Annotated in this window: 53 protein-coding genes and 2 rRNA genes (1 of these 55 running past the window's edge); 24 read left to right on the top strand and 31 right to left on the bottom strand. The window is 38.6% G+C overall.

Going from position 1 to position 57,671, the window contains the following annotated elements; all coding sequences use genetic code 11:
- Positions 1–22 precede the first annotated feature (22 nt).
- A 23S ribosomal RNA gene (locus AC5YDM_RS13365) occupies positions 23–2,919 on the top strand.
- Positions 2,920–3,095: 176 nt separating this feature from the next.
- A 5S ribosomal RNA gene (gene rrf / locus AC5YDM_RS13370) occupies positions 3,096–3,210 on the top strand.
- A 137-nt stretch (positions 3,211–3,347) separates the two neighbouring features.
- Here rrf and AC5YDM_RS13375 read toward each other — a convergent pair.
- The gene (locus AC5YDM_RS13375; RefSeq protein WP_496152576.1) at positions 3,348–4,796 is read right to left on the bottom strand and encodes an aldehyde dehydrogenase family protein; all 1,449 of its coding nucleotides are present in this window, start codon (positions 4,794–4,796) and stop codon (positions 3,348–3,350) included.
- A gap of 520 nt (positions 4,797–5,316) precedes the next feature.
- Between AC5YDM_RS13375 and AC5YDM_RS13380 the strand changes: the two genes are divergently transcribed.
- Positions 5,317–6,480, top strand: coding sequence for an acyl-CoA dehydrogenase family protein (locus tag AC5YDM_RS13380; RefSeq protein WP_496152577.1), 1,164 nt, complete (start codon positions 5,317–5,319; stop codon positions 6,478–6,480).
- A 64-nt stretch (positions 6,481–6,544) separates the two neighbouring features.
- Here the strand turns inward: AC5YDM_RS13380 and AC5YDM_RS13385 are convergent, their stop codons facing one another.
- On the bottom strand, positions 6,545–7,162 hold the full coding sequence (locus tag AC5YDM_RS13385) for a TetR/AcrR family transcriptional regulator (protein WP_496152578.1): 618 nt from the start codon (positions 7,160–7,162) through the stop codon (positions 6,545–6,547).
- A 162-nt stretch (positions 7,163–7,324) separates the two neighbouring features.
- On the opposite strand from AC5YDM_RS13385, the gene AC5YDM_RS13390 reads away from it, so the two are divergent.
- The 6 genes from AC5YDM_RS13390 to AC5YDM_RS13415 all read left to right on the top strand — a co-directional run bounded on the left by AC5YDM_RS13390 (position 7,325) and on the right by AC5YDM_RS13415 (position 15,864).
- Entirely contained in the window at positions 7,325–9,133 is a 1,809-nt protein-coding gene (locus AC5YDM_RS13390) for an acyclic terpene utilization AtuA family protein (protein ID WP_496152579.1), read from the top strand.
- Positions 9,134–9,222: 89 nt separating this feature from the next.
- Positions 9,223–10,095 (top strand): SDR family oxidoreductase, encoded by an 873-nt coding sequence (locus AC5YDM_RS13395; RefSeq protein ID WP_496152580.1) that lies wholly within the window; start codon positions 9,223–9,225, stop codon positions 10,093–10,095.
- Positions 10,096–10,116: 21 nt separating this feature from the next.
- On the top strand, positions 10,117–11,730 hold the full coding sequence (locus AC5YDM_RS13400) for an acyl-CoA carboxylase subunit beta (RefSeq protein WP_496152581.1): 1,614 nt from the start codon (positions 10,117–10,119) through the stop codon (positions 11,728–11,730).
- A gap of 96 nt (positions 11,731–11,826) precedes the next feature.
- Complete coding sequence (locus tag AC5YDM_RS13405; RefSeq protein WP_496152582.1) at positions 11,827–12,984, top strand: acyl-CoA dehydrogenase family protein; 1,158 nt, start codon at positions 11,827–11,829, stop codon at positions 12,982–12,984.
- A gap of 11 nt (positions 12,985–12,995) precedes the next feature.
- A complete protein-coding gene (locus AC5YDM_RS13410) occupies positions 12,996–13,829 on the top strand; it encodes an enoyl-CoA hydratase/isomerase family protein (protein WP_496152583.1) in 834 nt (277 codons plus the stop codon).
- Between the two features lie 94 nt (positions 13,830–13,923).
- Positions 13,924–15,864, top strand: a complete 1,941-nt coding sequence (locus tag AC5YDM_RS13415) for an acetyl/propionyl/methylcrotonyl-CoA carboxylase subunit alpha (protein WP_496152584.1) — start codon at positions 13,924–13,926, stop codon at positions 15,862–15,864.
- A gap of 66 nt (positions 15,865–15,930) precedes the next feature.
- Here AC5YDM_RS13415 and AC5YDM_RS13420 read toward each other — a convergent pair whose 3' ends face one another.
- The 7 genes from AC5YDM_RS13420 to AC5YDM_RS13450 form a co-directional block, all read right to left on the bottom strand.
- Complete coding sequence (locus tag AC5YDM_RS13420; protein WP_496152585.1) at positions 15,931–16,344, bottom strand: roadblock/LC7 domain-containing protein; 414 nt, start codon at positions 16,342–16,344, stop codon at positions 15,931–15,933.
- Positions 16,345–16,355: 11 nt separating this feature from the next.
- The gene (locus AC5YDM_RS13425) at positions 16,356–16,889 is read right to left on the bottom strand and encodes a GTP-binding protein (protein ID WP_496152586.1); all 534 of its coding nucleotides are present in this window, start codon (positions 16,887–16,889) and stop codon (positions 16,356–16,358) included.
- Positions 16,890–16,901: 12 nt separating this feature from the next.
- Positions 16,902–17,858 (bottom strand): hypothetical protein, encoded by a 957-nt coding sequence (locus tag AC5YDM_RS13430; RefSeq protein ID WP_496152587.1) that lies wholly within the window; start codon positions 17,856–17,858, stop codon positions 16,902–16,904.
- Positions 17,859–17,923: 65 nt separating this feature from the next.
- Positions 17,924–18,283 (bottom strand): roadblock/LC7 domain-containing protein, encoded by a 360-nt coding sequence (locus tag AC5YDM_RS13435; protein WP_496152588.1) that lies wholly within the window; start codon positions 18,281–18,283, stop codon positions 17,924–17,926.
- Between the two features lie 384 nt (positions 18,284–18,667).
- Positions 18,668–19,318 carry a hypothetical protein gene (locus AC5YDM_RS13440; RefSeq protein ID WP_496152589.1) on the bottom strand — a complete coding sequence of 217 codons (651 nt, stop codon included), beginning with the start codon at positions 19,316–19,318 and terminating at the stop codon, positions 18,668–18,670.
- A 16-nt stretch (positions 19,319–19,334) separates the two neighbouring features.
- A complete protein-coding gene (locus tag AC5YDM_RS13445; protein ID WP_496152590.1) occupies positions 19,335–19,769 on the bottom strand; it encodes a ClpXP protease specificity-enhancing factor in 435 nt (144 codons plus the stop codon).
- A 42-nt stretch (positions 19,770–19,811) separates the two neighbouring features.
- The gene (locus tag AC5YDM_RS13450) at positions 19,812–20,465 is read right to left on the bottom strand and encodes a glutathione S-transferase N-terminal domain-containing protein (protein WP_496152591.1); all 654 of its coding nucleotides are present in this window, start codon (positions 20,463–20,465) and stop codon (positions 19,812–19,814) included.
- Between the two features lie 152 nt (positions 20,466–20,617).
- Here AC5YDM_RS13450 and AC5YDM_RS13455 point away from each other — a divergent pair, with 152 nt between their 5' ends.
- The gene (locus tag AC5YDM_RS13455; protein ID WP_496152592.1) at positions 20,618–21,037 is read left to right on the top strand and encodes a hypothetical protein; all 420 of its coding nucleotides are present in this window, start codon (positions 20,618–20,620) and stop codon (positions 21,035–21,037) included.
- 613 nt (positions 21,038–21,650) lie between these two features.
- Here AC5YDM_RS13455 and rpsI read toward each other — a convergent pair.
- Entirely contained in the window at positions 21,651–22,037 is a 387-nt protein-coding gene (gene rpsI / locus AC5YDM_RS13460) for a 30S ribosomal protein S9 (RefSeq protein WP_004647927.1), read from the bottom strand.
- A gap of 12 nt (positions 22,038–22,049) precedes the next feature.
- Positions 22,050–22,478: a 50S ribosomal protein L13 gene (gene rplM / locus AC5YDM_RS13465; RefSeq protein WP_496126280.1), complete on the bottom strand. Its 429-nt coding sequence runs from the start codon at positions 22,476–22,478 to the stop codon at positions 22,050–22,052.
- Positions 22,479–23,164: 686 nt separating this feature from the next.
- Here rplM and pdxA point away from each other — a divergent pair.
- The 4 genes from pdxA to AC5YDM_RS13485 all read left to right on the top strand — a co-directional run bounded on the left by pdxA (position 23,165) and on the right by AC5YDM_RS13485 (position 27,053).
- Positions 23,165–24,136 carry a 4-hydroxythreonine-4-phosphate dehydrogenase PdxA gene (pdxA, locus tag AC5YDM_RS13470; RefSeq protein WP_496152593.1) on the top strand — a complete coding sequence of 324 codons (972 nt, stop codon included), beginning with the start codon at positions 23,165–23,167 and terminating at the stop codon, positions 24,134–24,136.
- Positions 24,137–24,188: 52 nt separating this feature from the next.
- A complete protein-coding gene (locus tag AC5YDM_RS13475; RefSeq protein ID WP_496152594.1) occupies positions 24,189–25,019 on the top strand; it encodes a hypothetical protein in 831 nt (276 codons plus the stop codon).
- A 361-nt stretch (positions 25,020–25,380) separates the two neighbouring features.
- Positions 25,381–26,193, top strand: a complete 813-nt coding sequence (rsmA, locus tag AC5YDM_RS13480; protein ID WP_496152595.1) for a 16S rRNA (adenine(1518)-N(6)/adenine(1519)-N(6))-dimethyltransferase RsmA — start codon at positions 25,381–25,383, stop codon at positions 26,191–26,193.
- Positions 26,194–26,195: 2 nt separating this feature from the next.
- Positions 26,196–27,053 carry a symmetrical bis(5'-nucleosyl)-tetraphosphatase gene (locus AC5YDM_RS13485; RefSeq protein WP_496152596.1) on the top strand — a complete coding sequence of 286 codons (858 nt, stop codon included), beginning with the start codon at positions 26,196–26,198 and terminating at the stop codon, positions 27,051–27,053.
- A gap of 88 nt (positions 27,054–27,141) precedes the next feature.
- Here AC5YDM_RS13485 and AC5YDM_RS13490 read toward each other — a convergent pair whose 3' ends face one another.
- From AC5YDM_RS13490 to AC5YDM_RS13515, 6 genes are all read right to left on the bottom strand, one after another.
- Positions 27,142–27,585, bottom strand: coding sequence for a DUF2147 domain-containing protein (locus AC5YDM_RS13490; protein ID WP_496152597.1), 444 nt, complete (start codon positions 27,583–27,585; stop codon positions 27,142–27,144).
- Positions 27,586–27,752: 167 nt separating this feature from the next.
- The gene (locus tag AC5YDM_RS13495; RefSeq protein ID WP_496152598.1) at positions 27,753–28,202 is read right to left on the bottom strand and encodes a DUF2147 domain-containing protein; all 450 of its coding nucleotides are present in this window, start codon (positions 28,200–28,202) and stop codon (positions 27,753–27,755) included.
- Between the two features lie 89 nt (positions 28,203–28,291).
- Positions 28,292–28,966, bottom strand: coding sequence for an LrgB family protein (locus AC5YDM_RS13500; RefSeq protein ID WP_496152599.1), 675 nt, complete (start codon positions 28,964–28,966; stop codon positions 28,292–28,294).
- Positions 28,967–28,975: 9 nt separating this feature from the next.
- Positions 28,976–29,347, bottom strand: a complete 372-nt coding sequence (locus AC5YDM_RS13505) for a hypothetical protein (RefSeq protein WP_496152600.1) — start codon at positions 29,345–29,347, stop codon at positions 28,976–28,978.
- Between the two features lie 57 nt (positions 29,348–29,404).
- A complete protein-coding gene (hflX, locus tag AC5YDM_RS13510) occupies positions 29,405–30,736 on the bottom strand; it encodes a ribosome rescue GTPase HflX (protein WP_496152601.1) in 1,332 nt (443 codons plus the stop codon).
- Between the two features lie 69 nt (positions 30,737–30,805).
- Positions 30,806–30,943 (bottom strand): hypothetical protein, encoded by a 138-nt coding sequence (locus AC5YDM_RS13515; RefSeq protein ID WP_496152602.1) that lies wholly within the window; start codon positions 30,941–30,943, stop codon positions 30,806–30,808.
- A gap of 181 nt (positions 30,944–31,124) precedes the next feature.
- Here AC5YDM_RS13515 and AC5YDM_RS13520 point away from each other — a divergent pair, with 181 nt between their 5' ends.
- Positions 31,125–31,934, top strand: a complete 810-nt coding sequence (locus AC5YDM_RS13520; protein WP_496152637.1) for a lysophospholipid acyltransferase family protein — start codon at positions 31,125–31,127, stop codon at positions 31,932–31,934.
- Positions 31,935–32,119: 185 nt separating this feature from the next.
- Here AC5YDM_RS13520 and AC5YDM_RS13525 read toward each other — a convergent pair whose 3' ends face one another.
- Positions 32,120–33,742, bottom strand: coding sequence for a phospholipase D family protein (locus AC5YDM_RS13525; RefSeq protein WP_496152603.1), 1,623 nt, complete (start codon positions 33,740–33,742; stop codon positions 32,120–32,122).
- Between the two features lie 96 nt (positions 33,743–33,838).
- Here AC5YDM_RS13525 and AC5YDM_RS13530 point away from each other — a divergent pair, with 96 nt between their 5' ends.
- Positions 33,839–34,876: a metallophosphoesterase gene (locus AC5YDM_RS13530; RefSeq protein ID WP_496152604.1), complete on the top strand. Its 1,038-nt coding sequence runs from the start codon at positions 33,839–33,841 to the stop codon at positions 34,874–34,876.
- Between the two features lie 56 nt (positions 34,877–34,932).
- Here the strand turns inward: AC5YDM_RS13530 and AC5YDM_RS13535 are convergent, their stop codons facing one another.
- The 3 genes from AC5YDM_RS13535 to trhA all read right to left on the bottom strand — a co-directional run bounded on the left by AC5YDM_RS13535 (position 34,933) and on the right by trhA (position 37,805).
- A complete protein-coding gene (locus AC5YDM_RS13535) occupies positions 34,933–35,556 on the bottom strand; it encodes a hypothetical protein (protein WP_496152605.1) in 624 nt (207 codons plus the stop codon).
- Between the two features lie 142 nt (positions 35,557–35,698).
- Positions 35,699–37,012 (bottom strand): MFS transporter, encoded by a 1,314-nt coding sequence (locus AC5YDM_RS13540; protein WP_496152606.1) that lies wholly within the window; start codon positions 37,010–37,012, stop codon positions 35,699–35,701.
- A 142-nt stretch (positions 37,013–37,154) separates the two neighbouring features.
- Complete coding sequence (trhA, locus tag AC5YDM_RS13545; RefSeq protein ID WP_496152638.1) at positions 37,155–37,805, bottom strand: PAQR family membrane homeostasis protein TrhA; 651 nt, start codon at positions 37,803–37,805, stop codon at positions 37,155–37,157.
- Positions 37,806–37,907: 102 nt separating this feature from the next.
- On the opposite strand from trhA, the gene AC5YDM_RS13550 reads away from it, so the two are divergent.
- Positions 37,908–39,125 carry a class I SAM-dependent methyltransferase gene (locus AC5YDM_RS13550; RefSeq protein ID WP_496152607.1) on the top strand — a complete coding sequence of 406 codons (1,218 nt, stop codon included), beginning with the start codon at positions 37,908–37,910 and terminating at the stop codon, positions 39,123–39,125.
- An 82-nt stretch (positions 39,126–39,207) separates the two neighbouring features.
- Positions 39,208–39,669, top strand: a complete 462-nt coding sequence (locus AC5YDM_RS13555) for a GNAT family N-acetyltransferase (protein ID WP_496152608.1) — start codon at positions 39,208–39,210, stop codon at positions 39,667–39,669.
- A gap of 83 nt (positions 39,670–39,752) precedes the next feature.
- Here AC5YDM_RS13555 and AC5YDM_RS13560 read toward each other — a convergent pair whose 3' ends face one another.
- Both AC5YDM_RS13560 and AC5YDM_RS13565 read right to left on the bottom strand, forming a co-directional pair.
- Positions 39,753–40,103, bottom strand: coding sequence for a hypothetical protein (locus AC5YDM_RS13560; RefSeq protein ID WP_496152609.1), 351 nt, complete (start codon positions 40,101–40,103; stop codon positions 39,753–39,755).
- Positions 40,104–40,305: 202 nt separating this feature from the next.
- Positions 40,306–40,971, bottom strand: coding sequence for a LysE family translocator (locus AC5YDM_RS13565; protein WP_496152610.1), 666 nt, complete (start codon positions 40,969–40,971; stop codon positions 40,306–40,308).
- 135 nt (positions 40,972–41,106) lie between these two features.
- Between AC5YDM_RS13565 and AC5YDM_RS13570 the strand changes: the two genes are divergently transcribed.
- A complete protein-coding gene (locus AC5YDM_RS13570) occupies positions 41,107–41,577 on the top strand; it encodes an Lrp/AsnC family transcriptional regulator (protein WP_496152611.1) in 471 nt (156 codons plus the stop codon).
- An 82-nt stretch (positions 41,578–41,659) separates the two neighbouring features.
- On the opposite strand, the gene AC5YDM_RS13575 is transcribed toward AC5YDM_RS13570, so the two are convergent.
- On the bottom strand, positions 41,660–43,792 hold the full coding sequence (locus AC5YDM_RS13575) for a 3-hydroxyacyl-CoA dehydrogenase NAD-binding domain-containing protein (RefSeq protein WP_496152612.1): 2,133 nt from the start codon (positions 43,790–43,792) through the stop codon (positions 41,660–41,662).
- Between the two features lie 11 nt (positions 43,793–43,803).
- Complete coding sequence (locus tag AC5YDM_RS13580; protein WP_496152613.1) at positions 43,804–45,009, bottom strand: acetyl-CoA C-acetyltransferase; 1,206 nt, start codon at positions 45,007–45,009, stop codon at positions 43,804–43,806.
- Between the two features lie 214 nt (positions 45,010–45,223).
- Here AC5YDM_RS13580 and AC5YDM_RS13585 point away from each other — a divergent pair, with 214 nt between their 5' ends.
- Positions 45,224–45,493, top strand: coding sequence for a hypothetical protein (locus tag AC5YDM_RS13585; protein WP_496152614.1), 270 nt, complete (start codon positions 45,224–45,226; stop codon positions 45,491–45,493).
- 98 nt (positions 45,494–45,591) lie between these two features.
- On the opposite strand, the gene AC5YDM_RS13590 is transcribed toward AC5YDM_RS13585, so the two are convergent.
- Positions 45,592–46,569, bottom strand: a complete 978-nt coding sequence (locus AC5YDM_RS13590) for an esterase/lipase family protein (RefSeq protein WP_496152615.1) — start codon at positions 46,567–46,569, stop codon at positions 45,592–45,594.
- A 272-nt stretch (positions 46,570–46,841) separates the two neighbouring features.
- Entirely contained in the window at positions 46,842–47,852 is a 1,011-nt protein-coding gene (locus tag AC5YDM_RS13595; protein WP_496152616.1) for an AraC family transcriptional regulator, read from the bottom strand.
- Between the two features lie 206 nt (positions 47,853–48,058).
- Between AC5YDM_RS13595 and AC5YDM_RS13600 the strand changes: the two genes are divergently transcribed.
- Together AC5YDM_RS13600 and AC5YDM_RS13605 are read left to right on the top strand one after the other, a co-directional pair.
- On the top strand, positions 48,059–49,177 hold the full coding sequence (locus AC5YDM_RS13600) for a CaiB/BaiF CoA transferase family protein (RefSeq protein ID WP_496152617.1): 1,119 nt from the start codon (positions 48,059–48,061) through the stop codon (positions 49,175–49,177).
- Between the two features lie 171 nt (positions 49,178–49,348).
- The gene (locus tag AC5YDM_RS13605) at positions 49,349–50,344 is read left to right on the top strand and encodes a DUF2804 domain-containing protein (RefSeq protein WP_496152618.1); all 996 of its coding nucleotides are present in this window, start codon (positions 49,349–49,351) and stop codon (positions 50,342–50,344) included.
- Between the two features lie 66 nt (positions 50,345–50,410).
- On the opposite strand, the gene AC5YDM_RS13610 is transcribed toward AC5YDM_RS13605, so the two are convergent.
- The 3 genes from AC5YDM_RS13610 to AC5YDM_RS13620 form a co-directional block, all read right to left on the bottom strand.
- On the bottom strand, positions 50,411–52,243 hold the full coding sequence (locus tag AC5YDM_RS13610) for a DUF3413 domain-containing protein (protein ID WP_496152619.1): 1,833 nt from the start codon (positions 52,241–52,243) through the stop codon (positions 50,411–50,413).
- 203 nt (positions 52,244–52,446) lie between these two features.
- Positions 52,447–53,322, bottom strand: a complete 876-nt coding sequence (locus tag AC5YDM_RS13615) for a metal-dependent hydrolase (RefSeq protein WP_496152620.1) — start codon at positions 53,320–53,322, stop codon at positions 52,447–52,449.
- Positions 53,323–53,507: 185 nt separating this feature from the next.
- A complete protein-coding gene (locus AC5YDM_RS13620; protein ID WP_496152621.1) occupies positions 53,508–54,383 on the bottom strand; it encodes a metal-dependent hydrolase in 876 nt (291 codons plus the stop codon).
- Positions 54,384–54,538: 155 nt separating this feature from the next.
- Between AC5YDM_RS13620 and AC5YDM_RS13625 the strand changes: the two genes are divergently transcribed.
- Positions 54,539–55,579, top strand: a complete 1,041-nt coding sequence (locus AC5YDM_RS13625) for a helix-turn-helix transcriptional regulator (protein WP_496152622.1) — start codon at positions 54,539–54,541, stop codon at positions 55,577–55,579.
- A 107-nt stretch (positions 55,580–55,686) separates the two neighbouring features.
- Here the strand turns inward: AC5YDM_RS13625 and AC5YDM_RS13630 are convergent, their stop codons facing one another.
- Positions 55,687–57,036, bottom strand: coding sequence for a Na+/H+ antiporter NhaC family protein (locus tag AC5YDM_RS13630; RefSeq protein WP_496152623.1), 1,350 nt, complete (start codon positions 57,034–57,036; stop codon positions 55,687–55,689).
- 349 nt (positions 57,037–57,385) lie between these two features.
- Here AC5YDM_RS13630 and trpA point away from each other — a divergent pair, with 349 nt between their 5' ends.
- A protein-coding gene (gene trpA / locus AC5YDM_RS13635; RefSeq protein WP_496152624.1) for a tryptophan synthase subunit alpha crosses the window boundary here: on the top strand, positions 57,386–57,671 show its 5' portion. It continues 518 nt past the right edge of the window; 286 of the gene's 804 nt are visible here — the first part of the coding sequence; its start codon is at positions 57,386–57,388; its stop codon lies beyond the right edge, outside the window.

Raw genomic sequence — 57,671 nt, forward strand, 5'->3', positions numbered from 1 at the left:
AAACGACTGTTTGGGGTTGTATAGTCAAGTAATTAAGTGCATGTGGTGGATGCCTTGGCAGTCAGAGGCGATGAAAGACGTAATAGCCTGCGATAAGCTCCGGGGAGGCGGCAAATATCCTGTGATCCGGAGATTTCTGAATGGGGAAACCCACCTGTCATAAGGCAGGTATCGTATGATGAATACATAGTCATACGAGGCGAACGAGGGGAAGTGAAACATCTCAGTACCCTTAGGAAAAGAAATCAATTGAGATTCCCTTAGTAGCGGCGAGCGAACGGGGAAAAGCCCATTAAGTCATATAAGTTCTAGTGGAATGCTCTGGGAAGTGCAACCGTAGTGGGTGATAGTCCTGTACACGAAAGGGCTTATATGATGATGTCGAGTAGGGCGGGGCACGTGAAACCTTGTCTGAATATGGGGGGACCATCCTCCAAGGCTAAATACTCCTGACTGACCGATAGTGAACCAGTACCGTGAGGGAAAGGCGAAAAGAACCCCTGTGAGGGGAGTGAAATAGATCCTGAAACCGCATGCATACAAGCAGTGGGAGCCGGCATTGAGTCCGGTGACTGCGTACCTTTTGTATAATGGGTCAGCGACTTACATTCAGTAGCAAGGTTAACCGAATAGGGGAGCCGTAGAGAAATCGAGTCTTAATAGGGCGTTTAGTTGCTGGGTGTAGACCCGAAACCAGGCGATCTATCCATGAGCAGGTTGAAGGTTGGGTAACACTAACTGGAGGACCGAACCCACTGTCGTTGAAAAGCCAGGGGATGACTTGTGGATAGGGGTGAAAGGCTAATCAAGCCTGGTGATAGCTGGTTCTCCCCGAAAGCTATTTAGGTAGCGCCTCGGACGAATACCATTGGGGGTAGAGCACTGTTTCGGCTAGGGGGTCATCCCGACTTACCAAACCGATGCAAACTCCGAATACCAATGAGTACTATCCGGGAGACAGACTGCGGGTGCTAACGTCCGTAGTCAAGAGGAAAACAATCCAGACCGCCAGCTAAGGCCCCAAAATCATAGTTAAGTGGGAAACGATGTGGGAAGGCATAGACAGCTAGGAGGTTGGCTTAGAAGCAGCCACCCTTTAAAGAAAGCGTAATAGCTCACTAGTCGAGTCGGCCTGCGCGGAAGATGTAACGGGGCTAAAACTATGTGCCGAAGCTGCGGATTTGCAATTTATTGCAAGTGGTAGGGGAGCGTTCTGTAAGCCGATGAAGGTGTATTGAGAAGTATGCTGGAGGTATCAGAAGTGCGAATGCTGACGTGAGTAACGACAAAGCGAGTGAAAAACTCGCTCGCTGAAAGACCAAGGGTTCCAGTCCAACGTTAATCGGGGCTGGGTGAGTCGACCCCTAAGGCGAGGCCGAAAGGCGTAGTCGATGGGAAATTGGTTAATATTCCAATACTTCTGTGTAATGCGATGAGAGGACGGAGAAGGTTAAGTCAGCCTGGCGTTGGTTGTCCAGGTGGAAGGTTGTAGGCATGTATCTTAGGCAAATCCGGGGTACTCTATGCTGAGAACTGATAGCAAGCTGCACTTGTGCAGTGAAGTGGCTGATACCATACTTCCAGGAAAAGTCTCTAAGCTCCAGTTACACAGGAATCGTACCCGAAACCGACACAGGTGGTCAGGTCGAGTAGACCAAAGCGCTTGAGAGAACTCTGCTGAAGGAACTAGGCAAAATGGTACCGTAACTTCGGGAGAAGGTACGCTGTCGACGGTGATGGAATTTACTTCCTGAGCGGTTGACAGCCACAGAAACCAGGCCCCTGCAACTGTTTATTAAAAACATAGCACTCTGCAAACACGAAAGTGGACGTATAGGGTGTGATGCCTGCCCGGTGCTGGAAGGTTAATTGATGGGGTTAGCGTAAGCGAAGCTCTTGATCGAAGCCCCAGTAAACGGCGGCCGTAACTATAACGGTCCTAAGGTAGCGAAATTCCTTGTCGGGTAAGTTCCGACCTGCACGAATGGCATAATGATGGGGGCGCTGTCTCCAGCAGAGACTCAGTGAAATCGAATTCGCCGTGAAGATGCGGTGTACCCGCGGCTAGACGGAAAGACCCCGTGAACCTTTACTGCAGCTTGACATTGAACTTTGATCTTACTTGTGTAGGATAGGTGGGAGGCTTTGAAACTCGGACGCTAGTTCGAGTGGAGCCAATCTTGAAATACCACCCTGGTAATATTGAGGTTCTAACTCTGCTCCATTATCTGGAGCGAGGACCATGTCTGGTGGGTAGTTTGACTGGGGCGGTCTCCTCCTAAAGAGTAACGGAGGAGTACGAAGGTGCGCTCAGCGTGGTCGGAAATCACGCGTAGAGTATAAAGGCAAAAGCGCGCTTAACTGCGAGACCCACAAGTCGAGCAGGTACGAAAGTAGGTCTTAGTGATCCGGTGGTTCTGTATGGAAGGGCCATCGCTCAACGGATAAAAGGTACTCTGGGGATAACAGGCTGATACCGCCCAAGAGTTCATATCGACGGCGGTGTTTGGCACCTCGATGTCGGCTCATCTCATCCTGGGGCTGAAGCAGGTCCCAAGGGTATGGCTGTTCGCCATTTAAAGAGGTACGCGAGCTGGGTTTAGAACGTCGTGAGACAGTTCGGTCCCTATCTACCGTGGGCGTTGGAAATTTGAGAGGATCTGCTCCTAGTACGAGAGGACCAGAGTGGACGAACCTCTGGTGTACCGGTTGTGACGCCAGTCGCATCGCCGGGTAGCTATGTTCGGAAGGGATAACCGCTGAAAGCATCTAAGCGGGAAGCCTACCTCAAGATAAGATTTCCCAAGGACTATATGTCCTCTAAAGAGCCGTTGAAGACTACAACGTTGATAGGTTGGATGTGGAAGCATAGTGATATGTGAAGCTGACCAATACTAATTACTCGTGAGGCTTGACTATACAACACCCAAACAGTTGTTGTATAAAGCTCAATTGATTCGATATTCATCAAAACAGCTTGATTCAGAAGCCCGTTAGTATGACAATATTCAACTCAGATATAATCTGTTAATAACTCATTTGGTAGAAAGCTCAGGCACTTTATAAGACCTAAGCAAGTATCCATAAACAGTTGTGCTGGCGACAATAGCAAGAGTGAACCACCTGATCCCTTCCCGAACTCAGAAGTGAAACCTCTTTGCGCTGATGGTAGTGTGGGGTTACCCATGTGAGAGTAAGTCATCGCCAGCTCATTATTCCTAAAACACCCCCTGTCATACAGGGGGTGTTTTTTTATGTGCGATAAAAATAAAATTGAGAATAAACAAGAATAACAATGGAAATCCGAATCTGAAGATTCGGATAGTGTGAAAAAGTATAAATAAGGTTTAGAGTACGCCGATACTTATCGTAATGTGCTTATATTCGATAAAGTCATCCATAGCACCTACACCATTCATACGTCCTAAACCTGATTGTTTAAAACCACCTTCTTCAAACTCATCGTAGATCACCGCCCAATCATTAATCCAAATGGTACCTGCATCTAGTTCACGAGCTATACGTAGAGGACGATTTACATCAGTGCTCCAAATACTGGCTGCAAGCCCGAATTCACTATCGTTAGCTAACTTAACCGCTTCTTGCTCAGTTTCAAAAACATGTAACGTTAAAACAGGCCCAAACGTTTCTTGTTGAACGATATCTAGACTATGATTTTCTACTTCAAGTAAAGTTGGGCGATAAAATGCACCCTTGGTCAATTCACCTTCTGTCACTGGTCCACCGCGAACGATAACTTGAGCACCTTCTTTGATTGCTTTCTCTACAACATTATTAATACGCTCTACATTTTTTTTATCAATTATTGGTCCCATTTCACTTGAAGGGTCTGCAGCGGGACCAACTTTTACATTTTCAATTGCGACAGCTAGACGTTTTTTAACTTCTTCTGCTATTTCTTTTTGTACCAATAGACGTGATCCAGTCATGCAAAACTGACCGCTAAATACGGTTAAAGCTTTAACAAGTTTAGGAATCGTGATGTCGAGGTTTGCATCGTTAAATACAATCATCGGTGTTTTACCGCCTAGCTCTAATCCAAAGCGTTTTAAATGTTGAGCACCTGTTGCGGAAATTGAACGTCCTGTTGTCGTACTTCCTGTAAAACTAATGACTGGAACATCAGGGGATTCAATCAAAAATTTTGAGCCATCTGCACCTGATTCACTAAATAAATTAATCACACCTTTGGGTAGTGATTTAACTTCTGAGAAAATTTTAGAAATAAGGGCATTAGTTTGCGCTGTTTGCCCAGGCATTTTAATAACAGTTGTCGTGCCTGCTGCTAGAGCAGGAGCAAGTGAGCGAATCATGAGCACGACTGGTGAATTCCAAGGCACAATAATTCCGGCAACACCCATAGGTTGACGGATAACCATAGAAAAGCTACCTGGTTTTGGCTCTAATGCACGTCCGTATTCGGTACGTGTTAATGATCCATAGTAGCGTAATTTTGATGGGACCATTGTTACTTCAAAGGCGGCCTCTTCTTTTATTTTTCCATTTTCAGTTGATAAAATTTCGATTAAATCAGAGGTGTATTTTTCAAATACATCTGCAAGCTCAAAAAGTGCTTGAGCTCTTAAAGCGCGATCATTAGCCCAGTCTGTATTTTTAAAAGCAAATTTAGCAGCTTCTACCGCTTTTTGAGCATCATCTAACTGCGCATCTGCATATTCGCCAATTTTTTCATAGGTTGCTGGATTAATTGATGTCGTATGAATAGGTGAATCTAACCATTCTTGATTGATCCAATTTTTTGCAAGTTGAGTCATTATATTATCCTAATTATGAGAATATATTTTATTGGGTTTTACTGGTGTAAAAAATGCTTTTTATAGTATTGATGATCATTACTGTAGGTCAACTACATTTTTGCATCAATTATTCTATATTTTATGAATTTTTTAGTCTTTATAGTTAATTTTAGTGAATCTATTTATTTTCATGATTGTCTTATTATCATGATAAATAATCAAAAGTTTTGAACAGATTAGAGCTATTTAAATATCTATGGTTTTACTTTAATTACATCAACAATTATTTAAATAAAACAGAAGATTATATGAATTAGAGACTGAGATGAGCTAGAGATTGGCTTGTATTTTAAAGATTGATATTTAAATACATGATGTTATAGGGCGGTTGATGTGAGCATTAGTTGGCGGTAGCTCATTTTTGGAAATGAAAGTTTGTTGATTAATGCTAAGAGATTGATGTTTCTTGCTATTAAATATTTAACAATAAATGTCAGTATGAACCTGAAGGATTTAAATAATTTCAGGGACACATTTGATGCAATACAATCCAATTTATTATACTGATGAACATTTTGCATTTGCTGATGCTGTAAGAAAATTCGTAGAAAAAGAAATTAGCCCATATGTAAATGAGTGGGATGAAGCGGGAACATTTCCACGTGAGCTTTATAAAAAGGCAGCCGACGTGGGTTTAATGGCATCTGGTTTTGATGAAAAATATGGTGGAACAACTGAAACAGATGCCTTTTATACATTGTTAGGATGTGTTGAATTAGCAAAATGTGCATCAGGAGGCTTAGTTGCATCATTACTATCACATATGATTGGAGCTCCACCGATCAACAGTTTTGCAAGTGAAGAAATTAAAGCTGAAGTTTTACCTAAGATATTATCAGGGGAAAAAATATCAGCCTTAGCGATTACTGAACCTGGTGGTGGTTCTGATGTTGCTGCTTTGCAAACAAAGGCTATTAAAGATGGTGATGATTATATTGTGACGGGCGAGAAAACATTTATCACGTCAGGTATTCGAGCTGATTACTATACTGTTGCAGTACGTACAGATCCTGAAGCTAAAGGTCCTAATGGAATTTCGATGTTATTAATCGATGCGCATTCAGCAGGGATTACCAAAAATAAATTGGATAAAATGGGGTGGTGGGCGTCTGATACGGCACATTTACATTTTGATCAAGTTCGTGTGCCTGCTAGGAATCTAATTGGACCTGAAAATATGGGTTTCTTTGTGATTATGAATAACTTTAACATGGAGCGCTTTTTCTTGGCGGCGGGCAGTTATGGTTATGCCAAAGTGTGCTATGAAGAGGCTTTAGAGTGGGCGCAACAACGAAAAACATTTGGTAAGCGTTTGGTTGATCATCAAGTGGTTCGTCATAAACTCGTGGATATGGCGACACGATTACAAATGACGAGAACCATGCTTGAAGATACCGCATATAAAATGGGACGTCCTGAATTACAAGGCAATGAATTGATCGCGCAAATTTGTATGCTTAAGAATGTTGCGACTCAGACGATGCAGTTTTGTGCAGATGCAGCGGTACAGACGTTGGGTGGCATGGGGTTTATGCGTGGAATGAAATCTGAACGTATTTACCGCGAAGTGAAGGTGAATATGATTGGCGGTGGCGCTGAAGAAATCATGAAGGATTTAGCAAGCCGTCAGTTAGGGTTTTGATCTAAAGTTGGCAATTCAATCATATTGAATCGAAAATAGGTGGCTTTTAAAGTCACCTATTTTTCTATGTAAGAGAGGGTGATTGATTGAGTGTCATATCCCAAACAATATTGGTCAATTGATCGAGTGATAATTTGCCATCAACATTGTACCAAGTCACGGTCCATGCGATTGAACCACCGATTAAACGACGCCAAATAAAAGGATCATGTTTAATTTTGCCTTGATCATGCAATGTCTGAATGACATTCAGCCAGATGCCTTCATAATCATTTCGTAGCTTTAATAACTTTTGCTGATTTTCTGGTGATAGCGCAAACCACTCATACACCAAAACTGCCATAGCCGATCCTGTATCACCTGAAATAGCTTGAAGTTCCGCTCTGATTAGTTCTTTGAGTTGTTGTTCGGGGTCATGAGAGCATTGAATCGCATTTTCTAAACAAGCATGGTTGTAAATGATGGTTTGTTCCATCACATGCGCGAGAATGTCATCTTTGGTTTTGAAATGGTGAAATAAGCTACCTGATTGAATACCAATAAATTGGGCAAGTTCACGAACGGTAGTTTTAGCATAGCCTTGTTTATGAAACAGGTAAGCTGCGCCTAACAGTAAGCGTCCCCGTGGGGTGTCATCGAAGCAGGCTATCGGTTGAATCTGTTCTATAGAGGTCGCAATCATCTTGTTATTTTATCCTATTTTTATCATTAAATTCCTTTAAAACTGTTGCTTTGAATTCAGCTTTAAGCACATTTGCAAATAATCATAACATTTTGCACTTTACAAACCAAGCGCTTGCTTGGTAAGTTAAGCTTAAATTCTAAACAGAATAATGAGAAAGCAATGATGATTAATCAGGATGATCAAAAAGTTGTAAAAATTGGATGTGCTTCAGGATTTTGGGGCGACACGAATACGGCAGCATTCCAGTTGGTGCATATGTCAGATATTAATTATTTGGTATTTGACTATCTTTCAGAAATCACCATGTCGATTATGGCAAAGGCAAAGATGACAGAACCTTCACATGGTTACGCACTTGATTTTGTAAGTCGTGTGATGACGCCACTGATTAAAAAAATTGCAGATAAAAAAATTAAAGTGGTGAGTAATGCCGGTGGTGTGAATCCATTGGCATGTCGAGATGCTTTACAGCAAGTGATTAGCAATGCGGGTTTAGACTTAAAAGTCGCAGTGGTTTTAGGTGATGATTTAATGGATCAACACGCTGAACTGCAAAAGAAAAATACCAAAGAGATGTTTAGTGGTGAAGATCTGCCTGCTCATGTTGCAAGTAGTAATGCTTATCTAGGTGCAGTTGCGATTCGTGATGCGCTAGATTTAGGTGCAGATATTGTGATTACAGGGCGTGTTGTTGATTCAGCTGTGGTACTTGGTCCTTTATTACATGAATATCAATGGTCACTCGATGATTATGACAAGCTGTCACAAGGTTCACTTGCAGGTCATGTGATTGAGTGTGGCGCTCAGTGTACAGGTGGAAATTTTACTGATTGGCGTTTGGTTGAAGGCTTTGACAATATGGGCTTTCCAATTGTTGAAGTTGCTGCCGATAGTAGCTTCATTGTAACCAAGCCTGCAGGCACAGGTGGTTTAGTCTCTGTTGGTACAGTGGGAGAGCAAATTGTTTATGAAATTGGTCATCCTCAAGCATATTTACTGCCAGATGTAACGGCTGATTTTAGCCAAGTCAAATTGGAACAAGTCGGTGAACATCGTGTCAAGGTGACTGGTGCGACAGGTACAGCGCCAACCAATCAATACAAAGTCAGCACCACTTATCCAGATGGTAACCGTGTATTAGTTAGCTTTATGCTAGCGGGTCAAGACGCTGAAGAAAAAGCGCTTGCTGTATCGAATGCGATTCTAACCAAAGTTGAGCGTGTTCTTGCACTTCGCTCAGTGCCGCCATTTAGTGAAAAATCAGTCGAAATTTTAGGTACAGAATCAACCTATGGTGCGCATCGTCGTATTCATGGTAACCGTGAAGTCGTAGTAAAAATTGCAGTCAAACATATGTTTAAAGAGGCATGTATGTTCTTTGCTTCTGAGATTGCACAAGCTTCAACAGGCATGGCACCTGCGCTTGCAGGAATTGTCGGTGGTCGTCCAAAACCATCGCCTGTGATTAAACTATTTTCTTTCTTGGTGGATAAAGATCATTTAAATATTGAAGTGGATATCAATGGTGAACGACATCGTGTGGAAATTCCAAAGGGCACTGATCTTAATGTGAATACTTTGCCTGCGGGTGAGATTGCTCAGCTGACAGGTCAGGAAATTGAAGTACCACTGGTTACTGTTGCACATGCACGTAGTGGTGATAAAGGGAATTACAGCAATATCGGTGTGATTGCACGTCAGTCTGAATATTTGCCGTGGATTCGTGCTTCGCTGACTGAGCAAAACATTGCTGAATATATGAAACATGTATTTGAGGGAACGGCTGAAGGACAAACTAATAAAGTAATTCGATATGAACTCCCTGGTATGAATGCACTGAATATATTGCTTGAAAATGCTTTAGGTGGTGGTGGTATTGCAAGTCTGCGTATTGATCCGCAAGGGAAAGCATTTGCACAACAGCTACTTGATATGCCAGTGAAAATTCCAGCAACACTGATCAAGTAAATTTACATAAAAATTTAAATCAGTTTGAGGTGATTTTAATCATCTCAACATCAAAATAATGAAAAGATTCAGGAAGGAAGAATAAGACGATGAGTTATCACTCCATATTTAGATCGGATGCATTTCAAGACAAAGTCATCATTATTACAGGTGGTGGTTCAGGGATTGGACGCTGTACAGCACATGAGTTGTCAGCATTGGGTGCTCAAGTGGTGATTACAGGTCGTAAGCAAGAAAAGCTCGATAAAGTCAGCCAAGAAATCATTGAAGATGGCGGTAAAGTTCACAGCATCGTGTGTGACAACCGTGAAGAACAGCAAGTCAAAGAGATGATTGCTGAAATCATTGAAAAATTCGGACGTTTAGATGGCTTGGTGAATAATGCAGGTGGTCAATTTCCATCACCATTAGAGAGTATTTCAGCGAATGGTTTTGATGCGGTGATTCGAAATAACCTGCATTCAACGTTTTATTTAATGCGCGAAGCGTATAACCAATGGATGGAAAAAAATGGTGGCAGCATCGTCAATATGACTGCTGATATGTGGGGCGGTATGCCTGGCATGGGGCATTCTGGAGCAGCACGTTCAGGTGTGGATAACTTGACCAAAACGGCTTCTGTTGAATGGGGTAAGTCAGGTGTCCGAGTGAATGCAGTTGCACCAGGCTGGATTTTATCCTCTGGAATGGATACCTACTCAGGTGTATTTGCAGAAGTGATTATCCCAAGTTTATCCAATAATGTACCACTTCAACGAATGGGAACAGAGTCAGAAGTGTCATCTGCGATTGTCTATTTGCTTTCAGATGCGGCAGCGTTCGTATCAGGGGTGACGTTGCGGATTGATGGTGCTGCATCGCAAGGAACACGAATGTACCCATTATCAGATGCCAAAAATAGCGAATCGTTTAACGGATTCCATCGCGCATTTATTCCAGATGTTATTAAAAATAAAAAGTAATTAATTTGAAGGATCACCATCATGACGATACTCCAATCTGAAGTGACAGTCGGAAGTGAAGTTTTTGAAACCAATAAAAAAGCACTGCTTGCTCAATTGGAAGAAGTACGTGCCGTTCAACAAAAGGGCGTTGAACGCTCTTATGCCGCAAAAGCCAAATTTGAAAAAAGAGGCAAAATTTTACCCTATGAACGGGTACGTTTATTACTTGATGCCGATTCTCCATTTGTAGAGCTATGTGGTCTTGTTGGCTACAACATGCATGATGATAAAGATGGATCAGATGCAGGTGGTGGCATCATTGCAGGCATTGGTTTTGTTAATGGTGTGCGCTGTTTGGTGACCGCCAGTAATAGTGCAATTAAAGGTGGAACGATGGCACCGATGGGAGTGCATAAAACACTTCGGTTACAGCAAATTGCGATGAAGCAAAAATTGCCGATCGTGACTTTGGCTGAAAGTGGTGGTGCCAACTTAAATTATGCAGCTGAGGTGTTTACAGCAGGTGGTACAACGTTTGCTAATCAAGCGCGTATGTCAGCGATGGGTATTCCGCAAGTTTCTGTGGTTCATGGAAATGCAACGGCAGGTGGAGCCTATCAACCGGGTCTATCTGATTATGTAATTACTGTCCGTAAGCAAACCGAAATGTTACTTGCGGGACCACCATTATTGCTCGCAGCGACAGGTGAAGTGGCAACAGCTGAGGAGTTAGGTGGTGCAGAAATGCATGCACAGGTTGCAGGGACTGCAGAGTATTTAGCAGAAAATGATGCAGATGGTATTCGTATTGCACGTGAAATTTTTGGGCATTTAAACTGGAAAGAAAAAACTGAAAAGCTCAACGTTGAATATAAAGAGCCACGTTACTCAGCAGAAGAGTTGTTGGGGATTATTCCAAGTGATCCTAAACAACCTTTAGATATGAAAGAAATCATTGCCCGTCTTGTTGATGATTCAGATTTCTTTGAATTTAAAAATGAATATGACTCACATACTGTATGTGGTTGGTCACAAATTGGTGGATTACATATCGGGATCATTACCAATAATGGTCCAATTACGCCACAGGGTGCAGCCAAAGCAGCTCAGTTTATTCATTTATGCGAACAAACACGTCGTCCGATTTTATTCTTACATAACACCACAGGTTTCATGGTGGGTACAGATGCGGAACAAAACGGCATTATTAAGCATGGGTCTAAGTTGATTCAAGCTGTGGCAAATGCGACTGTTCCTAAAATTTCGATCATTGCCCATGGCTCTTATGGTGCAGGTAACTATGCAATGTGTGGTCGTCCACTTGGACCAGAGTTTATTTTTGCATGGCCAAATTCTCACGTTGCCGTGATGGGCTCTGCTCAAGCAGGAAAAGTACTTCGTATTGTAGCTGAAGGAAAGCAGAAAGCTTCAGGCATGGAGCCGAACGAACAGATGCTAGATTTCTTAGAGCAAAGTACTGCGATGAAATTGGAGTCTCAATCTACTGCGTTATTTAACACAGCAATGATGCATGACGACGGCATTATTGATCCAAGAGATACACGTAAAGTACTTATTTTCTTATTACAAACTATTTATGAAGCTGAAAAACGGGACTTAAACCCGACACGATTCGGTGTGTCACGGTTCTAGCTTTCTATAGAGGAAGATATTGCTCATCTCTTTGAAAAGTGAATATATGCAAGAGATAAAAATAGATCAACAAAATTAAAATTTAAGGATAAAACAATGAAATTCACTTCAGAACACGATGCTTTACGCCGTACAACACGCCAATTTGTAGAAAATGAAATCAACCCATTTACTGCGGAATGGGAAGCCGCTGGTCGCTTCCCCATTCATGAAGTCTTCAAAAAAATGGGAGATTTGGGGCTTTTGGGGATTTGCAAGCCTGAAGAAAATGGTGGTTTGGCTCTGGATTATTCTTACAATTTGGTAGTGGCAGAAGAGTTAGGTGCAATTAACTCAGGCGGTGTTGCACTTGCGATGGGTGTCCAAACGGATATGGCAACCCCAGCGATCGCACGTTTCGGTAGTAAAGAACTAAGAGATGAATTTTTAACACCTGCTGTTGCAGGCGAGAAGGTTGCTGCGATTGCAGTCTCTGAAGTTCAAGCAGGTTCTGATGTGGCTGCGCTAAAGACCACAGCAACCAAAGATGGTGATGATTACATCATCAATGGTCACAAAATGTGGATCACCAACTCACTCCAAGCTGACTTTTTTTGTTTATTGGCGAATACCTCTGATGGCAAACCGCATTTTAATAAATCGATGATTGTGGTACCTGCGAAAACGCCTGGGATTAGTTTCTCTGAACCTTTAGATAAACTGGGAATGCGCTCAAGTACCACAGCACAAGTATTTTTTGACAATGTGCGTGTTCCGCAACGTAACTTAGTCGGTACAGAAGGCATGGGCTTTATGATGCAGATGCTACAGTTCCAAGAAGAGCGGATGTGGGGTGCTGCCAATGCAATGGGCGGAATGTTGAACTGTATCGAGAAGACTATTCAGTACACGCGTGAGCGTACGACATTTGGTCAACCACTTATTGATAACCAATACATTCATTTCCGTTTTGCAGAATTAATGACAGAAGTAGAAGCGCTCAAAGCATTGAACTACCGTGCATGTGAGTTGCATATAGCGGGTGAGGATGTAACTCAAATTGCATCAATGGCAAAATTAAAAGCAGGACGTTTAACTCGTGAAGTTGCAGATAGTTGTTTACAGTTCTGGGGTGGTAATGGTTTTATGAATGATAACCCCGCTGCACAATTTTATCGCGATGGGCGTTTAGTTTCGATTGGTGGTGGTGCCGATGAAATCATGCTTGGCATCATCTGCAAACTTATGGATACCTTACCGGGTAAACGTAAATAAGGAGTATGAGTATGAACTATTCACATCCACTGAATAAGATCTTAGAAGATGACAGTATTCAATTAGAACAAGAAGGTTCAATTCTAAAAATTTGGCTTAACCGCCCTGCCAGTAGAAATGCAATGAGTCTCAATATGGTCAAATCGATCATGAGTGTATTCAAAGCCATTGCAGATGATACTTCAATTCGTGCAGTTGTTTTCCGTGGTCATGGAAATCATTTTTGTTCGGGCGGTGATATTAAAGATATGGCAGGTATTCGTGCTGAAGCCATGAATGTAGGAAGTAATAAACCTTATATCGACTTTAACCGTGTCTTTGGTTCGATGATCGAACTGGTTGATCAAGCACCGCAAACTGTAGTGGCTGTATTGGAAGGTGCGGTATTAGGTGGTGGTTTTGGTTTGGCATGTGTTTCTGATGTTGCGATTGCGCATGCTGATGCCAAGTTTGGTCTACCTGAAACAGGTTTAGGAATTTTACCTGCGCAAATTGCACCATTCGTTGTGAAGCGTGTTGGATTGACGCAAGCGCGCCGTTTAGCTTTATTGGGTGGTCGATTTAATGGTGAAACTGCATTGCGAATAGGTGTGGTGCACGAAGTTGCAGATACATCGATGGAACTAGAACAACTCATCCAAGCGACATTAGAGCTCATTTTACGAACTGCACCTTTGGCTTCTCGTGCAACCAAAGCATTAATCCATCGTGCACAAAACGAGCCCTTAAATACATTATTGGATGATGCAGCAGTGCAATTTGCGGAGGCAGTCAATAGTGCCGAAGGTATGGAAGGGACAATGGCATTTATTCAAAAACGTAATCCAAATTGGATGGATAACTAATCACGCTGTTGGCTTACTCAAAGCCAAGTAAAAAAATGGAAAATACCTCCTCAGTGAAATGAGGAGGTTTCAGAAAAACAATAATGGTGATCATATGGCTTTTTCAAAAGTATTAGTGGCTAACCGTGGTGAGATTGCTGCTCGTGTAATGCAAACTGCAAAAGAAATGGGGTATAAAACAGTTGCAGTGTATTCTGAGGCTGATCAGTATGCACGACATGTTCAAGTCGCAGATGAAGCTGTATTTATTGGTGAATCTAAAGTTTCAGAATCTTATTTATCCATTACAAAAATTATTGAAGCATGTAAAAAAACAGGTGCTGATGCAGTGCATCCAGGCTATGGATTTTTGTCAGAAAATACTGATTTTGCTCAAGCATGTATCAACAATAATATTACTTTTATAGGTCCAACGGCTTCAGCAATTGAGTTGATGGGGAGTAAACGTCTATCTAAAATTGCCATGATTCAAGCGGGCGTACCTTGTGTACCCGGCTATGAAGGTGATCAACAAGATATTGATTTTCTTGCTGAGCAGGCACGTAAAGTAGGTTTTCCCCTGATGGTGAAAGCGTCTGCAGGTGGTGGTGGACGTGGAATGCGTCTAGTCCATCAAGATGCAGATTTGCTCGAAGCTTTAAAAACAGCGCGTTCAGAAGCTGAGAATGCATTTGGTTCAGGTGAGTTGATTATTGAAAAAGCTGTGATTGCACCACGTCACGTAGAATTACAAGTTTTTGGTGATACCCACGGAAATTACGTGCATTTATTTGAGCGTGATTGTTCGATTCAGCGCCGTCATCAGAAAGTAGTTGAGGAAGCACCATGTCCAGTGATGACACCAGAGTTACGCCAACGAATGGGAGAGGCTGCTGTTGCAGCGGCAAAATCATGTGATTATGTCGGGGCGGGAACGGTTGAGTTTCTATTAGATGCATCAGGTGAATTCTATTTCTTAGAAATGAATACGCGCCTGCAAGTAGAGCATCCTGTTACAGAAATGGTCACAGGGCTGGATTTGGTTGAATGGCAACTTCGAGTGGCGAATGGTGAAAAACTACCATTACAACAGTCTGAGTTGGCTTTAAAGGGGCACGCCATTGAAGTGCGTCTTTATGCAGAAGATCCACGTTTAGATTTTTTACCACAGACAGGTAAAATTTTAAGATGGAAACCTGTTGAATCTAAAAATGTTCGTATTGATCATGGCATGCTCGCTCAAGGTGAAATTAGTCCATTTTATGATCCGATGGTCGCGAAAGTAATCGCTTATGGTGAAACACGTACAGATGCTATTCGTTCACTAGCACGTGCAGTCGAAGAAAGTGTATTACTTGGCGTAAACAGCAATAAAGAGTTTTTGGTGAATTTGCTTCGTCATCCTATTGTAGTGAAGGGGGATACCAATACCGCCTTTATTCAGGAACATTTCCAAGATGATGTAAGCTTGAATAAACAAAGTTTAAATTTAGAAAGTTTGGCTTTGGTGGCATCACTCTTTACCAATGCATCAACTCAAAGTAGTTGGAATACTGGGATTTCATTATCACTACCACTTAAACTTCGTTACGATGAACAAAAAATTGATTTAATCGTGAAGCGCGATGGTTCATTGGTTACTGTGGAAGCGTGTGGTGAAACGCAGTCGATAGATCTTTTGGATCAAACGGCTGAACAACTCATTTATGTAATCAATGGTGTACGCCGTAAAATTGATTATGCAATAGAAGCGAATGTCGTTTATCTTGATTCGGCGAATGGTAATGTTGCTGTTGAAAATATCACCTATTTACCACCTGAAATTGCTGAAGTAGCGGGTGATGGTAAAATTCGTGCACCGATGGATGGCTCAATTATTAATGTGATGGTGAATGCAGGTGATACAGTGTCTAAAGGGCAGACATTATTGATCTTGGAGGCAATGAAAATCCAACAGCAAATTAAATCAGATGTGGATGGGGTCGTTGGTGAAATCGTTGGACAGGTCGGGCAACAAGTGAAGAAGCGACAAGTTTTATTGAATATTGAGTGCTAATGCTTATATTTCTAGTTAAAAAAATAACCCACCTCGGCGGGTTATTTTTTTAATTGAGATTAGAAATCACTGATCAGCTTGAAGAATATTTTCTTTAGCTTGCTTTAAATTGTAAAGTAGTTGCCCTAAAAGAACATCTTTGGCAGCTAGGGTTACAATCACCATTGGATTTTTTTCAGAAGGAACTGCTGTTAAAATGGCTTTTCCGTTTTCAGCATCGAGTGTAATACTCTGACAACCTATTAGCTCTATTTCTTTTAAAAAAGCACTCACCATCGCAAGTATAGAGCTACTTACGGCAGCAAGTTTACTTGAATTGAAAGCATCACGTCTTGAAATTATTTCAAGTTCAAAGCCATCAGAAGAACAAATCATAATGAAGTCGACGCCTTTTACATTCATTAGTACATCATTAATTTGATCTTTTGCAATTCTAAGTAAAGAATCTGGAACTTGTCTTTGTTTGAGCGAAGGAATCATAAGTTAAAGCCTTACATGTGTTCGATTTCTAATTTTGTAATTAACGCTTCAATGAGTAAAAGCACATCCATTTTTTTTCGGGCATCAATAAAGAACAAAGGGTAGTTTTGCTTTTTGTCCATTAGCCATTTTCGATAAATATGTGTAGATTTATCTAAATTCGCATCAGTGTGTGTAATCCCGATAATAATGTTGTCAGTATGAGCTTTAAAAAAATCAATATAATATTCGAGATCTTCAATAGGATCTTTCAATGTATGATCAACTAAGATAATCGCCCCAATGGCACCTTGACTAATGACTCCCCACATAAAATTAAAGCGATCTTGTCCTGGAGTTCCATAGAGCCCAATCTTAATATCATCTTCAAGTGTAATCTCGCCATAATCGATGCCAACAGTCGTCTGCATTTTTTTATGGGATTGTTCATCGGTGTTATATGCTTCGGTTGATAGCACAGAAATATCGGATAATGATTTAATAGCTTCAGTTTTTCCTGAACCCATTGAGCCTGCGAAAACGATTTTATGCTTTTGAATAATCATATGAACCTGCTGCTAAAAACCAAATTTTCGTTTGATTTTTTGGAAAAAACTAAGCGTAGCGCTTTGCTCTTGTGTATCTACTGCTGCATTTAAATCGGTTCCAAATTTGGCATCTTTCGCTGAAATACACTCAATATTTTGAATTGCTTGATTGGCAGCAACATATTTTTGGACGATATGCAATGGAATACCTAATTTCTCAGAAACATTTGAAATTTGAGCACCTAATATAAATGAGGCAGACAGTTGAAGAATGGATTTAGTTTCTGAGAATAAAGGTTGAGGCCAATATTTAATTTTAAAATATGCAGACTCTTCTGGAAGCTCTAAGAGATAATTTGAGCTATAGATGAGTTCAAAAATCCAGTTCTCCAAGTTGACTTGATGTTTGCGTGATATTTGCATCAAGTCGGCTGTCACAGCATCACTATAGCTAATGGATGGGTCTGACCTTGGAATTTTGCGAAGCAAATAAGACCAGGCGGCATGTGTATGGTGATCGATAACAGCCACAATACCATTTTGATCTCTTAAAGTTAGCTTGTGACAGTATTCAGAATATAGATTATTAAAAAAGTGATAACTTTTTAATGGGACTTCAGGTTCAAATTTTTCCAGAATGGGTTGCGTTAAGTTATATTTAAAATTGATACACTTTTGAATAAGGTTATTTATTGGAGTGTCATCATTTAGTGTAATTGAAAATAAGTTAGGATCATTATGATTTTTGTCGATACTCTTAATCGTGATCTTTAAAAATGGAATTTTTTTTTCAGTAATGATTTTTTGAATGTGCTTACTTTCAAAAAAAGAATCATTAATCAAAATGCAATCTAAATTGGAATCATTGAGAGTAGTCCAATTCATATTTACATATTTTGGAGCACTATTTACTATTCGTTTTTTTATTTCATCGATGGTTATTGAGCCTAACCCAGATATTGCAATATTGATACTTTTATTAATCATTTTTGCTCTTTCATAATAGGTGAATAAAAAGCCCATCTATTTAATAATAAATGGGCTATTTAGAATTATGAAAAATCTAATTCACTTTCAAAGCCTTTTAATTCATGACGTGCCATAGCTAGATTAGATTTACTGCGATCTAATACTAGGTATAAGAAGATATTTTCATTTTTCTCTAGAGGGCGAATTAAATGATACTGTTTACCTAAAGTAATTAAAATATCTTCAATTGAATCATTGAGGTTTAATGCTTTTGCCACTTTTCGTTTTGCACGAACAACTTCAGTGTTACCTGCAGCAGCAAGTTCTAGGTCAATACCACTACCGCCTTGAGTTGCTAGTGCTAATCCACTTTCTCCATCAACGAGTGCTGCTGCACAGAAACCATCGATTGATTCTAGTGATTGTAAAGTAACTTTAGCCATAATCTATTTCTCACTTAATATTTGTATTCGATTATCATGTAATACCAGTTTCTAAGCTTGATTGATATAATGCTTAATTATTTTTAGCTGGTCTGTTGAGTATAAATAAGGTTTATAAAAAATCAATCATATGATTTCATAAATATTATGCTTTGATCGTTGGTTTTATTAATTTGTTGTTTTAAATGCGACACGCATCACAAAATTAATGTTATTTATAATTTGTTTATTGGTGTTTATATATTGTTAAATTATTTTTAAGTAAATTTATATTTAAATTAATATAATTATTTTAATCTTTAAGTGGGGGTTTTATTAAAAAATATGAAATAAAAAATGCCTAATTATGAATTAGGCATTGAGTATGCTAAAACTTGAATTCAATTAAGAGAACACAGTCTGTAAAGCACAATAGAGAATCGCAAGAATGACAATTGCTACAGCAGGTTCTACAATTTTTGACCAAGTCGGAACTTGAGTAACAACAGGTTCTACAACTTCATGTGAATCATTTTGTACGTGACTAACCATTTGATTAAACTCCTTCATCGTTTGATCTAATGATATCTTGTCTTCAATGATCGGTTGAGAGCCAATTAACTCTTTTAGTTCATTCGTTGACCAAACCCAATCCTTTGCCTGACCGGAAAGGTGCTCAATTTGACCGAGTAACAGTTCACGCATACCACGTTGTTTATAATTTCCAGTTTCATCTAGCTGTTTGAGTTCGGAAAGTTGGAAACTGAGCACTTCGCTGGTTGCTTTTTCAAGCTCAGGTTTTGCAAGTTCAGATTGATTCAGCTTAGAGGTTGTTAAATGACGTGAAATTTCTTGGATATATAAAGGATCTTGAGAATGAATTTCTTGATAAATTTTATCTTCATCTTTACGCCAAAGGCTAATTAAACGTCCTAAACTTAATGTATTAATTTCATTGAGATAATGGCAACGCTTTTCTGCCGAATATTGGCTGAGAAGCTGAGGCTTTTGACTCTTAATCTGCTCAGCAAAATATTGTACTAAATCAAAAGCCATCAATTTCTCCTATAATTTAATCTAAAATCCTTAGACTTGGTTTTTTCTTCGGTGTTTCTGTTTGTTTTGTTTCGGTATGATTTGATTCTACTGGATTTTCATCGCTTTGTGCATTTGAATATTCTTCAGGGTCAAAGAACAAGCCTTGACCATTTTCTTTTGCATATAAACCTAAAACTGCATTGAACGGAACATAAATATCTCTTGATACACCGCCAAAACGTGCTGAAAAAGTCACAGCATCATTGCTCATATTAAGCTTATGTACTGCATGTGGAACGATATTCAGTACAATTTGCCCGTCTTGAATGAACTGCGTTGGAACATCGGTATAAGGCTTAGTTGCATCGACCAGAAGATAAGGTATTAGATTGTTATCACAAATCCATTCGTAAATTGCTCTAGCAAGGTATGGACGTGTTGGCGTTAAATTCAATTCTTGTTCAGACATGAGAGATGACCCATAAAATTTGCTAATTTAAGGTTAATGGTACTATTGTTGACTTAGATATGCACTATAACGATTCTTTTCCTGCAAAGTTAAGGATTTTATGAAGTCTGGACGACTAAAAATACGTTGGCAATACAAATGGATTGGGCGACATTGTTGTTTTGGTAGTTCAATTCCCATAAGCCCTAGTCTTAAAAAAATAGGTGCGAGCATGCAATCCAAAATAGAGAATTGTTCAGACATAAAATAAGGATAATGCTGAAATAAAGGCGTTAAAGAAATTAAAGTGTCTTTTAATTGTTTTTGTGCTTTTTGTTTTTGATTTTTATCTAAAGTGTCTGCATGGCAAAGCATAACATCTGCTAGTTTTAACCAATCTTGCTCAAAGCGCCAAATATATTGTCTTTGTTCTGCACGTGGGGCAGGGGCATCGGCATAGAGTTTATTTTGACGATAACGGTCATCTAAATATTCTGAAATGATACTGGTATTAAATAGTTTTAAATCGTTTTCCAATAACATTGGTAGGCGATTGTAGGGATTCAGCGTTGCTAAATCCTCATCTTGATCATCGGCAATAATTAAATGATGTTTGATTTGTTTTTCTGCAAGAAGGAAACGAATCCAGTGAGAGCGAAAGTCATCTGCATGGCTATACAGTGTAATACCTTGAAGCGGAGTGTTCTCAACAGACATAAAAACAAGCAAGCTAGAGTGAATCGGATAGGATACTAAACTTAGACAATAAAATCACGGATACTTTGCGATCATTCAATCCGCAATTAAGCTAGAAATACATAAAAATCAGGATTAAATAAAAAATGAAGAAAATAATATGCTTTATATCAATGTCGTTGTTCTTATTAGGCTGTGCAAGTCAAAATATTAATCATGAAAGAACAAATACTTCAGGTACAGGAGATTCATTTGATAGTGTGCAAAGTGACATCGATCCATGTACAGGAGTTGACGATTGTATCGTTGCTGCTGAAGATTGTGACGAAAGCTCAAATGCTCAAGCTTGTAATGTTCAGCCTAATTACGGCGGTATTAAAAAAGAGTATGTGGTTAAAGGTTGTAAAGTGACAATTTATAACGATGGTCCAGTAAGAATGGTTCATGAAAAAACGGGTCAGTTTTGTAATGCTCCAATTCCTGAAGATCATGATTTTGGTGGTGAAAAAAAAGTTTATAAAAAAGATGGATGTACAGTAACTGAATATATTTCTAAAGATGGTCTTGGTACAGCTACGATGGATTGTCCTTAATGTGTAAAAATAACCATTCAATCAGCTGAAGTCATTTGTTTCTCTATTTATAGGTTTTTAGTCGTAATTTAAAAAATGATTAATGTAGGAAATTTAGACTGACTCCTTAAAGAGGTTTATGCGATATACATATTTAAAAATAAATTTGGCATACTTTATTGTTCAATACTTTCTATTGGTACTGTTTCCTTATAGGTTACGGTATGACAGTGCCTTAAACCTTACTTTTCAAGAACGTTTTGTAGATGCGATGTGGTATTTACTTTTTTTGAAATTTTCCTATTTTCTGCTTTTTTATACTGTTATTGTTTTTTTAATTCCTCTTTATCTATATGTTATTCAATATATTTTTTTCAAAAAAATATATGTGAAGTGTTGTGATAAGGCAATTTACTTTTTAATAGTCTCACTTTTAGCTACTGATGTTATTCGATGGCTGATCATGAATACGATTAGGCATTATTAATTCAAAAATGAGCAATCAGTTGTTCGACCTTATAAATCATTTCTTTTTATAGAATGAATTTTTTAATTTGTCCTTATTCGTAAAGTGATAGCGATAAAAAAAGCCTTGGAAATTCCAAGGCTTTTTTGTCCGAATTCGGAAAACGAATTAACGTTTAGAGAATTGAGGACGTTTACGAGCTTTACGTAAACCAAGTTTCTTACGTTCAACTTCACGAGCATCACGAGTAACGAAACCAGCTTGACGAAGAGCAGGTTTTAAAGTTTCGTCAGAAGCGATCAATGCACGAGTAATACCGTGACGGATAGCGCCTGCTTGACCACCAATACCACCACCAGCAACAGTGATGTAAAGGTCAAATTTTTCAGTAACTTCAAGAAGTTCTAATGGTTGACGAACTACCATACGAGCAGTTTCACGACCAAAGTACTGTTCAAGAGTACGGTTGTTAATTACGAGTTTACCAGTACCAGCTGATAGGAAAACACGTGCAGTTGCGGTCTTACGGCGACCTGTACCATAGTTAGTAGCCATGTGCTGTATCCCTTAGATGTCCAAAACTTGTGGCTGTTGAGCAGTATGTGGATGCTCAGTACCAGCGTACACTTTCATTTTTTTGATCATTGCATAACCAAGAGGACCTTTAGGTAACATACCTTTAACAGCTTTTTCTAAAACTGTTTCAGGTTTGTGAGCGATTAACTTTTCAAAGTTAGTCTCACGGATACCACCAGGGAAACCAGTATGGCGATAGTACTTCTTATCTTGTGACTTTTTACCAGTCACAGTGATTTCTTCAGCATTGATAACAACGATATAGTCGCCTGTGTCAACGTGAGGAGTATAAGAAGTTTTATGCTTACCGCGTAAACGACGAGCGATTTCAGTCGCAAGACGACCTAAAGTTTTGCCAGAAGCATCAACAACGTACCAGTCGTGTTGAACTTCAGCTGGCTTAGCGCTGAGAGTTTTCATTAACCACTACCTATTATAGTTGGTTTGGACGGTGGAATCTGTCCAAACAAAAAGGAGTGCGAATTCTAAAGGAAAACCAATAGATTCACAATCGAAATATAAGATTTCAAGTGCTGTATTTTAATTGAATTCGTCAGTAATTGAAAGCGTTTAAAAGATAATCGATGATTAATTTTCAAGTTGTGGTTTATATTGTGATTTATATCACGGTTTAGCGGAGTGATATGTTTTTTATTAAAGTTTGGTTTTGAATATATCTTATATAAATCAGTATTTTATATATTTTTTTTGCTTAATCTAAAATTTTAGATTTAAATGCCTAATTTATAAGCTTGATGAATGGTGATGATTATAAGAGCTGATGTCATTAAAATAATAATCAGAGAAAATCATTAATATTGATATTACGTGATGATTTATAAGGCAATATTAAATTATTTATTTTAGGGATTAGTTAGGTAGGTACAATTGTCGATAAAAAATTCAGTTTTAAGCAGCAATTAATCTCCTGAATAGCGTTGAACGAATGAACGACCTTAAGCTTAATTTAGTCCAATTTTTCTTGATGATGAGATCGGAATTCATATAACTATTTTTGAATTAGAGATATTTAGACTTTAAATGAATTCAGACCATTATTTTAATGATGTGTATAATTATGAGCATTGCATTATTGAAGATGAATTATGCTTCCTCTTTATGTCACAAGTGGTGAACCTTCTGGTATCGGTCCAGATATTTGTCTAAGTCTTGCAGATCGAATTGATCAACGACCGATTGTCGTTTTAGCTGATCTAGATATGTTGAACGCACGCGCTAAAGCCTTAAATATAAATGTAGAGCTTATTTCATTTAGCGGACAGCAAGTATCTTCAAAACAAGGTCAGTTGTATGTCGAGCATGTATCATTAGCGCAAGATGTCATTCTAGGTGAGCTTAATCCAAAAAACTCAGCTTATGTTCTCGAACAATTAAGACGTTCAGCAGATTACGCAATGTCAGGTCTTAGTGTTGGCGTGGCAACTGCACCTGTACAAAAGTCTGTGATTAATGATGCGGGAATTCATTTCAGTGGACATACTGAATATTACCAAGAGTTCGCAGGTGTTGATCGTGTTGTCATGATGCTCGCAACCAAAACGTTGAGAGTTGCATTGGCCACCACACATTTAGCGCTTCGTGATGTACCAGATGCAATTACTTCGGAGCGTTTGCATCAAGTGATTGATATTTTAATCCATGATTTGAAAACAAAATTTAAAATTAATGATCCTCGAATCTTAGCATGTGGGTTAAATCCACATGCGGGCGAGGATGGTTATTTGGGTAGGGAGGAGATTGAAGTCATTAATCCTGTACTTGAAAGCTATCGTGCTCAAGGCATTAATATGAGTTTAAGCTTGCCAGCGGATACTTTATTTACCCCAGAAAATTTAAAAGATGCTGATGCTGTTTTAGCGATGTATCACGATCAGGGATTACCTGTATTAAAATCTCAAGGATTTGGTGAGGCAATTAATATAACATTAGGTTTACCTTTTATTCGTACGTCCGTCGATCATGGCACTGCATTAAGCTTAGCAGGGACTGGATTGGCAAAAAGTTCAAGCTTGCATGTCGCTGTAGATTTGGCGCTTGAGTTGGCAGCAACGACATAAAAGAACACGATAAAAAATTCATTATTATTTTAATAAAGCAGTAGAGTTTTAAATGAAGATCAAAAATAAAAAAATTTCTTTAAAGATAAGCAGTATCAGCAGAAGTAAAGTATTTCTAGCAATCGTATTGCTATCAACTTTACTTTCTGCTTGTATCAATTCAAGTTCTACTCAAACACTTACTGAATTGAAAGTGCTTTCGCTGTTGATTCCAAAACAAACCAGTGAGTTCATCGAAAATGGAACGAAAGAAACTCAACAGGGTTTAATCAGCAGTCAAGAGAAGCTCGCAGAAGTATTAATGAACCTGAAAGATCAAAATGCTAAACCTGAAATATTGGATAAATTGATTTCGAATGGTGCAGGATTAGAAAAGAATATTGCTACATTAGTTGGGGAGCAAAACCAACTGAACGCGCTGTATGATTTTAAACTTCATGTGTTTGAAACGATACCAGGGATTCAAGCTGAATATAATTTACTGACGGAAATGATGGCACGTAATAACAGTCCATCAACTCAAATCATCATCACTAAAAATCAAGTCTTTATTGCTGAGCGAATTTTGCGTTCAATGCAAGGTAATGAAATAGGTGTAATTGAAGTAAATGATTTAGTCGCGGATTTAGAAACATTTAATGCTTATTTAAATGGACAAATGAATGGCAGTAAGGAATTAGGTGTTCAACGTATCGGAGACCCTGAATTACGCATGGGCTTGGAATCTATAAAATCTGATATGGATTCAATTATGAATTCAGAGGGTCTAAAGAGCCTCAAAGATACTGCAACGTATAATAAGATCAATCAATTGGCTAGAGATAATATGGAAAAATCTGAGGATATTTATACTACTCTTGTTCAATTAGAGGCACAAAAATAACTGTCTAAAATTATAAGAAAAATGATCAAAATAGGCTTTTGATGTAGCCATTAAAAGTCGATTTTCATCATTCATTTTATGGATTGAAGGAATAGAAATATTTTCTATTCAATTTGATACTCGGTCATATTTGAACGAGATATCACGATCAAGCTTGAGCTGTGTTAAAATCTCAAAACCTCGAAAAATTTTAGCATTGAAATGGGCTTTCTTTATTCGTAGTTGAGTTGATCATGATGTAGCACTCTCCCTCATAATGGCTTGATGTAGTTACTATTCAAGTTCATTTATCGTTGTAGATTTATAATTAAGTCTTATACATCACTGATTTTGTATCTAATATTCACGTTGGAAATGTTTTATGTATCAAATTAATGCCTTAAACCCAAAAGAAGAAGGGCATCAGGCTCGAAAACGATTTGGTCAAAACTTTTTACATGACCAACGTGTCATCGCAAAAATTGTTCGTTCAGTGAATCCACGTCCAGGCGATAATGTGTTAGAAATTGGCCCAGGTTTGGCAGCGTTAACTTCACCCTTAATTGGTGAATGTGATGCTCTAACTGTAGTCGAGCTAGATCGCGATTTAGCAGCAGGATTACCAGGTCGTGTACCACATCCTGAACGATTAACGATTATTGAAGCAGATGCACTGCGCTTTGATTATTCAACTTTATTTGAAGATGGTCGCCCTTTACGTGTTGTGGGTAACTTACCATATAACATTTCAACGCCATTGCTTTTCCATCTCTTAGAGTTTGGTGGTCAAGTCAAAGACATGCATTTTATGCTTCAAAAAGAAGTAGTTGATCGTATTACAGCAGAACCCAATACTAAAGAATATGGTCGCTTGTCTGTAATGATTCAATATTTCTGTAAACCGACTTTCTTGTTTGAAGTGCCACCAGGATCATTTAACCCACCGCCAAAAGTAACTTCGGCTGTATTTCGTCTAGAGCCTTATGAAACTAAACCGATTATTGCTAAAAATGAAAAAGCTTTGGCTCGTTTGGTTTCACATGTATTTACTCAACGCCGTAAAACACTTCGCAACAGTTTAAAAGGTATGCTTGCTGAAGATGGATTTGAGAAAGCAGGTGTTGATCCAATGGCGCGCCCAGAAACGCTTTCATTAGCACAATTTGTCGCTTTATCTGACAATATGGTGGGTTAATAATGGAACGCTCCAATATTCGTTATAACTATGTGATTGGTGATGTTCAGGGCTGTTTTGAAGCTTTGAAAGCATTATTAAAAGAAATCAAATTTGATGCAGACCAAGACTTTATTTGGTTTGCGGGCGACTTGGTGGCACGTGGTGAAAATTCGATTGGAGCATTACGCTTTATTAAAAAGCTGGTGGATGCCGGAGTTGCAGCAACGGTATTGGGTAATCATGATCTGAACTTACTTGCTGTTGCACGTGGTATTAAAGAGCCTAAGGATAAAGACAACACCCGTGATGTGATTGATGCCATTGATAGTGATGATTTAATTGATTGGTTGCGCAAACAGCCTCTATGTCTTTTTCCAAATGATCATACGATTTTGACACATTCAGGAATACCTTGTATTTGGACGGCTGAACAAACTGCTGATTTGGCTAAAGAAGTTGAAACGATGATTTCAAACGATGATTTTGATGTCGTGGACGCTTTTTTAACAGAAATGTATGGTAAAAAACCAAGTGTATGGTCAGATGATCTAGAGGGTAATGCGCGGTTAAGATGTATTACCAATTACCTCACACGCATGCGTTTGACGACTGCATCTGGCGAGTTAGAGTTTAGCTTTAAAGATTCTTTGGACGATCCAATGCCTGAAGGATTTAAACCTTGGTTTGAATTTGAATCTGAAGCTGCCAAAACGCACAAAGTAATTTTTGGGCATTGGGCTGCTTTACAAGGAAAATCTATTTCAGAGCAAATCCAAAATGTGGATGGTGGCTGCGTTTGGGGGCATCAGTTATTAGCCTATCGTTTAGAAGATCAACATATGTTCGCAGTTGATAATCCTGTATCTGCTTACGAGTAATATGAGTATTTTTATCTTCATTACTCTTAGCAAAGAGATCAAAAAAAAAGCCACATCATGTGGCTTTTTTATTTCATAAGTAAAATGGTTATTGAGCACGAATCCACGTTTGACTACGTCCAATAGCAGATACACCAATATATCCACGCATTTGTAATCTTTTACCATTCGGACTTAATTTAGCACTCATGGAATAAACTTTTCCCGTTAGAGGGTCTAAAATTTTGCCGCCTTTATACTGATTTTGTCTGTCAAATTGAAGACCAGTCAATACATCTAAACCTAAGATTGGTTTATTGGTATAAGGTGCTGGGCAATTCACACAGGTTTCTTTCGGTGTGTACCCTGGTCTTGGCGTAATTTTAATAATTTTAGCAATAAAGGCATTATTTTTGTCTTTTCGAATCTCTAGGATTGCCTTAGAAGTTCCTGTTTTATCATCGATACTGTGCCATAACCCAGAAATATCTTGAGCAAAAATTTGAGTGGAAAAAAGAAATCCAGCTAAAGCGAATAATGTTTTCTTTGTCATTTCAGTTCCATTGATTAGAGCATTAAAATTATTCAGAAATCGCGAATTAATCGTGTAAAAATTCAACGAATTTTTTCTAAAATAATAGATAATTTGAGGGTTTACAAGTGTCTGAGTAATAAACCGCAATATTGAGGTTTATTACGAGATCTGCTTAACAGTTTTGCTTAATCTAGTCGAATCCATGTTTGGCTTCGTCCTAAACTGGAGACGCCAACAAAGGCACGTAGGGTTAATCGTTTACCAGATTCATTCAGTCTTGCTCTGACTGAATAGAGTTTTCCAGATAGAGGATCAATAATTTTGCCACCGTCATAGTGGTTGGCTTGCTTCGATTCAACTAAACCTTTGATTACATCTAAACCAAGAATGGGTTTATTTGTATAAGGAGCAGGGCAGTTCTTGCATACTTGGCGAGGAGTATAACCTGCGCGAGGTGTCAGTTTAATGACTTTACCTGTATAGCTAGCGTTGGATTCTTTGCGGATTTGAATGATGGCTTTTGGGGTGCCAGATCGATCATCGATTTGTTGCCATATACCTGTAATTTCATCAGCGATGACAACATTACTAAGTAGTACTAAAGGGATTGCTAAGAGAAATTTACTGAATCCCATGTGAGTTACCTAAGAACCTGTGAAGAAATTTGACACAGTATATTAAGATGGAAAAATAGACTAATCAATCACTTGAATAGTCTATTAAGTCACATTTTGCTCAAAAAGGTAATAAATGTTGGCAACCAGATCGCAGTAAATACCGCATTCACTGCCATACCAAATGCAGCGTACCGACCAGCGACACTTCCACGTTGCCATGCTTGTGCTGTACCGATTGCATGGGCAGCTAAACCAAGGGCTAATCCAGAAGCACGTTCATCATTAATATGTCTAAGGATGAGTGGTGAAAAAGCAGCACCGATTACGCCAGATAGGATCACGATTAAAATTGCAAGGCTAACAGGAGCATGCAATAAGGTTGCAATATTAATTGCAATAGGTGTGGTGACTGCTCGTGTTGCAAAAGCCATAATGGTTGAATCTGCCATATGTAGTAAATAAGCAAGTCCCATAGGCAAAGCTACAGCACTAATACTGGCAAAGATTAGAATTCCAATAATTCCTTTTAAAGGAAGATCATCGTAACGCATTGCAGCAAGTGGAATTGCTAAGGCAACCGTCACATAGCCCAAGAGGTTATTAAATAATGGATTGATATCTTTCATGTAGTTTTCGTAAGGAATACCTACAAGCAGAAGAAATCCAATGACCAAAAACATCCCAAAAACGATCACTGGAATTTGTGGAATTTTTTTATTTAAAGGTTTAGCCAGTAAATAGGCAACGAAGGTGAGGGTAAATCCAAAAATAATACTGAGCATGATTTTTCCTTATAACCAACGTTTCGCCATTTTGGCGTAAATCCAAAGTGGAATTAGCGTACTTAGACAAAGTACCAGTAGAAATAAGGGGATTTCATTGCCCATGTAAACTAACATGACTAAAGAGCCGGCACTGATCGGTAGAAAAGCAAAAGCACTTTCTTTCATTAATTTATTATTTACATCAACCATGCGTGTTGGAATTTTCTTAAATTTACGCCATGTAAAAAGAACAGCCAATAGACTCAATAATCCAATCAGATTGCCCAATTCAGGTTTTCCGAATTGAGTTGCAATCCAAACTGAGGCTTCACGAAAGCCAACAATTAAAACTAAGGTGCCGATCCAAGCTGGCCAATCTATCTCTTTAATCCATTGCATAATTATTAATCTACAGTTTTGTACGTTTTTATATTAACTATTCACGTTTTAACTCATTTAATCTTTGATTTCAAACTCTTCTAATACTCTTTTGAATTGTTGTGCTTTTTCACCTAGGATTTCATCGATCGGTAAACGCCCTTGTTTGATCAATTGTTCAAGTTTATGGGGAGCCATACAGACCTTTAAAATCAAATTGCCTTCGTCATCATAGCTTTCAGACTGAATCACATTCAATGCGTACAATTGAGTTCTGAGTTTGCCATAAGCGGGTTTAAGTACGACTTCAAAAGTCTGTAACTGCCCCATAAGGCATTCTTGTACAGCTTGTTTGAGTAGATCTAAACCTTGACTTGCATGTGCAGAAACATATACGCGATCAGGTAAGTGTGGCTCAGCATAGATGATTTTGGGATCTTCGCCTGTTTGATCAATTTTGTTATATACGCGTAGGATCGGAACTTGTGTCCCAATTTCTTTCAGCACTTTTTCTACAGCTTCAATTTGCTCTAGTTTTTCAGGGCTACTCGAATCAATCACGTGTAAGAGTAAGGTCGCCTCTAGTGTTTCTTCTAGGGTTGCTTTAAAGGATTCGACCAAGGCATGTGCCAGATTACGTACGAAACCGACGGTATCTGCCAAAACTAATGTTCCGATACCATCCCAATTTAAACGACGTAGTGTTGGATCCAAGGTGGCGAAAAGCTGATCGGCAGCATAGACATCACTTTCAGCCAAAATATTGAAGAGGGTTGATTTTCCTGCGTTGGTATAGCCAACCAATGAAACAGTGGGAATAGAAGCTTTTTGGCGTGCAGCACGACCTTGTATCCGAGTCTGACGGACTTTTTCAAGTTTTTCTTTTAATTGGCTTATACGAAGTCTCAGCAAGCGACGGTCAGTTTCGAGTTGAGTTTCACCAGGACCACGTAAACCAATACCACCTTTTTGGCCATCGAGTCCCATACGCCCACCGACCAGTCGAGATGCTAAATGATCGAGCTGTGCGAGTTCAACTTGAAGCTTGCCTTCGTGGGTACGTGCACGTTGTGCAAAAATATCTAAGATCAAACGTGTACGATCAATGACACGGCATTGAATCACACGTTCTAGGTTGCGTTCTTGTGAAGGGGTGAGTGAGTGATCAAAAATAACAATATCTGCTTCTAACTCTTTCACACGTTCAGCGATTTCTTCTGCCTTGCCTGAACCAATAAAATATTTAGAGTCAGGTTTGATTCTTTGAGCTTGAATATGTTCAAGAATATCTGCACCAGCTGATTTAGCCAGTAAACGAAATTCTTCTTGATCAAGATCTTCAAGGATCTGAACCGCCACGCTAATGAGGACGACACGTTCGCTACCTTGATGTTGCTCAAAATCTTCCACTAAACCCTTACTCCAAACTCAAAATTCTATTTTAGAGTAAAAATCACGACGATAGGAAAATAGATCGTTTTAGAGTGCTATCCCATGAAATAGGGCGATGAAAAGTAGCATCATTGAAAATAAACCACCGACCATTGCGGCAATTGCAAATAGGGCATGATGAATAGGCATTAACCATTGCTTTGAATCTGGATGTTGATGATTCATAATTTTATTCAATCTATATAAGCGATTAATAAATAATAATTGATTTAAAAATAAGATTGAAATTGAATTTTTTGATCTTTGTATCCGGTTTTTATAATCAATGCATGTACAGTTTAAAACGTATAGAATATTTAAAAATAAGCGATCAGAAGCTTAAGCTGATTAAATGCGCGACAAATTGATGACTGAAATAATGCCTAAAAAGTTAAATATATTTTCTAAAACAATGCTTTATTCTCAAAAGGTTACTGCAGGTTCTGCCGCAATGATTGAGGGTTTTTATTTGATCTTTAGGCATCAAATGTATAAAGAACCAAATAATCCGCATAACACGCGTTACGTGCAACATTTTTGTCGCCGTTTAATCAACGTCTTTAATATTCAAGTTCAAGTTCATGGAGAGATTCCACGTCAACCTGCATTGTGGGTCAGCAACCATATTTCATGGTTAGATATTCCTGTTCTAGGTTCTGGTGCGCGAGTATTCTTTTTAGCTAAAGCTGAAATTGAAAACTGGCCGATCTTTGGCAAGCTAGCCAAAGGTGGAGGTACTTTATTTATTCAACGTGGTTCTGGAGATTCAATTCGAATTAAAGAGCAGATCACTGAATTTTTAAAACAAGATATTCCCGTGCTCTTTTTTCCAGAGGCAACCACGACTGATGGTACTAAAGTGAAAAAAGTACATGGTCGATTATTAGGTGCGGCGATCGATGCTCAACGTCCAGTTCAAATTTGTTTAATTTGTTATGTCAATAATCACGGTGAGCTGGATAATGTTGCACCCTACATTGGCAATATTAGTTTTACTGAGCACGTGACACGTGTTTTAAAAATGCCGAAAGTCATCGCACATTTGAAAGCACTGCCTCAAATTGATGTGACGGGTCATAGTGTGGAAAGCTTAACTCATGAAGTACAAGAAAAAATGCAACAAGGTTTGCAGCAACTTCAACAGCAAGTTTTAAAACAAATGCCGAAAAACTCTTAGCTATTGTGAATAACTGTATTTAAGGACGGTGATCTATTACGTTTAGTGAAAGATTGCTTCATGAATATAAATCTAAGTTTTGATCTTAAAACGCTGATTAAAGTCGAGCGAGAGCATACTTAGTCAGTATTTTAAAATTAAATCTGTTTCTATTTGAATGAATCAATTAAAAGGTTGGCTATTGATTACATGAAACCTTCGATCGGTAACCATGAAATCATTTTAATACCAGCTCGTTGCCACCATTTCATTTTAGGCTCTTCGGTCAATGTTTTAGTGCCTTCAGGCGTTTGATGTAACCAATTGATTTTTTGATTTGGGTCTAGAACCAATTTATAAGCGTATTTTTCCAAGTTGCTATTCATCGTAAGATGAACGGCATTGGCTAAATTTTTGCTATTTAAAATCACACCAATTTCAGTATTTAAATTGGCAGAACGTGGATCAAAGTTAAAAGAACCAATAAAGACTTGCTTATCATCGAGAGCCATCATTTTTGCATGCAAGCTAGAGCGGCTTAAACCTTTCAAACTGACTTTAAGCTGTTTGGATATTTCTTTATTGTTTTTATTTTGGAATTCTTCGGGCATAGCCGGCAAGAATTCGTAAAGTTCCACGCCGTTTTTCAAAAGATCTTGGCGATATTTCCCATAAAAAGCATGCACTAAAAAGACGTCGTTGGCTTTGTATGAGTTGGTCAGTACGCGAACCTGAACACCACTTTGCGCTAATTTACTGAGATGTTCTTCGCCCTTTTTTTCAGGGACGAAATATGCGGAAATAATATCTACACTATTCTCAGGCTTTTCAAGGCGTTCAATGAGCTGAAAGTTAAGATGTTGTTCTTTTTTTGCTTTTGCTTTGATTTTATCAGGTGAGTCTTTAATGACTTGAGCTTTCACCCAATCTAACTTAATTCCAGAACTTAACCATTGATCAAAATCATGGGTTCGATTGCTTAAATCAAGATAATTTTGAATAGATTTTTCTTGATAATGCGCCGTGAGCTGTTGCTTAAGCCCCTCATAACGTAATGTATATTGTTGATGATTCACAATATTACGCACAGGATAGGCGTAACTATGGTTCCAATATTCATCGAAAGAGTGGGTAATATCCTCGACAGCTTGTCCAACTAACATGACATCAACATCTGAAAATTGATAATTTTCACTAACGTTATAATATTGATTACTCATGTTACGACCACCAATCAGTGTGATTTGGTTATCGGCAGTAAAGGTCTTGTTATGCATTCTACGGTTAATACGTTTTAAGTCGATGATCATTTCGACTGGACGTAAACGACGTAAACGGTAAGGGTTAAACAGTTTTACATCAATATTTTGATGTTGATCGAGTGCAAGATAGACCGCTTCCATAGCTTTGGCATTATTATCATCCATCAACAAACGGACTTTTACGCCACGATCCGCTGCTTGAATAATTTTGTAAAGCGCAAGGGAGCCGATGGTGTCGTTATCCCAAATATAATATTGTAAATCTAAAGTTTTTTCTGCTTTATCAATTAATTGTAGTCTTGACGCAATTGCTTCTAAAGGTTCATATAAGATGTGATAGCCTGTTAAATCTGGATTTTGCATTTTCAATGGCGCAACGATTTTAGACAGTGTTGTGTCATCTGTATTGATATCAAAAGCGTATTGTGCAGGGACAACCTGTTGTTTTGGAAGCGTTGTACATGCAGGTAAACCGATCACTAAGCAAGAACTTAGAATCAAAATCGAGCGCTGGTTTCGCTTAGATCTTGGTGTCGATTGAGTCTGATTCTTATTCGTAGTTTGCATAATGTATTCGGTGAACTCGCTAGGCTAGAGTATAATTCTCTCTGATCAGAAGATAAATGCGACGAAGATGTTAGCCGTCGCTCTAAGAGATAAAATATGTGGACAACAAATACCATCTTGATGGGTTTTTATATCGTTTTTGCAGTATTGACTGTTTGGGGAATCGCTCAAGCATGGATCAGTCAATCACGGACGGAAACAATTCATCCCTTTAAGGCTTTTGTGCATTTGTTGGCATTTTACCTTTCTTATTTATTATTTCCATTGTTCTTTTTTAGTATTTTTGCTGGATGGATGGAGATTTTCTCTTTACATCAAAGTATTTTCTCATTTTTACTTTCAGGTCTATTGATCTATGCGCGGTTCATTGAGCCACATATGGTGAAAATCAACCATGTGAAATATCAACTTTCAAATCCAAATAAAGAAAATAATCTAGCATCTGATCACGAGACTAAGAAGCCCGTAAAAGTGGCACTGATTGCAGATTTACATATTGGTTTATTTTCTGGGCATGAGCGTCAATTGAAAATTATTGTTGAGAAAATTAATCAACAACAGCCCGATTTTGTTGTAGTCGCAGGGGACTGGACTTATGAACCTGAGAATAAATTGGCAGATGAACTGGCGATTTTAAAAGAAATCCAAGCACCGGTTTATTCTGTAAATGGCAATCATGATGAACAATATCCAGGGCCTCCAATTCAAGCATTACTGAAGCATGCACTTGAAGTGAATGATGTGATGGATATTGAAGGTAAAATTGTTGAATTTGATGATTTTCGTTTAATTGGGGTAGGTGATTTATGGGCTGGAAAGGCAGATATGCGTTATATGCCAGACTTACCCCAAGATAAACCTTGGCTGATTCTTTCTCATAACCCAGATACTGTGGATATGGTACCTAAACTACCTACGCGCCCTTTGATGCTCTCTGGTCATACGCATGGTGGACAGGTTGAACTCCCTTGGCTGACCAATTATGTCATGCGTAAAGTTTCTATCTTAGGGCATAAACGCGGGTTATATCAGCATGATCACGCTGATGTTTTTGTATCAGTAGGAACAGGTATGGTCGGCGTTCCATTTCGCTTTCGAGTACCACCGATGATTGATATTATCGAAATCCATTGATTAAGTTTTAGCTTGATAAGCTATTTTCAATGATGATTAGGTTCGTCAAATCCTAATTAGCCTTGAAGAATATAAGAAACTATTGCGACACCCAGTAATACTACAATCAACAGAATCATCAGTTTGGGAATACCACTTTTTTGCGTTAAGTCTTCAACACCTTGAGAGGATTGACGTGATGCATGAGGATTCATTCTCAACTGATCATTGTTCATTTGATGTGGTGTATTGAGTGTCGACTCATAGTGTGAAAACTCATCGCTATGTGATTGCATAGCCTCTAAAAAATCATGCTTAGTTGTATAAAGCGTGCCTCTCCCAAACTTTTGCATCGCTTGATGCCATGCTGGATCAAACTCATCAATTTCGACTTTATCGCCATTATCATATTTTATAAAAACTTGTCGAGTTGAGTAGTGAGTCATAATGGATGACATCGATCTCGTTTCAGAAGTCTGAGCAAATTCATTTTCTAGATGATGCAATTTGTGTCTGGAATGCGAGATATTCATCAATTGGGGATCTGCATTTGGATTTTCAGCCAAATGATCAACCAGCTCCTTTGCTTCCCTCAAACTATAATCTGTACTATCTACTAAAAATTTTACAGCCTCAACACTTCTGTTCTCTTCAATCAGATTGAGTACTTTATCAATTTGTTCTATAGATAATCGAGACATAATTTATTTCACAACACATGAGTTTTAACTATATCTTAATAATATAACGCATCTTTAAAATAAGTTTTATGTAATTGATACATAAAATGCGGGCATCAAAAAGCCGGCATTTAAGCCGGCTTTTAGGTCAAATCTATAAAGATTAGATTTGGCTGTTTACATCATCATTTTTCGTTTCGCGAATCATTAAGAATGCGATTAAAGAAAGAATTGATGCTGCTGTTAAGTAATAACCTACCGCAGATAAACCATATTCAGTTGCAAGTTTTGTTGCAATGAGTGGCGCAAAAGAAGCACCAAAAATACCAGCCATGTTAAAGGTTAATGCTGAACCTGTATAACGAACTGATGTCGGGAAGATCTCTGAAAGAACGGTACCAATTGGACCATATGTTAAGCCCATGATCGCTAAACCGATACATAGGAACAAGAACACAATCAACGTGCTACCTGACTCAAGCATATCTGCAAAGAAGATACCGAAGATGGCAGAAACGACACATACACCAATAGACGTTGCACGACGACCGAACTTCTCAGCTAAAACGGCTGAAAGCGGAATGAAGGCTGCAAAACAAAGTGTTGCTACAAGCTGTAATTGAAGGAACTCTTCACGGCTATAGCCAAGCTGTTTTGTACCCCATTGCAATGCAAATACTGTGGTTAAGTAGAATACAACGAATGTACAAATCGCTGCGATCGTACCCAATACCAACATACGAGAATGCTTTTTGAATACTTCTACAAAAGGAACGTTCACTTCTTTTTGTTTATCTAAAACATTTTGGAACGCAGGTGTTTCATGGAGTTTCAAACGGATCCATAAACCTACAATCACCAATAATGCACTTGAGATAAATGGAATACGCCAGCCCCATTGCATGAATGCTTCTTCAGTCATAAACGCGCCAAGCGTTAAGAATGAACCTGTCGCCAAGATGAAGCCAATTGGTGCACCTAGTTGCGGGAACATACCGTACCAAGCACGTTTACCTTCAGGCGCATTTTCAGTTGCAAGTAATACTGCACCTGACCATTCGCCACCTAAACCTAAACCTTGACCTAAACGGCAAAGTGCAAGTAATAAGGGTGCTACGATACCAATTTGTGCATAAGTGGGAAGTAAGCCAATTGCTACTGTAGAGAGACCCATTGTCAATAAAGCCGCTACCAGCGTTGCTTTACGACCAATACGGTCACCCAAATGTCCAAATAGTGCAGCGCCAATTGGGCGTGCAATGAAGGCAATAGCAAAAGTTGCTAGAGATTGAATCGTTGCCGTCATTGGATCTGTACTTGCAGGGAAGAACAAGTATGGGAAAATAATGACTGCTGCTGTCGCATAGATATAAAAATCGAAGAATTCGATTGTTGTACCAACAAGACTCGCAGTTAAAACGCGTGCTTTAGAGTTTGCGGGTTGAATTTGTTCTGCCGCTGAATTTGATGACGCCATGAGAAACCTTACACTTCATAAAAATAAAAGAACTTAGTTTTAAAAGCGTAATCTTTTTAAAAAAGGCGTAATTTCTTAAAAAAATACGAAATACCGAATTATTCCACTGATTTAGGGTTACTAAAGATGCGGTTAAATACGGTTATATCACGTAAAGATAAATTGCGAGGAAATGTGATCCTGCACCGATCAATACAAAAATATGCCAGATAGCGTGAGTATATCTTACATTTTTTAACACATAAAACAATGCGCCAATCGTGTAAGCAAGTCCGCCAGCAACGAGAAGGGTTAAACTTTGACCACTTAAAAACCGTTGCATATCATCGATGACAAGCAAAGCAAGCCAACCCATGACCAAGTAGGCAGCAAGTGATATTTTTTGGAAACGATGAATGAAAACTAACTTGAATAATGTACCAATCAATGCAATGACCCACAGTGCGATAAGTAAATACTTGGCTTTATCTGTTGGTAGGGCAATAGCGAGAAACGGCGTATAAGTGCCGGCGATTAAATAATAAATGGCAGTATGGTCTAGTTTTTTGTACCAATATCGTTTTGTTTCATCGGTTGAAAAATGATAAATCGCGGAACTTGAAAACAATAAAATTAAGCTAACGGCATAGACACATAAGCCGATAAATTGACCAGTCGGTAAATAACTACCTTTCATCAACATAAAAATACTGGCGACGAAAGCGAGTACAGCACCAATCGCATGACTAAATGCATTGATTTTTTCTTCTACAGGGTCATAACTTTGGATTTGTGGAAGTTTGGCTTGGGCCATGATCATATGTATTCGATAAAAGTACATTTGTATCATAATCAAGTTTTACCTTTAAAGTAAGACGCTTTAAAATAGATGACTAGATCGATTTGAGTTTTGACTATGTCACATGTGGCTTTCTCCTTTATTCAGGAACAAGAGTTTTTAGATGCAACTTTGCAAGCCATTGATACCCATAAAATTGATCGTGTTATTTTGAGTCAGTATAAAGGTGAATTGGCTGATTTAGAGAAGATCACCTTACGCCTAATCCAGCTTCAAAATGAAACAATGTTAAATGCTGTCTATAGATATAAAACACAAGACATTACCAAGAACTATGCGATAAGTGAGGCTGAAACTGTCATTTCTGGATTAATTCAGCAATGTAAGCAGGCAAATCTATTTACGGATGGATGCGAAGTTCAATTAAAGAAAAATAAGAAAAGAGCCATGCTGACTCAAAGTCAAACTCAAGCAACAAAGAAAGTTGACAGCGCTCAAGGACATGACCGAGCAAAACATCGATTTGTAGATCAAAACAGTATTTTCCTACAGCATTTAGGAATTACGGATGCTAAAGCTCAAATCATTCCAAGTATGGCGCGAAAGTGGAAGCAGATTAATAAATTTGTAGAAATATTTTCAGGTGCATTAGATCAAATCAACCATCAAGACAGAACCTTAAATGTGGTCGATTTTGGTTCGGGCAAAGGTTATCTGACTTTTGCTTTATATGACTATGTTAATCAGCATTTTCAGACACCTAAAGTGACTGGTGTTGAGCTGAATCCGAAAATGGTCGAATTCTGCCAAAATATTGCCCAAGCTTCTGATTTTAGCCAATTGGATTTTTTCCAAGGCGATGTGCGGACTTATGAACCAGAGCATTTGGATGTGATGATTGCACTACATGCCTGTGATGTCGCGACGGATTTTGCTATTCATACCGGCATTCGCTTAGGCGCGCAGGTGATTATGTGTGCGCCATGTTGCCATAAAGAATTGCGACCACAGTTACAAAGTCCAAAAGTCATTCAGCCGATGTTACAGTTTGGCATTCACGCAGGTCAGCAGGCTGAAATGTTAACCGATACTATTCGTGCATTATTGTTGAAAGCCTATGGATATGAAACCAAAGTTTTTGAATTTGTCGCTTTAGAACATACCAGTAAAAATAAAATGATTTTGGCGACTAAGCGTAAAGATTTTTCTGAACGTGATGTTGAAGTGATTGCTCAGATTCAAGATTTGAAAAAAATGTATGGTATCCAAAAACATTCACTGGAATTATTACTGAATGATCAGTGGGATCAAAAAAATATTGGTGAAAAATGTTAATTGAGATTTAAGGCAGTCTTCGGACTGATTTAAGATCTTTGGGTTTTATGAGCTTTAAATTTTGCCTTTTGAGAGAATAAGCATGAGTGAATACTTCATCAAAAGTGGTTTATGGTCTGCATTAAAGCTTGATGCAGAACAGATTCGACGTCAGGTTTTTATTCAAGAACAATCTATTCCTGAACAAGATGAATGGGATGCTCTGGATGCTGTATCACTTCATTTTGTTGTTTATGATCGTTATCATGAAAATTATCTTAAAATTAATCAAGTAATTGCAACAGCACGGTTATTAGAAAACAATAGCATTGGACGTGTTGCGGTTTTGAAATCATATCGATCTAAGGGAGTAGGTCGACTGATCATGCAAAGGATTATCGAACATGCTCGTACTGAAAAGCGTCAATTTTTAAAATTATCCTCTCAAGTACATGCAATCGCCTTTTATGAAAGTTTAGGCTTTCAAGTGAAAGGGGAGGAATATTTAGACTGTGGCATTCCACATATTGATATGTATTTAGAACTTATAAAATCTGAAAACTAGATTTTGAATCGGTGATTGAGCTCCGAATGTAGTTGAAATAAAAAAAGAGCTTATGAATAAGCTCTTTTTTTAAATGAAAGATCTTAGTGACTATGATCTTTGTTTTCAGCGTGGGCTTGATCATGTTCAGTCATTGCAGCATGTTCTTCGGCAGTCATATTATGATCCGCTGCAGTACCATGTGCTACGTGTTGAGAAGCTTGCTCATGTTCTTTTTTCTGCTGTTCAGCTTCTGCTAGTGCTTCTTCAGACATCACAGGGGCATTTTTGAATGCATGTTGATGTGTTTCTTTATTTTTTTGGCTTGGCATGTAGTCAGGTTCATTGGTCACTGCCAAATAGAAGAAGCCCATAAAGAAACAGCTTAAGATCACTGCAATGATTAAGGCTTTCCAACCCCAGGGTGATTTTTCAGGAGAAGAATGATCAGTCATAGGTCTGTACCAAGCGATGAAAATACAATTCGTTAATGTAACTTTATAACACAAAATAAGCAGATAAGGCTTCAAAATTAAAAAACCCTATAAAAATTATGGTATTTGTACCGATTTTAAAATAACAAATTCAGAATGAATAATCATTTTGGAAAATTAATTAAGCCTCAATTTTATGAAAACAATCGATTTACTTATAAGACTATATTTTGAAAACCTGTAAATAAATTAAAAAGACTCCCATGATCGACATGGCAATTGCCATCGCTTTCATTAAATAGGTTTGGAACTTCGGTCTGTCAAATAATGCTTTAATTTTCAAGGCAGAAAAAATATATAAAGCTCCAACGAGGGCTAAAGTCAAAACCGTACTTAGACTTAATATGACAATAAAGGATGGATTGAGCAAAAAGTTTGTACCAAAGATTGAGGGTAGTAGTGCCAAATAGAATGTCATGGTTTTCGGGTTACTCAATGTGATGGCTAAGCCTATGAAATAATCTGAACGGAATGCCTTTTTTGATGTTGTGGATTTTTTATTGGCTTGATCTATTGGTAATTCTGCATTTAAAGAAAGCGCTTGGAAATGCCACAGTTTCCAAGCGATATAGAATAGATAAGCACATGCCAGCATCATCAGAATTTGACTTATCCGATGATCAATATATTGGCTAATAAAACTCAACCCCGATAATGCAATCGTAAGATAAATCAGATCACCTGTGATTAATCCCAAGAGCATGAATAGTGCATTTTTATAATGATGGGTCAATGTTTTGAACAGTAGTCCTAACATTCCAGGACCCGGAATGAGCGCTGCGATAGATAGAGTAATGATGTAAGGAATAAGATCGAGAAAATGATTCATACTGAATTTGAATAATGAAGACTTAAAGCTATTTTGTTTTAAAATTTGAGGTGAAACTGATCTAATTATTTCTTTATTGATGGTATTTAGGGTATAAAAAATAATATTTAAAATAATATAGGGTTAATTTTTCCTATGAAAATCGATAAGACTGATGAGAGCATTCTTAAAATTTTACAGAATGATTCACGAACAACAAATCAACAGCTCTCCGAGAAAATAGGCATGTCTGCATCACCATGTTGGCGCCGTGTAAAGCGACTTGAAGATGAAAAAGTGATCCGTGGTTATGGCGTGTTATTGGATCGAAGAAAATTAGGCTTAGGGGTGATGGTCTTTATTCGTGTGTCGATCGATCGGCATAGCGAGGCAGAAGCATTAAAGTTTGAAGAAGAAGTCATGCAATTGGATGATGTTGTGGCATGTTATAGCATCGGTGGTGACGCTGATTTTTTGTTGCAAGTGGTCTCGTATGACTTGGATACCTATGCTGAATTTTCAATGTCGATCATTCGTCGATTGCCGGGTATAAAAGAAATGCAAAGTATGTTCACATTAAAAGAAATTAAATCTTTTCAAGGTTTTCCTGTCCGCAGAAATGTTTAACCACAATGTTTAATCATGTTTGAGAAGTTTATATCTTCCATAATAAAAAACCTCTCACAAGGAGAGGTTTTTTATTAGCACATTATATTTTTTGACCACTTTGTACTTTAGTGATTAAAAGCTGTGGCGCTTTGAAGCGTTCGCCATACTTTGCTTCTAGAGAATTGGCACGTTGAAGCGCCTTGTTTAATCCATATTGATTCAGGAACTGCAAAGCACCACCTGTCCAAGGGGCAAAGCCAATACCAAAGATGGAACCAATATTGCCATCAGTCACAGACTCAAGCACACCTTCTTCAAGACAACGTAGTGTATCTAAAGACTGTACAAACAAGAAACGGTCAATCATTTCTTGTTCTGAAATATCAGTGTCTTTCTTCCAGTGGCTTAAACCCTCCCAGAGATGCTTTTTACCGCCTTCGGGATAATCATAGAAACCTGCACCAGCAGCTTTACCTTTACGATCAAACTCATGAATCATACGCTGAATCACGTCATCAGCACCCGAGCGAGCGAGGTCTTTACCTTCAGCTTGTAAGGCTTTACGTGTTTCTGAAGTCACATGTTCAGATAATGTCAGTGAGACTTCATCTTGAATCGCTAGTGGTCCAACAGGCATTCCTGCTTTTAATGCAGCCATTTCAATTTTGGCAGGGTGCACACCTTCAGCCAGTAATCGTAAGCCTTCTTGAACAAAGGTACCAAAGACACGACTGGTAAAGAAGCCACGACTATCATTCACCACAATTGGCGTTTTACCAATTTGTTGAACGTAGTCGAAAGCTTTGGCTAAAGTTTCAGCTGAAGTTTCTTTACCTTTAATGATTTCAACCAATTGCATTTTGTCGACAGGGCTAAAGAAATGCAGACCGATAAAGTTCTTCTGATCTTTACTGGCTTGTGCCAAACCTGAAATCGGTAAGGTTGATGTATTTGAAGCGAATACGCCTCCAGCAGCAAGGTGGGTTTCAGCTTCTTGCGTGACTTTGGCTTTGAGTTCTTGATTTTCAAAAACGGCTTCAATAATCAAATCACAACCTTGAAGATCTGCTGCTGACGCTGTTGCTGTGATTAAGCTTAAGACTTGATCACGTTTTTCAGCAGTCATGCGACCTTGTGAAACACGTTTGTCCAAAAGTTTTTGGCTATATGCTTTGCCTTTTTCAGCATTTTCTACAGAGACATCTTTAAGCACAACTTGAATGCCTTTGATTGCAGTTGAGTAGGCAATACCTGCACCCATCATACCAGCCCCTAGGACACCCACTTTAGTCGCTTGCCATTTTGCAGGCGCTTTCGGACGGCTTTCCCCTGATTTGATCGCATTTAGACCATGCCAGAATGTACCAATCATGTTTTTCGCCACTTTACCTGTTGCAAGGTAAGTGAAGTAGCGTGACTCAATGGTAAGTGCTGTATCCACATCCACCTGAGCACCTTCAACCGCTGCTGCCATAATGGCTTCAGGCGCAGGGTAACAGCCTTTGGTTTTATCACGAAGCATGGCAGGTGCAATGGCAAGCACTTGCGCCACTTGTGGTGAAGAGGGTGTGCCACCTGGAATTTTGTAACCTTTTACATCAAACGGTTGTTGCGATTTCGGATTGGCTTTTACCCAAGCAATGGCTTTTTCAAGAAGTTCTTCTGCTGTTTCAGCAGTATCTTGAATTAAACCCAATGATTTTGCTTTATCAAGCCCAAATTGCTTACCTTCCATCAAGAAAGGAAAGGCATTTTGTAGACCGAGTAGGCGTACCATTCGCACGATACCACCGCCCCCTGGAAGTAAACCTAAAGTCACCTCAGGTAAACCAAATTTTGCTTTTGGATCATTTAAAGCAATACGAGCATGACAGCCCAGTGCGATTTCCCAACCACCGCCAAGCGCCGTACCATTGAGTGCTGCAACGACAGGGACACCTAGAGTTTCGATATAACGAAACTCAGCTTTCATCTTTTGAATCATGCCAAAAAATTCAGTGGCATGTTCTGGCTGCGCTTGAATCAGTTCATCTAAGTCACCACCTGCAAAGAAGGTCTTTTTTGCAGATTTGAAAATGATGCCTGAAATAGACGTTTCCGATTTTAACTTTGAGACAATGTTCTCAAGTGCAACACGGAAATCTGCATTCATGGTATTGGCAGACTGGTTCGGTGAGTCTAAAGTGAGAATAATAATGCCATCCGCATTTTTTTCATATTGAATTGCGCTCATGATGATTCTCCTTATACCAACTCAATGATGGTTGCAATGCCCATACCACCGCCTACACAGAGTGTAGCCAAACCACGTTTTTTACCTTGACGTTCAAGCTCATCCAATAAAATGCCGAGAATCATTGCCCCAGTTGCACCGAGTGGATGTCCCATGGCAATTGAACCACCATTCACATTGACTTTGGCTGGGTCTACTTTAAGTTCAGTAATAAAGCGCATCACCACTGCCGCAAAAGCTTCATTGACTTCAAACAGATCAATATCATCAATGGTTAAGCCTGCTTTTTCCAATGCTTTACGTGCAGCAGGTGCGGGACCTGTCAACATGATGGTTGGATCTGTGCCGACCAAAGCCGTTGATAAAACTTTTGCACGTGGTTTTAAGCCTTGCTCTTTGACTGCTTTTTCTGAAGCCAATAGAACAACGGCAGCACCATCGACGATACCTGAAGAGTTTCCTGCATGATGGACATGATTGATTTTTTGCGCTTCAGGATATTTTTGTAGTGCAACGGCATCGAAGCCCATACCGCCCATCATTTCAAAACTTGGGTTGAGTTTTGCTAAGCCTTCTGCTGTGGTCGTTGGCTTGATAAATTCATCTTTATCTAAAATTGTTACACCCGCTTTATCTTTGACTGCAACAACGGATTTGTCAAAATGACCTGCAGCTTGTGCAGCGGCCGCTTTTTGCTGAGAGTTTGCAGCAAAAGCATCGACATCGGCACGTGTATAACCATCTAAAGTGGCAATCAGGTCAGCACCAATCCCTTGCGGCACAAAGGTCGATTTTAAATTGGTTTCAGGGTCAAGCGCCCAAGGACCGCCATCTGAACCCATGGGAATACGTGACATAGACTCAACGCCACCCGCGACGACCACATCTTCCCAACCTGAACGTACTTTTTGTGCTGCAAGGTTGACCGCTTCTAAGCCTGAAGCACAGAAACGGTTGATTTGAACGCCTGCAACATCATCATTCCATCCAGCGGCAATCGCTGCCGTTTTAGCAATGTCTGAACCTTGGTCACCAATCGGTGTCACACAACCCAATACAATATCATCTACTTTAGAGGTATCGAGGTGATGACGAGCTGCTAATTCATTGAGTAATGTAGTCAATAAACTAATCGGTTTAACTTCGTAAAGTGATCCGTCTTTTTTTCCTTTTCCTCGCGGTGTGCGAATGGCGTCAATGATGTATGCCTCGCTCATATGCTTTCCTTTTTTATACGATAGAATTTGTTATGGTGTTTTGAGTGTAATAGAAGTTTTTAAATCTGCAATGACGAGAACGGGAGAGTCGTTTGATATTTTTTGTCAGTTGTTTTTGACAGATTATTCAAACATGATGATCTTGGATGGTGCTTGGATTTACGCGCTCTAGTTCAAGTTTAAACAATTGAAAATGAAATGTGAGTCATTGAGATTGAAAAAAAGTAAGATCAATATCCTTTTAAAAGTTGTATTCGGTATTTTTGCAACGCTTGTTATTGGTACGATTGCGGTGATTTGTTTTTATATTTGGATGATTTATGGGATTCATCCATCTGATGAAGGAAGTCGAGGTTTGGCGTGTGAATATGATCAAAATTATCAAGTGGTCAAAGCTGAAGAAACGGTGATTCAAGATGGAAAGCGGATCATCTCGAAGGTTGATCCATCACTATGTGTTTATGATCCTGAAAAATTTAAATAAAAATCGAACTTAATAACAGGATTTTAAATTGATTCAGCATTCAATCAGCCTAGGTATGTCCTAGGCTGAATCGGGAAGAATACTAAATATCAGAAGCTTCATAGACCTGCTAATTTTAATCGATTGGCATGTTGGCGATAGAGTGAAACAGGATCCTGTGTAAAAGAGCCTCTTAAACCGAACATTAAATTAATTTGATCTAAATGGTTATGTCTATAGTTATCACGAATGACTTTTCCGTAGTGAGCGCTACAACGCATAACGAGACCATCATTGTCTAGACTCTTATAAGAGAGCGGGGCAAGTACTGTAATTGTACTATCCACGATATCTAAAAGATTGGTGGCCTGCGCAACACCTGTCCAAGAGTAATGGTAAATGCCATTTTGCGTGACATATTGTCCTTCGCCACAATCTTGTGGAATGGCTTTACTTGGATATTTTTGATTAAATTTTGCAGTACCTTCTTCACTCAGACTTGCACTGGTGTTTTCAAAACTTTGTGGAAGGGATAGGTTTCCTTCCAAGGTCATTTCCAGTGGTGCGATGAGATACTGGGCGATAATTTTCATTGCTGTAAATGACAGAATATTTTTATTCACATCATCAAAGATTTTACTCCCTTTAAATGGTGCTCCAATCGCTGTAAGAGACGCAACTTTTTCAGGAGCAACAATTTCGATATATCGAATCGTTGGTCCACCATGACTATGACCAATTAGATTTACTTTTGGTGCACCTGTAATAGCAAGAATTTCATCAACTTGCGCCAATAACTGTTCTCCACGTGTTTCTGTGGATTCAAGTTGAGATACTTGGGTGGCATATACAGTGGCACCTTGACGTGCTAAATCAGGTAATATTTGATAAAAATAATCGAAGCCGAAGTTTTTAAAGCCCAAACGAGTAAATCCCAACATTCCATGATTAAACACTATGGGATAGCGTGTTTTGGCATAGTCACTACTTACATTATGAGACGTGACATGTTGAATTTCGGTATTACCTTGTGTGCTTAAGCACATTGCTACAGAAAATAGTAAAACGGTTTTTTTGTAAAGGATGTTCATCGTCATCTCATAATTTATTGTAATTGGAGTTTCATTATAAATTATGACTACATAATTATTTTTATTAATTATATTAAATTAACAATATTGCTGTATTGCATAACTGAGGATTATTTAAGAGTAAGCTGATTAAAATTAATTTTGAGATTTTTGATCATAAAATTAAATAATTAGAGGGATTTTGTGGCCTTTAAATTATTAACTAAGGGGAATTGGTGAGATTCAAAAAAAGCCTATCATTGTAGATAGGCTTCATATTGATTCAGTATCAAATTAATTTAGTGATAACCATGAAGTTGACGGTATAAACCTGGTGTCACACCAGTCCATTTTTTGAATGCACGGTGGAATGTACTGGTTTCGCTGAAGCCCACTTGTTGAGCGACATCTTCTAAAGTTAATGAAGGATTTAGCAATAAGTGAATCGCAGCATCACGGCGTAATGCATCTTTTACACCTTGGTAACTCTTACCTTCAGCTGCTAAGCGACGACGCAAGGTTTGAGGAGAAAGGTAAAGCATTGCTGCAACATCATTGAGTGTTGGCATTTCTTCACCAATTTGGCTTTTTAACACTTCACGGATGCGTGAGGTTAATGAATTGGTGTTTTTGAATTTAACCAACAGTTTAGCGGGTGCGCCTTTTAAGAATTCCTCAAGCGTGCTCTCATCTTGACGAATCGGAAGGTCTAAGTAATCTGCAGCAAAGGTGATTTCAGTACGTGCGGCATCAAACTGTAAAACTGGTGCAAAGAATAATGCATCATATTCATCTGCATGTTGCGGACGTGGATATGAAAAATGAACACGTTCTAAAGGAATACGACGTTCAATTAACCATGATGCAAGACCATGCCAAATCATTAACATACTTTCAGTAATGAAGTGATCTGGATCCATTGATTTTGGAATGATTGGTACAAGACGCGCTTCGTGTTTATCACGCTCTAATGAAACTGACCATTCATCACCAAAGAGTTTATAAAACTGAGAACAACGTTCTAAAGCTTCACCGAGTGTTTTGGCATGAATCACCAATTGACACATAATAGCAAAAGTACCTAAACGACGCGGTTGAATATCAAAACCGACGTGTTCGTCTTGAGTCACCATCCATAACATTTTCACGAAGCGTGTGTATTGTTCAGGAGAAATTCGGGCTTTAGGTTGACGCAGAAGCTCTGCTTCAATACCGACATGGGAAAGTAGAGTATCGACATCCATGCCTAAACGTTTAACACCAGTCAGGGCTGCATTCACAAAATGGATACTAATCGTATCTCGGCTCATGTTAAATCCTTCAGTATCTTTGATATTCACTCTACTTAACCTAAATAACACTAGAATATAAATTAGCAATTATGACTAGAGTAATTGCTCTGATACATCATAAATTGCCGAAATGATCAAGGTAAATGGCTGAACATGACATTGTTTAGATCAATTTAAATTTTTAATATGGATGAAAAATCAACATAATCACGGAAAAGTAATTAATGAATGCACCTTTAAAGGGACTCAAAGTACTCGATTTTTCGACATTATTACCGGGGCCATTTGCCACATTATATTTAGCGGATATGGGGGCAGAAGTAATTCATGTGGAATCACCAACGCGACCTGATTTGGTTAGATTACTTCCACCTTATGCCAATGGGCAGGCCACTTCTCACAGCTATTTAAATCGTAATAAACAATCAGTTACCTTAGATTTAAAAGATCCAGTAAGTATTGCGCTGATTAAACAAAAAATATCTGAATACGATATTGTTGTAGAGCAGTTTAGACCTGATGTCATGCAACGTTTAGGTTTAGATTATGGAACTTTATCAGAAATTAACCCACGATTAATTTACTGCTCTATTACAGGATATGGTCAAACCGGTTTGTATAGAAACAAAGCAGGGCACGACATCAATTATGTGGCATTGTCTGGCATTGCTGGTCATTCTGGACGTTTAGACAATGGTCCACCACCGATGGGTATACAAATCGCGGATGTTGCGGGAGGCTCTCTACATGCAGTCATTGGTATCTTATCCGCAGTGATTGAGCGTCAAAGTAGTGGTTTAGGACAGTTCATTGATATCTCGATGACCGATTGTGCGGTTACTTTAAATAATATGGCAGCTGCTGCAGTATTAGCGGGTGGTGAAAAGCAACAAGCGGAGAGTGAACATCTTAATGGGGGTACTTTTTATGATTATTATCAAACCAGTGATGGTCGATATCTTTCCATTGGAAGTTTAGAACCACAGTTTATGTCTGGTTTAGCAGCAATATTAGATCTGCCTATCCTAATGCAAAAAGGATCTTCATTTGACCCTGATGATCGTAAAGAGGTAAAAGACGCGATACAAGCCAAGATTGCTGAAAAAACATTTGATCACTGGAAAACTATATTTTCGGAATTGGATGTGTGTGTTGAACCTGTCATGAAACTGGATGAAGCCTTATCTTCAGATTTAGCTGAACAGCGTGGTTGGGTGGTCAATGTTCCTGTGAAATCTGATTCATCAGATACCGAGCCACAACTGGCATTTCCGATTAAATTTTCCAGATCCCAACCCCAGTATCAATTTATTGGACAGGCTTTGGATGAGGGACAATGGTAATTTGCTTAAGGTTTAACTTTATTTAATATTTTAGTTGAGCCAGTCTAGTTGCTGGCGACTAAAAAATTTTAAATTGATCATTTTAGTAATTTGCTAATTTCAAAAAATCAGTAATAATGAGAAAGTTCGACTAAAGTCTAAATTTATAGACGATCATTAGGCTGTTTTTAAATGGATTTAATACAAATAAATGGACAGCCCCGTTTTGGGCGGTTTTCAGAATTGCCAAGTGCAATTACTGTTTCAAAATATGTATATAAAACGCCTTATGGAAAAACTTTAAAAAGTTGGCGTAAGAAACTTAAATTTAAAAAATTTAAGTTTTGTAGTATTCAACATGAGCACTATAGCATTGGATTGGCGATCGCAGATATTGCGTGGGCAGGGCATGGATTTATTTATGTCTATGATCACCAGACTCAGCAAGTTCTAGAGTGGAATGCCATTAATATTTTGGCTCGTTCTACAGTTGTGGATGAACAGCCTTTATTTAATCATAGTCATTTCAGTCACTCGCCGTTTGAACTCGATATTCAACATGCCAATGGTGTGCGCTACATTACCGTTAAAAGACATGGCGAAGAAAAACTCCGTGCCCGAATTTTCTGTGCAGGAACAGATCCTCTGTCGATGTGTAGTCCAACGGGTATTAATGGCTGGACTTATACTCAGAAATTAACAACTTTGGCTGTTGAAGGTTTTTTCTTTAATAAACAAGGTGAACGAATTGAGTTTAATGAACGTAGTTTCGCCGCACTCGATGATACTTGTGGATTTCTAAGACCTGAAACAGCATGGTTTTGGCTGTCTTGTAATTTTTGGGATAAACAACAAAATCGCATTGGCATTAATTTAGCTTCAGGCGTGAACGAAAGCTTTGGAAATGAAAATTGTCTATGGATTAATGGACGGATGTATCCACTGGCGGATGTATTGTTCGAAGTGACAGACGAAAATCATTGGTCTATTCGTTCTTTAGATAACAAACTCAATCTCGTGGTTGAAACGGGTTGGCGTCGTTATGAGAATCTGAATTTACGTATGGTGGGTAGTCAATTTAGCCAATGGCAATCAAAAATTACAGGGCAAATTGAAACAGAAGATCAAGGGATGATTCAATTTGATCAACAATATGGATTGCTTGAACAACATTATGCAAAGTGGTAATTCCATTTTATATCAATAAAAAAGCCACTTCGTGAAGTGGCTTTTTTATTCTTAAATTTCTAAAAACTATTTACTAAAGCGACTAATCTGCTCAAGAGCTTCTTGTAAATATTGAGCATTTACTTCTTGATTCTTTGCAGGACGATTGGTTTTGTCTAAGAGATCATACTGACCGACTGCACCGACCTCTAAGATATTCTGAGGTGTAATAACAGCATAACTACTATAATTTGAAGACATAATCCAATCACGTTTTACAGGTTCACCAAATAGATCTTCACCGACACTATAGTCTTTAATATCATTACTTACTCCCAAATGATGTTTCATGAGCGTAGGAACAATATCCTGATGGCTTGTGATTAAATTTGAATCCCATTTTTTCAGTGAAGCTTGATTTGGCGCAATAATGGCGAAAGGAACTTTAGTTTGTGCATCCGTATAGTTCCCGTTGTGACCCCAGAAGTTTTGTTTATTATCATTAACTTCTTGACCATGATCACCTGTAATAATAATGACAGTGTTGTCTAGATCACCAGAACTTTCAAGTTTATCAATAACGCGTTTTACTAGACTATCCACATAATGAACGCTGGTTTTGTAACGGTTAAACATTAATGACGGATCAGTTTCATTATTAAGCTTGAGGTAATTAACCTCTTTTAGCATCGGTTGGAACTGAGTTTTATAACCTTCCGGAAAGTCATAACCATGTGGTGCATCATAAAATAAGAAAGAGAAAGCTGGTTTAGAACGATCACGCTGTCCGTACCATTTAAGCCAGTCTTCAGTTAAGCCAACGTCTAATCCAGCAGGCGAACTTCCTTCTGAACTAATACGTAAATTTGGAACTTTCGCGAAAACGTTTTGATCAAACTCAGGATTGGTAAGTTTTGCTGCAGCAAAAATTCCTAAATCATAGTTAAGTGCTTGTAGGCGATCCATAAAAACAGGTGTTTGGCGGTTGACTAAAATTCCATGCCAATACGTACCTGGGATTGCATAGAACATACCGAAAATACCAGTACGCGTACAGTTACCTGTTGAATAATGCTGATTGAAAACTTGTCCCTTTTTAGCCAAATTCCACATATTGGGTGATGTTTCAGCATTAAAGGTATCAGCACGCCATGAATCCACCACAATCCACATGATATTTAATGGTTTCTCTACAGGCTGAGTTTTTATTGGCGTTAATGGATAGTTAATATCACTCTTACGATCAAGAGACATTGCTTTTTGACGTTCGAGTGCTTCCTGATCAATCCAGCCATATTTGGTCATGGTAGAGTTTGATGTTGCTGGATAGAACAGTGGTAAATAGCGCTTAGTTAAAGTTACAGGCTGGTATACGTGTGCAGCAGCCCAAACGTGAATACCATTTGAAACAAGTAAAGTCAAAGTTACTAAATAAGCAAATTTTTTACCCACTTTCCATTGAACTAGAGGGTTCGATTTTTCAAGTTTTACAATGAGTAAATATTGTAGCGTCCAAACAATGACAATACCAAAAATAAGCATAAGCCATGAAGAAAGTGGGAAAGTTACAATTTGACTCGACATCACCAGTTTCAGCATGACAGTACTAATATGAAAACGATACTGAGCAAAAACAATGGTATCAATCAATAAGGCAATTAATACAAAAGTAAAGACACCGGATTGCAGAATACGGCGAATTAGTTGGGGTAAAAATAAAGCAGGAATGAGAAGTAGACCAACCAAGGAAATCAGCAGGGTCATGTGAGAAATTGTGCTTGTTACTAAAAAAGTAAAGCCCAAAAAGTCTGTGGGGAACTCAGGAAGAAATGCAAAATATCGACAAGCGATGAGCATTGCAATGATGGCATTCACTAGAATGAGATAAGAATGCGCATGCAATTTTGATTTAAAATTCATAACAGTATTTCATATAGGGTATTGATTTTGGAGCATTGCCGATAGGTGCAAAGCAGATTCTTGAATTTTACGGCAGGTATATTAACTGAATTTAATAGAAGTTTAAAAAGTATTCACATTTGTCGACTTTGTATTAAATCACTCCACAAAGTCAAAAGTTAAATTCCTTAAAGTAAATATTAGAATCGCTAAATAAAATTATTTTAGTTTGCAGCCTGCCAAAAAGCTTCACCAGCATGAATCGGGTCTTGTGTATTAGCTAAAGCATCTACCCAAACTTGGTATTGTTGAATAACAGAATGCTGATTTGGATGAAAGTTTGGACGAAACCAATCGAGATATTCTTGTTTTTTAGCGGTCAATATTCCTTTTCTACCGATCAACCATTTTAAACCATGTCCAAACATTTTAATTCGCTCAACGCGAGTGAATCCATCGTGTTTTAACAAGCCATTGGTGCGTTGCATGGTAAAACCAAACATCATCATCGTCACTAAAATCAAAGCTGTGTAGCGGACTGCATTTGGCGTTCTAGCAACATCGACCATGACATCATAAGCAACATCACGGTGTTCCATCTCTTCGATACTGTGCCAAGCAAAAAGTGCGCGCACAAAAGGATGTGCGCCTTGCATGGTACTTTTTTCACTAAAAAAGGTCGTCGCCATCAACGCAGTCAAGTGTTCACATGAAGCTGTAATCGCAATATTGAAAGTATTCGGGTAGCGCTTTAATGCATGTTTGAAACGTTGATTGACTTGCCGAATATACTTTTCAATTGGCATGCCTTGATCAATGAGAATTTTATTCATTTTGTCATGTGCAATACCGTGTTGCGCTTCTTGTCGAATAAAGTTTTTTACGCGACAGGCTAATTCAGGTTCTTGGATTTGATCTTGAAATAGTCTTACACATTGAATGAAGTAGCGTTCTCCATCTGGAAAGGTCAGACTGAGTGCATCGAAAATTCGGGTTCGAAATGGGTCATTATCAAACCAAAATCGAGGTACTTCCTCTAAACGAAAATTTAGACCTTTTCGAACGATGGGAAGAGGCAAGTGGTTAGTGACGGCATTCATGTTATTTTTATGGCTCAAATTAATTTTAAAAGAGTATGTAAAAAAAACAATCTGGGGTCTTTATCTATACAGGTCATTTTATGTTGAGTGATGATCTTTTTTGCATGCTTTTTGGCTTATCTAATGAAGATTGCAGTGATCGAATTATCTTTTAAAAGGGTGGGAAATCGACCACTTAGACGCGTCTATTTACCTGCTTGCCAGAAGACTTCGCCTGCTTGTATTGGATCATTGGTGTCGGCAAGTGTTTTTAACCACACATCATATTGAGCAATAATCGGATGCTGACTTGGGTGAAAATCTTTTTTAAACCAATCTGTATAGGGTTTACGCATTTTAGTCAGTATACCGTTACGCCCAATAAACCAACGTAAACCTTTTGCAGTGAGTTTTAATCTTGTTAGTCGGTCAAAACCATCATATTTAAGCATGATATTGGCACGATAAACGGTAAAACCAAGCATTAGAACCGTGGTAAATGCCAAAGCAAATTTACGTGTCGATTCGGGAACATCACCCACTTGTTTCATGACGTCAAAAGCGACATCACGATGCTCCATTTCTTCAATCGCATGCCAAGCCAGTAATGCTCTTACGTAAGGGTGTGCGTCGTGTAATGTTTCTTTGTGACTGTAAAATGTATCTGCCATTAATGCAGTTAAATGCTCTGCTGCTGCAGTCATTGCAATGTTATAAGCAGGTGAGCGCTTGGTCAGTTCAAATTTAAATATTTTGTTCAAAACTTGAATAAATTGGTCGACAGGCATACCTTGCTCTTTCATGACCTGATTCATTTTGTCATGTGCGATACCATGTTGCGCTTCTTGGCGGATAAAATCAGCAACGCGTTGTTGTAAATCAGGATCGCTAATTTTGTCTCTAAACAAACGTACTGACTCAATGAAGTAACGCTCTCCATCCGGAAAGGTTAAACTCAAAGCATCAAACATGCGTGTTTTGAATGGATCACCACCAAACCAGAAGCGTGGAATATCATCCAATTTAAAATCGAGGTTTTTGCGAACCACAGCTTCGACTGAATATTGAGTAAATGCGTTCATATTATTTTTAAGGCATTATTTCGATAGCTTCAGTATGGCGCTCCGTTACAACTTTTTTTTGACAGTTCTTGCCAATTTTTATACATTTTACGACAAATGAAAATAATGAATGTCAGAATGAGAATACAAAATAAGCCATTGCATTGGGTGAGTTTATGAAGGAAATACAAATTCCCAATGGCTATTTTCATCTATGGAAAACCTATGTCACTCAACAGGGCATCGATGCGATTTCACTTGCAGAGTCACATGGATTTAAAACTGAATTATTAGAAATATTATCGGCTCCCATCGCGCAACAATCTTCGTATCATCTTTTTGAACAATGCATTCAATGGACACAGAAAGCATTGGGGCAAACACATATTTGCTTTGATATGGCGAAATATATTAAAGCAGAGCATTTCGGTGTCGTAGGTTATATGGCAACACGTAGCCAGCGGATTTCAGAGTCTTTAGATTATATTATTCGGTTTAGCCGTCTAGTGATTGATGGTGAAGAAATTACGCCGATGCAATTAAGTCATCATGGAAATGCATTGGTCTTAAGTTGGCCTTTTATTGCAGAGCATTATATTTTAATCAATGAGTTAAACAGTGCATTTATCATTGAAATGGCACATCAAATTGTAGCCTTAAATCAATTTCCTTTAAGAAAGATTAGTTTTGCCCATCCACCACAAATGCCCATTTATCATTACCAAAAATTTTATGGATGTGAGGTTGTTTTTAATCATTCAAGATATGAATTTGAGATCAGTTTAGGAAGCTTAGATGTAGAGCTGGATCAGGCAGATCCATCCTTGATGGAGTTTTTATTGAAGCAAGCTGAGGATGCGATTGCCTCAAAAATCCATTTAAATACAGAAAATGACAGTGTTAAACGTCAACTTCAGATTTATATAGTTACGTATTTAGCCGACAAACAACAAGCACCTAAAATTGAAGAAATCGCCCAATTCCTACATATTTCAGTGCGCACGTTACAACGACAGTTAAAACTCGAACACACCACTTTCAAAGAAATCTTAGATGAAGAAAGAATGCAACTTTGTGAAAAGTTACTGAGCAAAGATCGTAGTTTGATAGAGATTGCTAATCAGTTGGGGTACTCGGATCAGTCGGCACTGGCGAGGGCTTATAAAGCGTGTAGAGGCAAAACTTTACTACAATTTAAAAATGAGTCGAAAGCGTAGCCTGATTTTTTTAAAGTAGTTGTATCGAACTTTAAATAAAAAAAGGCGAGTCTAAACTCACCTTTTATCGTAAGTATCATGATCAAAATGAACTAATTTTTCAAAAATCAAATATTCGCTGTAGCTGTATCTTTTTTAAGACGTGGGAAACGGAAAATGATCGCTATTATTGCGAATATCGCCAATACCCAACAATAGTAAACGCTTGTAATCATTTCAACCGGTGAAAGTTTTGCGATAGAACAAGCCAAAAGAAGTTGAGCGCCATATGGAATTAAACCTTGAATCACACAAGAGAAAATATCTAACAATGCCGCAGCACGTTTTGGGTCAACGCCGTATTCTTTGGCAACTTCACGTGCCATATCTCCAGATAAGATAATCGCGACAGTATTATTTGCGACAAAAAGATTGGAGAAAATAACCAAGAAGCAAATACCAATTTCACCTGCACGCTGTGCGCGTACTTTGAATAAGCGCGTCACGCTGTAAATACGTTGAATCAGCCATTCTAGACCGCCTTCTTTTTGCATAATTGCAGAAAGACCGCCCAGCATCATGGATAATAGCGCTACTTCAAACATACCGACAAAACCATCATAAATAGAGGTGTTGAGCTTTTGGATGCTGAATTCTGGCTGGACCATAAAGCCAATAAGTCCTGAAATCAAAATGCCGATTGTGAGTACTGCAAGCACATGTAAACGACTAAAAGCTAAAAAGAACACAGCGATATAAGGAAGAATAAGCCAAGCATTATAATCTTTGTAATCAACAGTTTGATTGGTATTGCTAAACGCAATATAAATGATCAAAGTGATCAGTGCCGCAGGGACAGCAATCCATACATTGACCTTAAATTTATCACGTAACTCTACATTTTGACTGCGAGTAGCTGCAATCGTGGTGTCGGAAATCATGGATAAATTATCACCAAACATCGCACCACCAAGCACAGCACCAATGGCATAGAGCACATTGATTTCGGTGACTTGGCTAAAACCAAAAGCAATCGGCGCACAGGCTGCGATGGTACCCATGGAAGTACCCATTGCTGTTGCGATAAATGCTGATATGACAAACAGCATCGGCAAAATAAATTCGGGAGAAATAATCGATAACCCGAATTGTACTGTGGCATCAACACTACCAATGACGCTAGTGACACTTGCAAATGCGCCTGCCAGCATAAAAACCATAAACATTAGAATTAAATTGGGATGGCTTGCACCACCGAGAAACTCTTCTATTCCTTCGTTTAATTTCCCTTTGTAAAGCATCACAGCCAGAATAATGGCAGGGATTGCTGCAACAGGTGCTTTGATTTGATAGAAGGCAAATTCTGTTCCGATCAGTGAGTGATAAATACCGCTGCCTAGAAAAATGGCTAAAAAAACAATAAGTGGAAGCAAGGCAAGTGCTCGAGCATGAGCTTTACCTGATGTGGGAGTCGTCATAAAAAAAGTAATAAATAAGTAAGCGTAAGTAGTATAAATCAGCTTTTGCTATTTAAGAAAAATTAAAATGTAAACGCTAACTGACTTTTTTATAATGTTTTTTTAGCTATATAACTAAGTAGGGATTAACGTTGATGATTTTAAAATAAAGCGAAAATAGGTGTTTTTGATCATTGTGAAAAAAATCAAAATATTGATAAATGTGCACTGTGTTGTTAAATGAATTTGAGGTAGTGTTGTCTCAGTTTCGCTCTGTTCATTGAGTAAAAAATAGCGTTACAATGAGATGACTTGTATTTTTACAATATCAACTCCTCAATTTTAAACAATTCAAGGAATGTACACCCCTATGTCACGTTTAGCCGCACGATTTGCACAGCTTAAATCTCAACAGCGTAAAGCTTTAGTTTCGTATGTAATGGCAGGTGACCCACAACCCGTGGTAACAGTTCCACTGTTGCATCAAATGGTTGAGGCTGGGGTAGATGTAATTGAACTTGGATTGCCATTTTCCGACCCGATGGCAGATGGTCCAGTAATTGCTCTGGCTGCTGAACGGGCTCTAGCTGCGGGTACTAATACCCTCGATGCTTTAAATATGGTTAAACAGTTCCGTGAGAAAGACAGTGAAACAC

The sequence above is a fragment of the Acinetobacter sp. CY81 genome (assembly GCF_059515925.1).

Coding starts and splice junctions, on each gene's coding strand:
- AC5YDM_RS13375 (WP_496152576.1), bottom strand. CDS start 4,796: ATGACTCAACTTGCAAAAAATTGGATCAATCAAGAATGGTTAGATTCA.
- AC5YDM_RS13380 (WP_496152577.1), top strand. CDS start 5,317: ATGCAATACAATCCAATTTATTATACTGATGAACATTTTGCATTTGCT.
- AC5YDM_RS13385 (WP_496152578.1), bottom strand. CDS start 7,162: ATGATTGCGACCTCTATAGAACAGATTCAACCGATAGCCTGCTTCGAT.
- AC5YDM_RS13390 (WP_496152579.1), top strand. CDS start 7,325: ATGATGATTAATCAGGATGATCAAAAAGTTGTAAAAATTGGATGTGCT.
- AC5YDM_RS13395 (WP_496152580.1), top strand. CDS start 9,223: ATGAGTTATCACTCCATATTTAGATCGGATGCATTTCAAGACAAAGTC.
- AC5YDM_RS13400 (WP_496152581.1), top strand. CDS start 10,117: ATGACGATACTCCAATCTGAAGTGACAGTCGGAAGTGAAGTTTTTGAA.
- AC5YDM_RS13405 (WP_496152582.1), top strand. CDS start 11,827: ATGAAATTCACTTCAGAACACGATGCTTTACGCCGTACAACACGCCAA.
- AC5YDM_RS13410 (WP_496152583.1), top strand. CDS start 12,996: ATGAACTATTCACATCCACTGAATAAGATCTTAGAAGATGACAGTATT.
- AC5YDM_RS13415 (WP_496152584.1), top strand. CDS start 13,924: ATGGCTTTTTCAAAAGTATTAGTGGCTAACCGTGGTGAGATTGCTGCT.
- AC5YDM_RS13420 (WP_496152585.1), bottom strand. CDS start 16,344: ATGATTCCTTCGCTCAAACAAAGACAAGTTCCAGATTCTTTACTTAGA.
- AC5YDM_RS13425 (WP_496152586.1), bottom strand. CDS start 16,889: ATGATTATTCAAAAGCATAAAATCGTTTTCGCAGGCTCAATGGGTTCA.
- AC5YDM_RS13430 (WP_496152587.1), bottom strand. CDS start 17,858: ATGATTAATAAAAGTATCAATATTGCAATATCTGGGTTAGGCTCAATA.
- AC5YDM_RS13435 (WP_496152588.1), bottom strand. CDS start 18,283: ATGGCTAAAGTTACTTTACAATCACTAGAATCAATCGATGGTTTCTGT.
- AC5YDM_RS13440 (WP_496152589.1), bottom strand. CDS start 19,318: ATGGCTTTTGATTTAGTACAATATTTTGCTGAGCAGATTAAGAGTCAA.
- AC5YDM_RS13445 (WP_496152590.1), bottom strand. CDS start 19,769: ATGTCTGAACAAGAATTGAATTTAACGCCAACACGTCCATACCTTGCT.
- AC5YDM_RS13450 (WP_496152591.1), bottom strand. CDS start 20,465: ATGTCTGTTGAGAACACTCCGCTTCAAGGTATTACACTGTATAGCCAT.
- AC5YDM_RS13455 (WP_496152592.1), top strand. CDS start 20,618: ATGTCGTTGTTCTTATTAGGCTGTGCAAGTCAAAATATTAATCATGAA.
- rpsI (WP_004647927.1), bottom strand. CDS start 22,037: ATGGCTACTAACTATGGTACAGGTCGCCGTAAGACCGCAACTGCACGT.
- rplM (WP_496126280.1), bottom strand. CDS start 22,478: ATGAAAACTCTCAGCGCTAAGCCAGCTGAAGTTCAACACGACTGGTAC.
- pdxA (WP_496152593.1), top strand. CDS start 23,165: ATGCTTCCTCTTTATGTCACAAGTGGTGAACCTTCTGGTATCGGTCCA.
- AC5YDM_RS13475 (WP_496152594.1), top strand. CDS start 24,189: ATGAAGATCAAAAATAAAAAAATTTCTTTAAAGATAAGCAGTATCAGC.
- rsmA (WP_496152595.1), top strand. CDS start 25,381: ATGTATCAAATTAATGCCTTAAACCCAAAAGAAGAAGGGCATCAGGCT.
- AC5YDM_RS13485 (WP_496152596.1), top strand. CDS start 26,196: ATGGAACGCTCCAATATTCGTTATAACTATGTGATTGGTGATGTTCAG.
- AC5YDM_RS13490 (WP_496152597.1), bottom strand. CDS start 27,585: ATGACAAAGAAAACATTATTCGCTTTAGCTGGATTTCTTTTTTCCACT.
- AC5YDM_RS13495 (WP_496152598.1), bottom strand. CDS start 28,202: ATGGGATTCAGTAAATTTCTCTTAGCAATCCCTTTAGTACTACTTAGT.
- AC5YDM_RS13500 (WP_496152599.1), bottom strand. CDS start 28,966: ATGCTCAGTATTATTTTTGGATTTACCCTCACCTTCGTTGCCTATTTA.
- AC5YDM_RS13505 (WP_496152600.1), bottom strand. CDS start 29,347: ATGCAATGGATTAAAGAGATAGATTGGCCAGCTTGGATCGGCACCTTA.
- AC5YDM_RS13515 (WP_496152602.1), bottom strand. CDS start 30,943: ATGAATCATCAACATCCAGATTCAAAGCAATGGTTAATGCCTATTCAT.
- AC5YDM_RS13520 (WP_496152637.1), top strand. CDS start 31,125: ATGACTGAAATAATGCCTAAAAAGTTAAATATATTTTCTAAAACAATG.
- AC5YDM_RS13525 (WP_496152603.1), bottom strand. CDS start 33,742: ATGCAAACTACGAATAAGAATCAGACTCAATCGACACCAAGATCTAAG.
- AC5YDM_RS13530 (WP_496152604.1), top strand. CDS start 33,839: ATGTGGACAACAAATACCATCTTGATGGGTTTTTATATCGTTTTTGCA.
- AC5YDM_RS13535 (WP_496152605.1), bottom strand. CDS start 35,556: ATGTCTCGATTATCTATAGAACAAATTGATAAAGTACTCAATCTGATT.
- AC5YDM_RS13540 (WP_496152606.1), bottom strand. CDS start 37,012: ATGGCGTCATCAAATTCAGCGGCAGAACAAATTCAACCCGCAAACTCT.
- trhA (WP_496152638.1), bottom strand. CDS start 37,805: ATGGCCCAAGCCAAACTTCCACAAATCCAAAGTTATGACCCTGTAGAA.
- AC5YDM_RS13550 (WP_496152607.1), top strand. CDS start 37,908: ATGTCACATGTGGCTTTCTCCTTTATTCAGGAACAAGAGTTTTTAGAT.
- AC5YDM_RS13555 (WP_496152608.1), top strand. CDS start 39,208: ATGAGTGAATACTTCATCAAAAGTGGTTTATGGTCTGCATTAAAGCTT.
- AC5YDM_RS13560 (WP_496152609.1), bottom strand. CDS start 40,103: ATGACTGATCATTCTTCTCCTGAAAAATCACCCTGGGGTTGGAAAGCC.
- AC5YDM_RS13565 (WP_496152610.1), bottom strand. CDS start 40,971: ATGAATCATTTTCTCGATCTTATTCCTTACATCATTACTCTATCTATC.
- AC5YDM_RS13570 (WP_496152611.1), top strand. CDS start 41,107: ATGAAAATCGATAAGACTGATGAGAGCATTCTTAAAATTTTACAGAAT.
- AC5YDM_RS13575 (WP_496152612.1), bottom strand. CDS start 43,792: ATGAGCGCAATTCAATATGAAAAAAATGCGGATGGCATTATTATTCTC.
- AC5YDM_RS13580 (WP_496152613.1), bottom strand. CDS start 45,009: ATGAGCGAGGCATACATCATTGACGCCATTCGCACACCGCGAGGAAAA.
- AC5YDM_RS13590 (WP_496152615.1), bottom strand. CDS start 46,569: ATGACGATGAACATCCTTTACAAAAAAACCGTTTTACTATTTTCTGTA.
- AC5YDM_RS13595 (WP_496152616.1), bottom strand. CDS start 47,852: ATGAGCCGAGATACGATTAGTATCCATTTTGTGAATGCAGCCCTGACT.
- AC5YDM_RS13600 (WP_496152617.1), top strand. CDS start 48,059: ATGAATGCACCTTTAAAGGGACTCAAAGTACTCGATTTTTCGACATTA.
- AC5YDM_RS13605 (WP_496152618.1), top strand. CDS start 49,349: ATGGATTTAATACAAATAAATGGACAGCCCCGTTTTGGGCGGTTTTCA.
- AC5YDM_RS13610 (WP_496152619.1), bottom strand. CDS start 52,243: ATGAATTTTAAATCAAAATTGCATGCGCATTCTTATCTCATTCTAGTG.
- AC5YDM_RS13615 (WP_496152620.1), bottom strand. CDS start 53,322: ATGAATGCCGTCACTAACCACTTGCCTCTTCCCATCGTTCGAAAAGGT.
- AC5YDM_RS13620 (WP_496152621.1), bottom strand. CDS start 54,383: ATGAACGCATTTACTCAATATTCAGTCGAAGCTGTGGTTCGCAAAAAC.
- AC5YDM_RS13625 (WP_496152622.1), top strand. CDS start 54,539: ATGAAGGAAATACAAATTCCCAATGGCTATTTTCATCTATGGAAAACC.
- AC5YDM_RS13630 (WP_496152623.1), bottom strand. CDS start 57,036: ATGACGACTCCCACATCAGGTAAAGCTCATGCTCGAGCACTTGCCTTG.